Source organism: Deltaproteobacteria bacterium, from assembly GCA_016874735.1.
In the GTDB taxonomy this organism is placed as follows: domain Bacteria; phylum Bdellovibrionota_B; class Oligoflexia; order Oligoflexales; family CAIYRB01; genus CAIYRB01.
Genome location: VGTI01000006.1, coordinates 1 through 57671 on the forward strand (window position 1 = coordinate 1; position 57671 = coordinate 57671).

The window sequence follows — 57671 nt, forward strand, 5'->3', positions numbered from 1 at the left end:
TCGAGTAACGGACCGCTCACTTCGCCAAGCGAAGCTCACGGTGTGTCGGCCTTCACCACCAACCAAGCCTCAGACGCTAAAGCGTCCTACGGTATGGTTGGAGTACTAGCCGACTTTCCGATAGATCCGTCGTGATGGCAAAGACGACGGAACCAATCACGCCACCGAACAGACCCGTCACTATGCGTGCCGTCAGCAGGGCCTCAAAGGAGTTGGCCAGCGCACACATGAGCGTCCCAATGAGAAATCCCACGTAAAAGAAGAGCAGCATACGCTTGCGGTCAAAGCGATCGGCAAATCCTGCCGACAAGATTCCGGCCACTCCAGCACTAAAGGCATAGGACGAGACCACTAAACTAAATTGCGATGGCGATATACCAAGAGTAGGCATTAAAATGGCGCCAAGTGGCGCCAAAATCATGAAGTCTAGAATCACCGTAAACTGCAAGAACGCTAGCAGTCCGACCACCAACTTCTGGTAGCTCGTAAAACCACCGCCCACCTCTGCAGGTCGCAATGCGGGATTGATCTGCGATGGCTGGGACTCGAGAGAAACTTTGGAGGAATTAGCCGCCATGGAACTGACCTCGCAATTGTGGCCTAGAGCCTTCGGCAGGATCTGGCTCCCGCATTAACCGATAGTCAGTTAGTCCCTGAAAACGCAGCGGTAATTTTTAGAGCTTCCGCAAAAATTCCAAAGCATTCCTCAACCTAAACCGCACCATCTCACGACCGATGATGACCATCGATTCTACTAGCGGTGGTGAATCCTTGCGGCCCGTAGTGACGAGACGCACGGTCATAAAGTAATCCTTAGGCTTCCACCCCAGGGCCTCGCGGTGAGTATCGAGGCAAGCTTTGATGTGCTCAAAGTCCCAGTCGTAGAGGTCGTCCAATTTTTCGACGAGCTCGCTGACCATGCCAGCGATGTCGGCAGCGGTCTTACCTTGCGGTACTAGTGGCACCCCCTCGTAAGGCAGTGCTCCGTTGAAGAAGAAGCTATTCTTATCAACGAACTGCTCCAGCCGGTCCATGCGCTCGACCACGTAGGGGCGCAGTGCCTTCAGCACTTCCGGAGCAAACACTTGATCACGGATCAGCGCGACAAATCGGTCGTCCGACAGTTTCTGCAGATACTGATTATTGAGCCAGTTGAGCTTGGTCTGATCAAAGATCGGTCCACCGAGGTGGATACCTTTTAGGTCAAAACGACTGGTCATCTGTTCGACGCTGAAGATTTCGACATTGTCGCCGTAGCTCCAGCCCATGAGACCCAAGTAATTGAGCAAAGCCTCGGGCAACACACCGGCGCGCTCGTAGTAGCGCAGCGACGTGGGATTCTTGCGCTTGGATATTTTGGAATGGTCCGGGTTACGCAGCAGCGGCAGGTGACAGAACACCGGCTTCTCCCAGCCAAACGCCTCGTACAGCAACACGTGTTTAGGCGTGGACGAGATCCACTCCTCAGCGCGCATGACATGGCTGATCTTCATCAAGTGATCGTCGACGACATTAGCCAAGTGATAGGTCGGGTAGCCGTCCGACTTCAGGAGCACCTGATCATCAAGGCGCTGGTTGTCGATCTCTACCGTGCCACGCAGAGCGTCATCAAACTTAGTCACGCCGCTCCGCGGCATCTTCAGGCGCACGACGCAGGGCTCGCCCGCGGCCGCACGATGCTCACCCTCGGCCGGACTCAGGTCGCGGCAGTGTCGGTCGTAGCCAGTGGTCTGGCCTCTTTCCTTCTGCTCCTGGCGCACCTTATCGAGACGCTCCGCCGTGCAGAAGCAGCGGTAAGCAAGGCCCCGCTCAACGAGTTGCATGGCATGAGCCGCATGGATCTCACGCCGCTCTGACTGGCGATAAGGGCCATATTTGCCCCCGACATCTGGCCCTTCATCCCAGCTCAGACCTAGCCACTTGAGGCTGCGCAGGATCATGTCCTCACTGGAGGCCCGGTAGCGCGACTGGTCCGTATCCTCGATACGGATGATGAACTCGCCGCCATGCTTGCGGGCAAAAACATAATTAAACAGAGCTACATAGGCCGTCCCCACATGCGGGTCACCGGTAGGCGACGGGGCTATACGCACGCGGACTCGGTCAAAGCTCATGGTTCACCTCGAAAAGCGCTGGATCAGTCAAATTGGAGCCTGGGTCCCAAGGATTACTGACATTTAGTTTGGATTTCAATTAAGAAGTCAGTATAAGGCAACGTTTACGCCCTGACTGGCGGCATAAAGGTGGTGCAACAGAGTGAAAAACGCCTCGAATTCCAGCGACCTCGGTGAAGACACGGGCATCCGTGGGACGATCTTTCTCAACGACATCACATCGGTCGACTGCGCGATCTTTGACCCATCCAAGGGTATCTTTGGCCAGAGTTGGGACATCGACGTCACACTGACGGGGACCTTGGGTGACAATGGCTTTGTCTTCGACTTCAGCCTGCTCAAAAAGATGGTGCGCCAGGTGCTCAAGACCAGCATCGATCACTCCTTAATCATGCCGATCAACTCCCAGGCCGTGCAGTTCCGGGGGATGGAATTCCGCGGTTCGGAAAAGAGTGAGTGGTGGCATATGAAGTCCCGATCGGGCAAGGTCGGTGCCGAGGGTGAGTGGGAATACCACAGCCCCAACGGCGCCGTATTCCCGGTCAGAAGCGTGGCCATCAACCGCCAAGTGCTCGAGCAGGAGATCGTCCGCAGCTTGCGCCACCGCTTGCCGCAGGAGATCATCAGCATCAGCGTCGCGCTGCGCGAAGAGGAAGTCGATCCCACCGAAGCAACCTTCCGCTACACCCACGGCATCGCTGGCCACGAGGGTATGTGCCAGCGTCTTATGCACGGCCACCGGTCGCGCCTGCAGGTCTTTGTCGGCGAGGAGCGCCGCCCTGACCTTGAGCACTACATCGCCCGCGATGTCCTCGGCAATAATGTGCATATCGCCACGCCTGTGCAGTTCCGCAGCGGCGAAATTGCTCCCGGTACGCGCGGCAAAGGACGGGACCCTGTAGTTCTTGGCTACCAAGCGTCACAAGGCTATTTTGAGGCCACCCTGCCCGCCGAGCGGATCTTCTGCGTCGAGCGGGAGACTAGCATCGAGTGTATTGCTGCCGAAGTGGCGCGCCTTGTTAAACGCGAGGAAAACACCAGCGAACGCGTGCGCGTGATCTGCTACGAGGGCATGGCCAAGGGTGCAATCGCCGAGTGCTGACCCATACCCATCGCACTTAGCCAGTTAAGCCGCATTTGGGCTGCACCTTCGCTGAGAAAAGACTCAGGATGAAACTGCAGGCCAAAGGCGGGCGCCTCCCCCTGCACGATGCGGCTCATCGCCTGGATCTCACCGTGACCACAAACGGCATTGATCTGCCAGTTGGGCGCGAGGGTACCAGGTGCAACGACCAGCGAATTATAACTGGCCACCTCCACCCCCGAGGCTAATCCGGCAAGAAGTCCTGGCGCGTCACTCATATGTAGGCGACGCGTCGCCCCGTGATGCGGGTCTTTGGCGCGAACAACCTGACCGCCGGTAGCTACGGCAAGAATCTGATGGCCCAGGCAAATGCCTAGAATCGGCACCTTTCCAAGCCAGTCTTTGACTAATGCCAAAGTAGCACCTGCGTCCTCGGGGCGCTTGGGCCCAGGCGACACGACCAGTGGGCAAGGGTTGCCGCGCAGACGGGCGATGCCGGCAGGGTCGTCAAAAGTCAGGTAATCAACGGTCACGGCAGAATCCAAACCGGTCAACCAGTCTATGACGTTGAAGGTAAAGCTGTCATAATGATCTACAAGTGCCACACGCATGACCGCCCTTATGGCACCAACCTCGCCGAGACGCCACGAAAATTATGCTCATGTTCAGGTACGCAATTATCCTTGCTGTCAGCGCGACCGCTAGTCAGGTGGCCTTAGCTACCGGTGCGGAAATTCCGGCTGAGGCGGCCTTTCATGTCCTTGCCGACATCAATAGCCCGAGCCCGATGCAGCCTGCCTCCTGCCACGGATCCTTCGGCATCGACCTGGGCGTCGGCATGGAATACTTCGCCCTACCGACCTCGAGTAGCCTCCTCCTTGAGCAAGTAGGCCTTGCCTATGCCACCCAAGACGGTGACGTACGGCCCATGGCCACACCAAGGATGTGGCTCACCAAGGGTTTTACACTTCCGCTAGATTTCAGCGTGTCGATAGCCGCGCCTGGACGCAGCCAAGACCTGCTGCAGGTGAGTGGCATCCTGCAGTGGACGCTTTATCAGAGCTTGGGACGCCCAGCCCTGGCGCTCAGAGCCAGTTACGGCCAACTGCAAGGTCACTACGGTACTAAACTTAGTTCTACGAGTGGCGAGGGCATTGTATCTTATGGATTCTGGCGTTATCTCACCGTCTATGGCCGGGCTGGATTCTCAAGTCATCGCGGGTCCATTTTTGAAAGTCCCGTGACTACTGACCAACTTGGCTTCAATGAATCTCTCGCCTCGACTTCTTATGAATTAACACACCTGAAAGGCGACACTGCTGCTGGTCTCAAGGTTAATCTTTGGTCGCCGTTTGCAGCTCTGAGTGGCGAGGCCAATTTCAACTCTAGTCGTAGTTATACGGTAAAGCTCAGCTACCTACTCTAGCCTTAAGTGAGGTGACGGGCCTTGAGTCGGCGATCTACAGCACAAAAAGAGATGGCTCCGCTGCTTGATGCACCGCGTGTCGGCGATATTCCGGAGATCCGCACCAAACTGCCAGAATTAGTTGAACTCGAGGACATTGCCCGTATCTGTCAGGCCGATGGATCGGTGCAGGTTGAGGGTACCGTCGATGCCTTTGGCTTTCAGTTCCCAGTTTATTCCTTCACTTTTGGTCTCGGCAAGTGGACGGATCCTACAGTAGCGTTCATCGGCGGTGTACACGGTCTTGAACGCATTGGCACCAACGTCGCCATCTCATACCTCCGCACGATCGTCGATCTCATTCATTGGGACAAAGGTTTGCAGCATCTCCTGAGTAAGGCGCGTCTACTTTTCCTCCCCCTGGTCAACCCTGCAGGCATGTTTGCCACCACGCGTGCAAATGCCAACGGCGTTGACTTGATGCGCAACTCTCCCATTGATGCCGAAGAGGAACCCAACGTCCCTTTACTCGGTGGCCATCGTAAATCCTCAAAATTGCCTTGGTACCGCGGCCCAGTTGGCGCCCCTATGGAACTCGAGTCACAACTCCTAATCCAGTTTATCAAGCGCGAACTATTCCCATCGCGATTCTCCCTCGCCCTTGATATGCACTCAGGCTTCGGTACGGTCGATCGCCTGTGGTTTCCCTATGCTTACTCGCGCCGTCCTTTTGAGCATTTACCACTGATGTACGCGCTAAAGAGTAAATTGCAGCGCAGTCTACCTAACCACGTCTACATCATGGAACCGCAGTCTCTGCAGTACACGACTCACGGCGATCTGTGGGATTACCTTTTTCTTGAGTCCACGAAAGAGTCGACCGGGCACACTTTGCTACCGGTGACCTTAGAGATGGGATCGTGGATCTGGATTAAAAAAAATCCCCGCCAACTTTTTTCCTCGCTCGGAATTTTTAATCCAGTGAAACCGCATCGATTGCAAAGGACACTCCGCCGTCACCACGCACTGCTTGATTTTATGCTGCGTGCCGTGGCATCGCACGAGAACTGGGCCAACGCCGAGCGGATCAATAACGAGTATACGGAGCGAGCTATGTCCCTCTGGTACGGCAAGTGACTAAGCTAGACGAAGTAATGTGCGACAATTTTTGCCCGCGTATCATCGGCCAACTTCTTGCGGCATCGGTGTCCGCGGAATTGCATATCGGGCAGGACCGTGAGACGCACAACGATGGATTTCACGCTCACCAACTTGAGTAGATGCGGCAGGAATTTCATCTTGCCGTACCAAGCGATGGAGTCGTGATTGGCATGAGAGAAAGCTTCGCCGCCCACAGTCTCATAGCGTAGGCATACCGGCACCACACGCGCTTTACTGCGTATTGCCGCTTCAAATAACGATTTCTTGAAGGGCAAGATATGATCCCCAGCCGTCGTTGTGCCTTCAGGAAAAAGTGTGACGTTGATGCCTTCGTTAAGGAGGGCCGACAACCGATCGATATCGCGATGCAGATCGCGCTTGTGCCGCCTTTCAATGAAGGTACACCCTGCCACCTTAGTGATGTGCCCTAGCACCGGCGTTTTCTCAATCTCGCGCGATGTCACGAACACTGCGGGGAAAAGCGCGTTGATGACGAGGATATCGAGATACGACATATGATTGGGGATGATCAGCATCCCGGCATGGTTGTCAAAATCCTGCGCCGCATCGGCCTCGATGATGCACTGAACATTTAAAAACCGAAGCATCGACCGCGAGAACAACTGCACCAATCTCGTGATGCGCCGCGTTCTCTTGATGTCACATACCGTGGTATAGCGAGCCAGCAGCGAGATCACGGCGATCGAGATGAGCACCGTAGCGACCACGCCAACGCGCGCCCACGCTCTTAGTCGCGCATATACTTCTTGTCGTAGGCTGCGGTCATCCCGCCCATGTCGAGCACCGTCAGCCAGTCCGCGCAGTTGAAGTCCCGATCGATCACCGGCTGCGAACATACCTTAGCTCCAGCTTTAATATAGGTCTTGAATAGTGCCGGCATAGCCTCAGGAGCTTCCCCCTTACCGGCCGTAGTGCGCGCGAAAGCTTGCTCGAAACCGTCGATGCGGTATTTCCCGCGAGGCGCAATACCGAAGGCGTCACTGACGATGCCACTATCGGTGAAGTAGCGATGAATCTCGGCAATCCGGCGCAGATCCACCGTGTTGATACTGCTGAGTCCAAACAGATAGTCGATCTTGGCACGCTTGGCATACTCAGCAATACCGCGCCAAAGCAGGGTGATCACCACGCCGTTACGGTAATGGCGATCGATGCAAGCACGGCTCAGCTCAAGTTTAGAGCCAGATGAACCCAGGAACTGACTAATATCAAATTCCGTCGCAGAGTAAAAAGGCGCCGCAAATTCACTCGCAATCAATCTGTAGACGCCAGCCACGACACCAGCCTTCTCGTCAAAGATAGCTAAATGGTCAGCATGTACATCAAACTCGTCCTGATCACTCCGAAGGCTCAGCCATTTACCGGCAAACTCGTAATGAAACACTGAGCGGCGCAGGGCTAACACCTGTTTGAGTTCACTGGGCGACTCGACCGTTTTGACACGGTAGTCGCGCACCTTAAAGTCCACCTCAACCTTGCGCACGAACTCGTTAGCTCCGCCACGAAGTATGGTCCATGGACGGATAAAATTAGGCACCAAAGGTGCTACATTATCGCGAACCAAGGTAGACAGCATGGAAGACTCCAACTAATAAAATGTGGCTTAATGTACTTAAGCTACCACCTTATTTTGAAGATGATATAAACCATTAATAAATTTTTGTCACCTTGCCAACCACTCAAAGTGACAAATTATCACTTGTGATATCAGCTGGTTATTTTTCGCTGGCCGTTGGGGCTGGACGCCAGACATCCACGGCACGGCTAAAAGCCGTCGGGAACACCAACCAGACCACCAAAAGGGCCAATACCACGCCCACCAGGGCCAAGCGGAGTGGTGACCAAATACCGACCGGCTTAGCCCTGATACCCTGCATCAACTGACTGAGGTTAAGCGTCATGGCGGAGGATCTGACTGGCTGCGGATGCAGCACCAAATGCTCGCGCATGAACTGAACGACATCCGCACTCGCCCCCAGCTCCTGCTTCAGGAGCACCAAGCCCTGAGAAATCAACTGCTCCACCTCGCGGATGGGTTGATCCGTGATCTCGCTGATTTCTGCGAGCTCAAATCCTGTAATCATCGACAGCAGCACAGCTTCTCGTTGCTGACCCCCGAGAGCCCTGAAGGCCTCGTCAGCCTTAAGCGCGGCCTTCGGGTTGGCCACGGCAACTTCAATGACATCGACGTTTCGCGCTTTGTCAGGACTCACAGCAGCATTGACCAGTATCGAGATATCGGCATTCCAGATGTCGGCATTAAAGCGTCGTGCTGTCGCGAATATACAGACCTTGAGTTCACCGTAGCTACCGAGCGTGGCAATAGTCTCTCGCGTCAGCGAAGAAAACACCTCGTCGACGGATTCATAAGAGCGCGTAACCTGACCAGTCATCCGCATCAGGTAGTCAAAAAGCTCGTGCCGCTCGCCTTCGAGGATGTCCATCAAAGCGGCTTGCTCGCCCTTGAGCACTTGACGAAACAGTTTGTCCTTTTCAGGTCGTTGTTTGTACATGACTCTCAGGACTCCCGTCGCGTTGCTTGGCGGATCATAGTGCCATAGTAAACCAATCCACAAAGTCCCGTCGATGCCAGAACGGACTGCATCGTCTGCTTAACCAAACCGGATTGACTCAAAACCAAAATCACCGCGAGAGCCGTCAGATGCAGCGAGGACAAAAATACAACCCCTCTTGCCAGGCGCTGCCAGCGGTCAGGCCGCGACCTTTTGACGAGTAGGACAATACCGAATACGACGAAGATCCAATCAATCGGCCACACCAGCCACAGAGCGGCGTTATGTTTTAGCATCACATAATCCGACAGCACCCAGTTACTGGTCAGGACCGTGCCCCAGATGGCTGACCAGAGTCCGTAAACCAAGCTGGCACCGCCGAGTAAAGTGGCCGCCGTCGCTTCGCTGGAGAGACGGCCCAATGCTAAAAGCGTCGCCACCAAAATACCGCCTAAAGCCATGGTCACGACGAAGTAAGGATTACCATCCGCGCGAGGCTCTGGCATATCGACAATGAGTTCTGCCCCTTCGAGTAATTTCCGGTCTTTGGACAGAGTGCCGTCATCAGCGATCGCTGGGACTAAAAACAGTAGCTCACGTAATCTTATGGGCAAAAACATCTCGTCCCAATTACTGATGGTGGCATCGAGAAAGTCATTGCTGCTCATGTCGAGGCCCAGATACACCCACCAGCTGGGTCGCGCTGCATCTTGAATATACTGGCGCCTTGTAACTGTGGATATTCTCGCAGTAAAAAACTGCCTGAGGACGCCACCAAGCACAGCGTTGAGGTGATCTCGTGGGCGCGTGGCACAGTTGTCAAGAAATTGATGATATTGGTAAAAAAGATTTTCTGGTTTAGCGTTATCCAGCAAGCGTTGATATAGGGCTCGCTTTTGATTAACCGTGAGCACTAAACGCTCTTGGATGATACTCCGCTTCTCGACGCGCCTATAGTGATCAATCAGCGGCTGCGTCTCGGCAATGGCCAGGGCGTAATTAAGGTCTCCACGATAGAATTTCCACGGAAATGCTGGATCAGCAAAATCGAAGATGCCCCAATTAAAACTCAGATCCCAATGCGACTGGTTATCGACCACACGCAGGATCGTGTGTCCAAACAGGGCCTCGGGACGGGGGCCGCGACCCACAGTCAGGAGATAATAATCAACCTGGTTAAAATCTGCGGGAGACGGAAGCTCCTCGGTGGCGCCTAATCCCGCAACGCTGATCAACAGACATAGGCCCCCAAAGAGATGGGCGATCCCTCGTAGGACAAATTTTTTGAGCTCACCTTGCGTCATGGTACCCCACCGCTCGCATCCCTAGCCGCCAGGGCCGCCTTGAGTTCGAGACGCGCCTTCCGCCGTGCCTGGGCCTCGTGGTACCGCCTCTTGTCCGCTTCTGTCACCGGCTGCACCGGCGGAATCGCGGTTGGACGACCATAGCTGTCGAGAGCAACAAAAGTCAGATAAGCACTAGCCGTGTGATGTTTTTCGCCGGTAACTGGGTTGGTTGCCGTCACCCGCACACCAATTTCGCAGCTCGTTTTACCCGTATAGTTGACGCTCGCATCGAGACAGACGATCCACCCAACGTGGACTGGCGATAAAAAGGCCATGGCATCAATGGAGGCTGTCACGACGGGACGGTCACAATGCCGCATGGCGCAGGTGGCAGCAGCAATATCGACCCAGGAAACGACCTCACCACCAAATACCGATCCCATGGCATTGGTATGCTGGGGGCGCACCAAATGCTCTTGATGAGTCGCACTGTGGCTTGGGGCTCTAGCTGACATTCTGCTCTCCTTCTTGGGCGTCGCGACTGACTACGGTGACTCGGTTCTTGCCGCTGCGCTTGCTGCTGTACATGGTTTCATCGGCGAGCCGCAGGAGACTTGCTCGATCCCGCGCATGTTCTGGGTAGGCAGCTACGCCTATCGAGGCCGTGAGTCTGGCTGTGGCACCGTCTTCCATACGGAATTCCTTGGCCTCAATGTGACGGCGCACCCGTTCTGCCGCCAAGACACCTTTGGAGCAGGTAGCCCCGAGCAGCAAGACAACAAATTCATCGCCCCCATACCGAATGGGAATATCGATCTCGCGTACGGCGTCTCGCAGCACGTCAGCAACTTGTTTGAGTACCGAACTACCCGAGCAGTGGCCATGACGATCGTTGATGGGCTTGAAGCTATCGAGATCAATAAAAAGCAGGCAGAAGTTAGTTTGGAAGCGATCAGCCCGCCGCAACTCGTGATCGATCGCAATTTCAAGATAGCGATAGTTGTAGAGGCCAGTCAGTTCGTCACGGTAAAGCTCAGCCTGAGTCTTATCGAGCTTCCTTAACCAACGGCCTTCGTTCTGCACGATGCGTACTAGGTGATCTAGCTGCAACTTCTGCAACTGGGTGGTCTCGCTCGTGGCCGTTGGCAACTCCCACAGTAAGAGCGTCCCCGCACGACTGCGTGGATCATCAGCAACTGCCAACTGCAAAACCGTGTCACCTACCCTAATCTCACTCACCCCATCACGGAGCTCGCCGCCGAGCGCTCCGGCCTCACTGATGATGGCGGACACCTTATCCAAGTCCTGATCGCTGATCGATTGAGCACCGGGCACGTTGACCCGGCGGCGCTTGAGGCTCACCCTGCCGCCTGACTTGCTGATCTTGGCACAGTCAAATTGCCGGATATGAAATTGCTGCATGAGTACCTCGCCCATGCGTCGGTAGAGCGCTCTTGGACCAGGCGCACCCGAGAGCGTTTTGGCAGCCTCGTTTAAGCCGCGAAGGATAGCCAAATGGTCCGCCACATGCTTTTCCTCAGTCATCTCGGTAATCCGTCAATCCGTAGCGAGTTTGCAATGAAGGCTGGCATTAACGATCAACAAGCGGTGCCAACATGGCCTGCTGAATGAACGGTCCAGCGAATAAATGAATTATAGCACCTAGGGCGAGAAAAGGCCCAAAAGGAATGGCTGACCGCAGGGTTAGCTTGCGCGTCACGAGCATAAGCAGAAGTCCGGTCAGCGCCCCTGCCACCGAACCGTAAAGGACCGTCGGCAAGATCGCTTGGTATCCGAGCCATCCTCCCATGGCCGCGAGAAGCTTAACGTCGCCCATACCCATGCCGACCTCACGCCGCACGAGCCAATAAAGCCAAGCGATGGCGTAAAGGCTGCCACCCCCGAGGACGACTCCTAACGAAGCGCTGATCCAATCCAAATCAGGATGCAAATAGACCACTAAGGGGGTCAGGGCTACCATCGGCAAGCTGATCACGTCCGGGATGATCATGAGCCGCAAGTCGATCACCGAACAGACGATGAGGACGCTGCAGAATACCGCGGCGTGGAGGCTACGCAGCAAGTTAGCGTAATCAATCTGGTAGCCAAATCCAGTCTCCACCATAAACGGAAAACGCCAGTATATAACGGCAAATAAAGCCGCTGTGAATGCTTCAACCGCCGGATATTGTAGGCTGATCTTGGCACGGCAGCAGCGGGCACGGCCGCCGAGCATAAACCAGCTCACGACCGGAATATTGAGGTACCAGGGGATTGGGGTGCCGCAGGCTGGGCAGATAGAGCGCTGGTGCTCTAAAAAGGTGCCCTCAGGCACGCGGAGGATGCAGACGTTAAGGAAACTACCGATCACGGCACCGAGCACGACTGCCGCCCAGGTGAACCCCGAGCTCAGGTATTGAGTCCAAGAAAAAATCATGTGTTCCCCTCGAGCCTGACGACTTATCTAGCCTTGCGTCAATTACGCTTCATCCCGATGAAGACATCGGCTAGGTTGAGTATCGCACAGCTTGGGCGGCCAAGGCAGCACGTCCCGTGGGTCGCACTAGGCGCGTCAAGCGCGTCCATCGCGTTAATACATCACTCAGTCGGAAGGCATCATGCAGGTTTACGCCAGCGCCCAAACCCTGGAAAAGCTAGAGTGGCCCGCACTCCTCCAGATTCTCGCGGACTTCAGTCAAACTGTCGAGGGCCGCAGTGCGACTTTGGCCCTGACGCCGCATTTGACCACCAACGAGGTGCAAGCGCGCTGGGACGCTGTAGAGCCTCTAAAATTGCTCGCAGCCCAGGGACTGAAAGCACCCATTGGCGAACTCTTGCCCATGGCAGTGGTGTTTCGGGCCGCAAGTAAGGGGCAGGTACTGGACGGACCTTCGCTTCGGGCCGTTGCCGACCTCCTTGAGTCGACGCGGCGTACCCATGCCTTTGCGAGTGGGTACGAAAATAAATGTTCCACGCTGAGGCGTACGCGCGGCCAACTCCTGCCGATGCCACAGCTGCTCCTTGCTATCACCAAGGCCGTCGGTGCCGAGGGTCAACTACTTGACGACGCCTCTCCCGAGCTGTCTGCCATCCGTCGTAGCAAAGTGCAGACGCGCCGCCGCATCGAGGAGACGCTAACCAAGCTTATTCATGGCGATAGTGAGCTTATGGCCTACTTGCAGGATGACTTCTTCACCCTGCGCGCCGAACGTTACGTCGTCCCCATGAAGTTAGATGGTCGGGGCCGTGTCAAGGGCATGATCTTAGACACCTCCGCCAGCGGCCAGACTCTTTACATTGAACCGCTGGCCATCGCACCCTTGAACGCCCAGCTGCTCGATCTCGACCTCGAGGAAAAACTCGAAATAGCCCGCATTTTCCGAGAATTGAGCGGCCTAGTCGAGAAGGACCTCGATACTCTCAAGCATAATTACGAGGCACTGATTGCTCTCGATGTCATGACCGCCGAAGCCAGTCTGGGGGCAGCCCTAGAGGCGGGTCCTGCTAAGCTACGAGATCAGCCGGGACTCGATCTGCGTGATGCCAGACACCCCTTGATCTCGCGACAAAAAACTAGCGTGAGCAACGCCATCGCCCTCGACGATCAGCACAACATCCTCATCGTCTCGGGTCCGAATGCCGGCGGTAAAACGGTGGTCTTAAAGACCGTCGGCTTACTGCATCTGATGGCCAAAGCAGGTCTCTTGTTACCGGTCGACAGCACATCGAGCCTATACCTTTACGACCACGTATACCTCGAGATGGGTGATGCGCAAAATCTCAGCGCCAATCTATCGACTTTCTCTGGGCACCTGATGGGGCTCAGGCCGATCCTTGAGTCGGCGGGTAGCAACGACCTGGTGTTACTCGACGAACTAGCGGTCGGTACGGATCCGGAAACGGGCGCCGCGATTGGGGCGGCGATCTTGGAGTCACTCGCGGATCGTGGCGTCCGCGGGGTAGTAACAACTCACTTTGATGCACTCAAGAGCATGGCCCTGTCTGACCGCCGCTTCCGCAACGGGTCGATGGAATTTTCGCTACAAAATCTCCGGCCGACCTACCGCTTGCTGCTGGACCTACCGGGTCAGAGCTTTGGACTCGAGGTCGCCGAACAGATTGGCCTTCCGCCTCAAGTCCTTAAAAGAGCGAAAGAACTGCGCCACGGTCGCGCCTCAAGTATGGACCAAGCCGTCGCTGCGCTGATGGCAGCGCGCGACGAGGCCGAGAGTGCAACTAAAACAGCTCGAGGCGAAAAGCTGCAGGCCGAAGCTGAGCGCCTCAGGTGGCAAAACGAAGTCGAGCATATGCAGGAGGCCCGTCGGAAAGCTTCACAACAGCTAGCTGATCGTTATGAGGAGCGTCTCGCTGATCTCAGACGAGAATTCGAGGCCGCTCTCAAAGAGGTCAAACAAGCCGCCAAAGACCAAGTCCAAGATGGCCGTGCAGCTCTCCTAGCCGGACGGCAACGGGCCGAACAGTCTCTGAAGGAGATGGGACAGACTATCAACGAAATCCAACGCGCTTATGATATCGAAGGCAAACTTCCGGGTCAGCCTGCAAGTCGCGACTTGCTCAGTGTCAATACGCCGGTATACGTGTTGCCACTCAAGAAAACCGGTCGGGTCCTGCGTATTGGCGCTGGTGGTGACGACACCATTGAGGTGGAAGTCGGCATACTTAAACTCAGGGTACCGTTGCATGACTTGCGCGTCCTGAGCCCTGGCGAAGGGGCCGGCAGTCAAAGGTCGCAGCGCTGAGGTCACGCCGCAGGGGCCTCTGCTTGACGTCTTAAAGTTGAGGCTAATTTCACGAAAATTTGGAATGTCCCCGCGCCTTGCTCCATATAGCGACGGTCTGAGACACGGTGAAACCACGCCTCGAAAAAGGGGCGGCGGCGGAATATCCATTTGGCTATGTAAAGATTCAAGATGAACAGGGACTCGAAAATCCCACCTTTGACCGTCATCGTTTCCACATGAAGCCCAGCGTTAGCGGCCAAACCCGCAATCTGCGGCAACGAATAATGCCTGTGTCCGATGAGGCTATAAGCAGGGTCCAGCAGATTGACCAGTAGACTGTTGTGAGGCGTCGATAGGTAAATTTTTCCGTTAGGTTTGATGACCCGCTTAATCTCTCTAAAAAATTCGGGTTCTGTGCCTTTGGGGATATGCTCCAGCACCTCCCAAGAGACTACGGTATCAAAGGTCTGGTCGGGATACGGTAATTTGATACCGCTGCCGACTTTAAACTCTACACGTTGGTCAGTGATGTGCTTCCTTACGGCCGCCAAATCCTGATCCGACACATCGAGGGCACAAATCTTTTTGATGCCAAGGCGCAAAGCAGCGTGCTCAAACCAGCCAAAGCCACAGCCGATATCCAGGACTGACATGCCCTCTAGATCATTGCGGTCCACGAACCGATGCACGGCGTATAACTGTCCACCGTGGAGTTCACTTTCAGAACCTTCATTAATTAGGTTTTTCATCGGACACCACCCATGAAGCGATGGAAGGGATTCCGGACTTTGATATTAATTCTCAGACAACAGATCGCTATCTGCGATAAAATCTCAATGAGTGTGTTGATAATATCTATTTAGTTTACAATCGGTCAACCTCGCTCAGACTAGCCGCGCTCGCTGTAAACGGAGACGTCCCTGGACGCGGTGGAGGACAATGATGTTCCGATCGTTTTTAGTGACACTTTTTGACGCAACCTACACGCTAAACAAATCGAACATACTCTCGTTCTGTCAAACCGACCCAAAGGCCAAGATCCTGGATCTTGGTTGTGACGATGGCATTTGGACCGAGGCCATAGCGCGAAAGATAGGAACTAGCGAGGTCCACGGTATTGAAATCGTGCCAGAGCGCGCTGCCGCCGCACGCGAGCGCGGCATCTCCGTTGTAGAGCACGATCTTAATTACCCCCTCCCCTATGCAGATGGATCCTTCGACATGATCCATGCCAACCAAGTGATTGAGCATGTGGGATCCATCGACACTTTCACCGCTGAGATTTTTCGCTGCCTGAGACCCGGGGGGTACGTCGTCATCTCCACCGAGAATGCGAGCAGTTGGCACAACATCGGGGCGACCATCTTGGGCTGGCAAATGTTTTCCCTAACGAACCTGTCGGTAAAGCGGCTCGGCGTCGGCAATCCCCTCGCAGTGCACCGCCACGATACCGGTCACCTGGGCTCATGGACCCATAAAACCATCTTTAGTTACCGAGGACTCATCGAATTTTTAGGCTGCCACCAGTTCCGTCATGTCCAGATCCGCGGGTCTGGTTATTACCCACTAGCCGCGAAGTTTGGACTGCTGGATCCGCGCCATGCTCACTTTATCACCGCCTACGCCCAAAAGTGATCGACAAAATTCTAGCACCTGACTTGCCTCGCTAAAGGCTTGCGATTAAGGTAGCTGACATCAGCCCCCGCAGGTTAATTACTGATGCGAGGAGACGGCCCCCTTTAGCGGCAGCCGTTGCCCGTTGATCTTATTAGGAGACGTACCGTGGCCAAAGCCAGCCGAGCCAATACTAGTCGCGGCAAGCCAATAGACAAGACCGAACTATTGGCCGATTATCGGCTCGGGTGGGCCAGCCGCCATGCCAGCCTCATCGGACGTAAAGAAGTACTCACGGGTAAGGCCAAGTTTGGGATTTTTGGCGACGGTAAGGAAGTGGCTCAACTCGCCATGGCTAAAGCCTGGCGACCCGGTGACTGGCGTAGTGGTTATTACCGCGACCAGACGATCATGTTGGCTGTTGGCGTTTGTACGCTCAAACAACTTTTTGCACAGCTCTATGCTGACACCGACCTTGCGCACGACCCGATGTCGGGTGGTAGACAGATGAACGCGCATTTCTCGACGCGCTACATCGATGCCGACGGGCGTTGGCTCAGTCAGACGGCCCAGGCCAATACGGCGGCCGATTTGTCACCCACAGCCGCCCAGATGGGACGCCTCGTGGGCCTCGGTTACGCCTCTAAGTTGTATCGGCAAAACCCCAGGCTTCATGGGCTCAAAGATTTCTCCGTCAATGGTAACGAAGTCGCCTTTGGCACCATCGGCAATGCTAGTGCCGCGGAAGGCATATTTTGGGAAGCCTTAAATGCCTGCGGTGTCCTGCAGGTACCCGTGGCCGTATCGGTGTGGGACGATGGTTTTGGTATCTCCGTACCCAATAAGTACCAGATGACTAAGGACTCGATCTCGGCCGTTTGTGCAGGATTTGCTGCCGATGATAGCGTCGATGGCTACGACATTTATGTGGTGAAAGGCTGGGATTATCCGGCTTTGGTCGCGTCATACACAAACGGTATCGACCGTGTCCGTAAGCTTCATCGTCCGGCCCTCTATCACATTACGGAACTAACACAGCCGCAAGGCCATTCAACTAGCGGTAGCCACGAACGCTACAAAACTGCCGCGCGGTTGCAGTTCGAGCAAGACGCTGACTGCCTGAAACGGATGCGTGAGTGGCTACTCAGTGCCGCTATTGCCACCGAGGCCGAGCTCAACGAAGCCGAATCACTGGCTCTGGCCGATACGGAAAAAGCACGTTCGGAGGCGTGGCAAGAATATCTGCAACCAATCAGTAACGAGCGTGCCGCGCTGATGGCGATTTATGACCGCATTGCTGAGGCATGTGAGCGGCACGACCTGGTTGATGAAGCGAAAAAGCACCTTAGCAAATTACCTGCGCTACTACGCCGCGGCATCGTTAGCTCGGCCCGCAAGACACTTTTTGAACTGCGTCTAGAAACGGACGAAGTCAAGGCTCCACTGCGCGATTTTGTGCAGCATCAGCAAGCCATCAACCAAGATCGCTATACCCGGTGGGTCCATAGCGAGACGGCAAGCTCACCACTTAACGTTAAAGAAGTACCCGCCATCTACGGAGACATCCCGCAGAGTGTTCCCGGCAATGAGGTGATTCAGCGTTGTTTTGACGCCTTGTTCGCCAGAGAACCGCGCCTATTCATCATTGGCGAGGATGTAGGTAAACTGGGAGATGTAAACCAAAACTTCAAAGGTCTACAGGAGAAGTACGGTGAATGGTGCCTCACCGACACCGGCATACGGGAAGCCACTATTTTAGGCCAGGGCTTAGGGGCTGCCATGCGCGGCCTACGTCCTGTCGTCGATATTCAGTATCTTGATTATCTACTCTACTGTTTCCAGTTGCTCTCAGACGATTTGGCAACTTTGCACTATCGCTCGGCTGGTGGTCAGATCGCCCCGGTGATTGTGCGTACTAAAGGTCATCGGCTTGAGGGAATTTGGCACAGTGGGTCCCCGATGGGAGTCATCACGAGCGGTCTTAGAGGTATGCATATTTGCGTTCCCAGATCGATGGTACAGGCCGCAGGCATGTACAACACGCTCTTCCAAGGTGACGATCCTGCTTTAGTTATCGAAGTGCTCAGCGGCTATCGCCTGCGTGAAGCCGTGCCGGAAAACTTAAGTGAGTTTACAGTTCCACTTGGGGTACCAGAAGTGGTGATCTCTGGATCTGACATCACCGTAGTTACCTATGGCGCCTGCGTGCGCATTGCTGAAGAAGCAGCGGAACGCCTGGCGCATGCTGGTGTGAGTCTAGAGGTTATCGATGTGCGGACGCTACTACCGTTCGATAGACCGCAGCTCATCGCCCAGTCGATCAAGAAAACCAACGCCGCGATCTTTATGGACGAGGATGTCCCTGGTGGTGCTACGGCTTTCATGATGCAGCAAGTGCTGGAACACCATGGAGCCTACGACTACCTCGATGCCCCACCTAGAACCTTAACAGCACCTGCGAACAGACCGGCTTACGCCTCTGACGCCGATTACTGGTGTAAACCGAGCGTTGAGGACCTGGTCGAAGTAGCGATGAGCATCATGCACGAGCGTGACCCAGCGACACACAAAATCTAGGAGCACGCGCACTACCGGTAACGTCTCAGTTTATTTTGTAAGGACTTGAGCTCGCCTAGCAAAGGTGATTCTAAGTCCTCCTCCCGGCAAACTTGCAGTAGCAGTTGTACCTTTTCCCGCAGCTTGGGCATCCTCGGTTTGAGTCCCAACGCTAAAGCGCGTTCACAGTTATCGATGAGATCGGCGCAACGCGCCAGCAGCGCCCCCTCGCCAACGACCGCACAGCGGGCCACGCTGTCGGCATATCTGGCTATTGGATCTCGAATTCTCAAATCATTGGTGGTAGCCTGCACTGTCGAGGCAACCTCAAGTCCGAAATGCCGCATGACTTGCTGGGGACTCATGAGGGACTTTTCGAGCAAGTCGTGCAGAAGTCCGCCAAGAACGACGTTTAGCCCGTAGCCTTGAGACATCAGCTTGAAAGCCACCCGTAAGCTATGCATAATTAAGGGTTTTCTACCCTTCTTAGGGCGAGATTTGGTGGCTACAAACAGGACCTGGATAGCGTGCTCGAGTGGCTCTTCGCATGCTATAATCATGGGTATGGCAGACTCTGTCTGGACTGCCACCCCTCGCTGTAAGCGCCTCAGTTTCTTTAGCTTTTTTTTTGCCATATCTGAAAAATTAACGCGAATGACCCGACCAAATCAAGCACTGTCCGCACTCCTTGCGGCTGGAGGCCCATTTTGACTGCTGAACTTTTAACCACCAAGACGCCAGCGGCACCGGGCGACCCCTACTTCAATAAAGAGCTAAGTTGGCTCGAATTCAACGCTAGGGTACTAGACGAAGCCCTTAGCGACGACACCCCACTTTTGGAACGCCTGAAGTTCTTGTCTATTTTCAGCTCCAATTTGGACGAATTCTTCATGGTCCGGGTCGCCGGCCTAAAGAAAATGGCCCAAGAGGGTCTGCGGCTGAGCGATTCGCCGGATTCGATGGAGACTAGCGCCGTACTCTCTGGCATTCGGCAGCGGACGATTGAGCTGCAGCAGATGCAGTACAAGTGCCTCAACGACAAAGTGCTACCTGCCCTGGCTCATTATGGGATCCGCATTGTCAGGCTCGATACGTTAACGAGCAAACAAAAAGCTGCGATCGATGGCTATTTTGAGTCCGATGTCAGCCCGGTATTGACCCCACTCGCCTTCGACCCGGCACACCCTTTTCCATTCCTGTCCAACCAATCACTTTACCTAACAGTTCGCTCTGGTGGACCTAATCGGGGCAGCGATGACTTAGCTGGCCTCGGGTTTGTCGAAATCCCGTCGATTTTGCCGCGGCTCATCCGGGTGCCAACCGACCGGCCTGAGGATGCGCAGTTTATCTTGCTCGAGGATCTCATCGCTCATCATTTGCAGAGCCTCTTTTTTGGCGTTGAGGTTGAGGCAGCATTCACCATCCGCGTTCTGCGCAATCTTGATTATAACCTGCTCGAAAATAAGGTCGTCGACCTCCTCAAGTCTGTGCAAAAAGAAATCACCGAGGCTGAACACCAAGAGGTCGTGCGCTTTGAAATCGATGGCGAAGTTCCGCCAAACCTCTTGGCACTTCTGCGTGAGCGTCTGAATATTAGCGATGCCGACATTTATCATTTACCGAAACCGCTCAATATCCCAGCTTTCATGCCCCTCTACAATGCTGTGCACCAGGACGACCTCCGTGATCCTCCGTTTAACCCCAGGCTGCCGCCAGCCCTGGCAAACAGTGAAGACATGTTCTCAGTGATCGCCAAAAAAGACCTATTGGTGCATCACCCCTACGAAAGTTTTTACGCCGTCACTGAGTTTCTGCACCTTGCTGCACAAGACCCCCATGTCCTGGCGATTAAACAAACTCTTTACCGCACGGCCGGTGACTCACCCATCATTGACGCTCTGATTACAGCTGCTGAAAATGGCAAACAAGTCACGGCGGTGGTCGAGCTCAAGGCGCGGTTTGATGAGCGCAACAATATCATCTGGGCACGCCGCCTCGAGCGGGCTGGAGCCAACGTGGTGTTCGGTTTTGTCGGCTTAAAGACGCACTGCAAGGCCACGCTCGTCGTCCGCCGCGAGAAGCAGCGATTGGTTCGTTATGTCCATTTGTCGACGGGCAATTACAATTCGAGCACCGCTAAGCTTTATACAGACATTGGGTTATTCACCGCGGACGAAAGTATCGGTCGCGATATTTCTACCATATTCAATTTAATCACGGGTTTTGACGTCCTGACTGGCGTACATAAGATCCCTGAAGAAGTCATCCTTAAAAAGATCGAAAAACTAGCAGTCGCCCCCCTGAACATGCGCCTCACGGTACTGCATCTTATTGAGCAGGAAATTATTGGTCAGAATACGCGTGGCGACGGCTTTATCATGGCTAAAATGAATGCCCTGGTAGACAAAGACATCATCGATGCACTCTACAAGGCATCGCAAGCCGGGGTGAAAATACGGCTGATTATTCGCGGTATGTGCTGCCTGCGCCCCGGAGTTGCCGGACTCAGTGAAAACATCGAAGTGATCTCGATCGTCGACAGATTCCTCGAGCATTCGCGCATCTTTTACTTCCACGCTGGAGGCGAACATAAAGTGTTTCTTGCCAGCTCAGACTGGATGCCGCGTAACATGGATCGCCGCATTGAGATCGCGTTCCCCATTGAACAAAAAGAAATAAAGGCACGACTTATCACGGAAGTTCTGGAGACTGCCTGGAGCGATAACGTTAAGGCGCGTGTGCTCTCGCCAGAGGGTAAATACAGCCTTAGGAAACGCGGCAATAATGAGCCTGAAATCAGATCTCAGCTCAAATTTATTGAATTTGCCCGTAAAGGTGGCATCCAATCGATACCCTACGACATTGCTATTAAGCACAATCCCATGCGACAACAAGGCAAAAGGCCCATCGCCAAAAGGCGTAGTAAAAAACCAGAGAAACCGACACAAGTCAGTTTGGTGTCGTCCACTACATCACAAAATCGTGACGACAAGTCCTAGCTAGAAGCGATAGATGAATCCGAGCGGGATGCCAATTTTGCGATAAAGATAAGCACCCGGTAGCTCACCATTACTGTCTATACCCAACGAGCTATAGGTGTAGGTAAGACCTGCTTCAACAACCAATTGATAGTAGCCCTTTTCCCGACTGTGTGCGGGGGAGGTACGACGTACAGCTTTCTGGATCAGTCCTAGTTGAATCCCGGTGGCAACCATCGTGTACGGAGTCAAGGGCGTCAGACCAGCTATGATTTGTACCAAGTTGATGGTACCGAAACCAATCAATGGATTATCACCGCGCTGTCCTGGCCCTATATTACTTGGCTCGGCATGGATACCCATGAGCAAATTGAGGCGAGGCATAGCGCTGATAATAGCCCCAGCGCTGACGGACGTCGTATCATAGAGATCCTGCTTAGACTGCTTGAGACTTACGAGGGAAAATCCGGTTTGTGATTTATCTACACGATTGTGACGCAGGTCAGTTAAGATCCTAACTCTATGGCCTACCCCGAGTTGCGCTCCGAGCAAGATAGAACTGAATGATTTACTGCCGCTAAAAGCATCCCCGGCGTTACCGAGGCCACCGTCAACGCCCGTACCATCGAGGAGGGGAGATTTAACGTTTAAGCTAACTTTTTGCTGACTCATGACATCAGTGGCAACACCGACCTGCAGAACACCGGGAACTACGACCGCACGAACGCCGACGATCACACTAGTCTGACTCCCAGAGCCATCGACATCGGCTAGAAGACTATTGTCCGAAGAGGACGTCATCTTAGCTTTAAATGTCGCCGCCTGGTACGTGGCGCCAAGCCCAATGCCAAGTCGCTCGTTAATCCTGTAGCCAAAGGTGCCTCCACCGACGCCATTAACTTTAGCGTTAACGCTGAGGTCGATAAAGTTTTGCGCTCCAAGAATGACGATTGGAATCTTCGGCTTCTTCACGTTGACCGAAACTGGGATCGCAGGAATGTAAAATCCACCGATGCCGATACGTGGCGTCATTTTGTAGATAAAAGCAGGTTTGGTAATTGGCGCGTTAAACCCTGAGTTACTCACCGTTACCGGATCAAAGCCTGGGTAGCGAACCTTGATCTGCTCATCCCGGAGAAACTCGGCAATGTAGACCGCCTGGTGCTGCTCAAGAAAAGCCGCATTAGCTGGGTTAGCGTCAGCTGCCTCTGCCGTCGAGTATGCCGCCATAGCTTGGCCAAGCAGAGGGTCAGCGTAAGCCTTGGGAAGACCACCAAAACCCAAAATCATCGCCAAAAACAAAGTAGATTTAGTTGATCCCACCAGATTCTCACTCATGTCATCGTGAGTTAATCTGGCTATGGTAACAAGAGGGTCTCGTTCAGGGAAGCGGTGGTTTAGAGCTTGTACTGTTTAACCTGCAGTTCGATCCTTAACTCCCCTAGAAGTTGGCTAGCCACATCTCCCAGAGTATCATTTAATTTTATGAATTCGCGCAAGTTCCCTGTAACAACGACCATGGGCACCATAATGGGGTTGGTGTTCCAGTAATACTCGATACTCTTAAAGGCCAACGTCTCAGCTACTGGCAGTGTCTCATAGCCTGTTGCCGTGATGCCCCAGTGTAAAACTTTATCAAACTTTATGTTGGCATCACCATCACGCTGGTACTTCTTCAGAACGACATCTTCACCTTTGGAGTTTTTGGCAGCGAAGACCTTGACGTTGAATTTACCATTTGCCGTAGTCAGTTTGCCCGTTGCCGCATCGCTCTGCGTAGCGGTCGAAGCAATTTCACGCTCAAACCCCAAGTACTCGCGAGGATCCTGAACAATCGGTCCGATCAGCAACGGACGTGCTGGAGCAAAATCGACCTTTCCGATCCGCGAAGCCGACACCATTTTATCGGCGGCCGTAAGCTTATCCAGCGAGATAAAGCTCTCCGCATTTTTACCACCGACCATTGCTGCGAGATTGATATCGTCAACCTTTATACCCATGCAGTTGATCGAGGCTCCTAACTTGCCGAGAGTAAAGTCAGACATCACTTTGGCAGAGGCTTCACCAATACAGAGCGTATCCGGCTCCGCAGCAGGGTTTCTCTTCAGCTCCTCCTGGTACTCAGAGTAGCGAGTTTGGTTGAAGATAAAAATATCGTAGGTGACACTGACAAGCTCAGTCGCTTTCTTCATGTCGAGCCCTGGGCGTTCGGCATCTGAAATCTGCGTGACGCGCGGCTTGCTCTGCTGATTACCAATCGAGCTAAAAACAGAATCATCCGACCCGCTGGTACAGCCCCAGGCGGGGAGCATTAGCAGTCCCATCTTAGTCACGAATCTGCTCGCGCAAAGTTTCATGAGTTAGCCCTCACTGCTAGTACCGAATCTAGCGTACCCTTCATGACTGTGCCTAAAATCGCACCCATCTGGCTGTCGATGATGGAGCTGACACCGAAGTCGTACATGTTAATCGCCATAAAGACATCGACGTAGGTATCACCGGCAAATGGCGTGAACAACACCACGGTCTCGATACTGTGCAAAATCGACTTGGCATAGGGCACCCCATTGTTCGAGCGTGCCACCACGGCAAAAGTGTTTTCGAATAATTGACCGCTGATATCGATCTGCTGGTACGCTTTAACGATGCCGCTCATCTCAATTTCGATGCTCGCGTCTAGCGTTAAGTTGTCCATGTCGAGGACGGGAGGCTTGGCCAGGGTGACCTTAGTCGTCGCTAAATTTTTCAGTTTGCTAAGTTCGCTTTCGGGCAGCTTTACCTCGCCTGCCGCGGCATTTTTGTTGTTCTTCATGAAAGACGAGAGCACACCAGCGAGGTCCAGTATCGAACGATTGAGCCATACCTGGGCGCGGTAGGCACGGTAGATGACTTTAGGGTCTTCGGGGTTTGAGCTACGGACTTTGCTAGCCTCGGCTTGGGAGCTCACTGGAGTGCCGTCTCCTAGCGCCGTGCCATCTGCGTTCACAAATCTAAAGGTGGTGAGGCCCGCGTAGTTCTGTGCCCCCTCTCCAGCCAGAGGGCAGTCACCGATCTGCATGGTCAAGTCTTTAACCGATGGAGCCTCTGTCCTCTCACGCAAATACTTGCAAAGTGGTGTCAGCGTGCCTTGCAAAGTCGCGGGCTGGCTGAAAAGCGCACTAACCGACGCGGCAGACTTCGACGGAGCTCCGCACCCGGAGAGGGGCGCGATGCCAAGCAACGTCATGAGCGCGAATCGTTTCATGCCAAGCCTTCCTATGGGTAGCCCACCAGCACCGTTCATTAGCGCTTTCGGAAGAGTTAGCGCAAAACTTAAATCATTATTAATTATTGTTTATTTTCAGGTACTTGGAAGATTTTATTGGCTTACATTTGATAAGCCGCTTTTGACTCCAGCAGGCTTTTTTGCGTCCCAGAGACATGCAGGAAACCCCAGCTACTGCAGTCGATTTAGCCTCGTAAAAAGCCAATCCTTCAGCCTTTCAAGGCTCCTTAAGCTCCGTATATTTCGTCGCTCGCCCTTTAGCCAGATCAACCGGATATTTTGCTGCGTTCTTGGCAAGCTTAGCCCAAATCGCCGCCTCCAGATCAACGCCGAGCACATCGGACAAACGCAGCACATAAAGCATCACGTCGGCTAACTCATCGCGGACATTCTCTGCCACCGCTGGTGTCGCCGTGACGGCAGCACTTTGCTCGGGAGTTAACCATTGGAAAATTTCTGTAAGCTCCCCTACCTCGCCACTTAGCGCCATCACTAAATTCTTCGGCGTATGGAACTGATCCCAGTCCCGAGCAGCGGCAAAACTTCTGAGATGCTCACAAATTTTCTTGGAATCCATAAGTAAATCCTCCGGCATCTGAGGCCATGTTTTTGTATTCTTCCATCACCGCGTGCTGCGTGGCTGCCCGACATTTGGCGGCAATCTCTAGGCGCTCAGATACGGGATCGCTTCCAATAACTAGCCCGCTGCCGGCGGCATAAGCAAACTGTCCGTCACCCCGCCCTACAAAGGTCCTTATCAGGACCGAAGAGTCCCATGCACCGTCGTCGCTAAGGGAGAACATATGGCCCATAAAGTAACCGCGGGCTCTGCCCTCAAACTGACGGATGGCGGCCATCACCTCACGCTTGGGTGCCCCTGTGATTGACCCAGCCGGACAGAGCTTTTGCAGTAACGCCCCCCAGTTGAGCGGCGTTGCCAGTGCGCCGCGAATCTTAGCCTGCAGGTGATGGACGCCACAGGCACTTATCAATGCGGCATGCTCATCGACTTTTACGGAACCCAAGCGACATACCTGCTGCAAGTCGTTGCGCATGAGGTCGACAATCATGGCAAGCTCGGCACGATCCTTGGTGCTTGCCGTCAGATGAAGCGCAGCTTTTTGATCAGCTAACGGGTCACCGTCGTGACGCGGTGCCGTACCTTTGATGGGATAGGTCACGATCTCTGGAGCACCGTTGCCGGCTTGGACCGTGACAAAGCGCTCAGGACTCAGAGACATCAAGGTGAGACCAGGAAGCTCCAGGTAGCCACTCATGACACCGCCGCAAAGGTCCATACGTGCCACCAGCTCGCGGCGCTGTAGGCGCTCACGCAGATCAAAAAAGCGGAGTAAATTGAGCTGGTAATACCGTCCTGCCCGAATATCTTCGATCACGCGATCGACCAGAGATTCGTAGGCGTCGTCGGAAATAGCGGGCGTTAGCTGTAGAGCGTCGCAAAAGTGCGGCATGACGGAGCAGCTCTGCACGAGCCGTTCACTTAACGCCGCAGCATCAACCCAGACATCCCCAGGCTGACGTGCCTCGGACTGCCGCGGCACGTAGAGTTTACCCTCCACGCGGTCATAAACCAGAGCCGATTCCACCCGCACAACGCGAGGGGGCGCACCTGCAACGTCATGCGGTAAGTCTGCAAACTGATCGTAGCTGAGGACCCCAATATAGCCACTGTGCATGGGCCCTGAGTCCTGACGGGGGGAGCGAATCTCCAGCGCAGCAAACTCTGCCCACGGGACTTCGCGAAAATGGGTCGCCACCGTCAAAAAACGCCCACCGCGGCCAAGACAAACCAGTGGTAGCTCCGCTGGCCATAGGGCGGCAATCTCAGACATATATAGATTTGATAGGCGAATAGGTGGTAACCACATGGGCGAGTCTATACCACGATGCATTGGCGCTCGCGAGTCAGGATCAAAAGGCGAGCCTAGCCTTTTTTGGGGAGGTAAACGATATGCTACAACACGGTTTCAACCGCATAGGTGTCCTGGGTGCAGGCCAAATGGGTAGTGGAATCGCTCAGGTATGCGCATCGAACGGCATCCATGTGACCCTGGTCGACCACGCCGCAGCGCAACTCGACAGAGCCAAAGCCGGCATTACCGCAAGTCTCGCTAAGCTCGAAGCCAAGGGGTTGGTCGATGCCGCCAAGGCAAGCGTACACCTTCATTACGCGACGGACATTGGTGATCTGGCTGGCGCAGACCTCGTGATCGAAGCCGTATCAGAAGACGAGACGCTTAAAACGCGTCTTTTGACTCAAGTGGATAAGCTTCTAGGCCCAAACGCCATCATCGCTAGTAATACGTCGTCGATACCGATCACGCGCCTGGCTGCAGCAACCTCCCGACCTACCCAGGTCGTTGGTATGCACTTTATGAATCCCGTACCTTTGATGAAGCTGGTCGAGGTAATCCCCGGGATGGCCACATCTGAGGCAACGACTGGCAGGATCTTGGCTCTTTGTCATGCACTCGGTAAAGAGGTGTCACGCAGTCAGGATTATCCTGGATTCGTCGTCAACCGGATCCTGATGCCGATGATTAACGAGGCTTTTTGCGCCCTGATGGAGGGCGTCGCCACGGCCGAGGATATCGACAAAGGCATGCGCCTTGGCACCAATCAGCCTATGGGGCCACTGGCTCTTGCCGATTTCATTGGTCTAGACACCTGCCTTGCGATCATGCAGGTGCTGCATAACGGCCTTGGCGATCCCCGATACCGCCCATCGCCACTTTTGAAAAAGTATGTAGAGGCAGGCTTTTTAGGGCGTAAAACCAAGCGCGGAGTCTATACTTACTAACCGCAACTCTAAATGGCGAGGCTCCCTGATGACAACTGAACCCGAATTCGCAACACTGATCGTTGACCAACAAGGCGCCGTCTGTCGCATCACCATTAATCGCCCCGATCATCTGAACGCGCTCAATACACAGGTGTTTGAAGAGCTAGAGCAAGTCCTTTACGGCGGCATGTTATCAGCCGACCAGACGCGCGTTTTGGTGCTTGAGGGAGCTGGGCAACGCGCCTTTGTGGCCGGTGCTGATATCGCGGCGATGCAGGCTTTCGCGCCAGAAGAAGCACGAGCCTTTGCCCGGACGGGGCAAATGATTACCAAGGCACTAGAGTCATCGCCTTTTGTGACTGTCGCAAAAGTTCAGGGCTACGCGCTCGGTGGCGGCTGCGAACTCGCTATGGCTTGTGACATCGTCATCGCCTCGCGCAATGCCAAGTTTGGCCAGCCTGAGGTCAATCTTGGGCTGATTCCCGGATTCGGTGGTACACAGCGCCTGGTGCGTCGCGTCGGTATGCACGTGGCGATGGATATGCTGCTTTGTGGCCGTGGTCGGACCGTTAGCGGTACCGAAGCCCATCAGTTGGGACTTGCATCACGAGTGGTCGATGACGACAAGTTAGAGGCAGAAGTTGGCAAGGTGATTCAAGCAATACTGGCAGCCGGCCCGATGGCCGTGGCCGATTGTAAACGTTTGGTACGCGAAGCGTATGCTATGACTCTTGATGCTGGCCTAAATGCGGAGGCAACGAGTTTTGCCCATTGTTTTTCGGGGAATGAGGCTGAGGAGGGAATCAGTGCTTTCCTCGATAAACGGAATCCAGCATTTACGCGGTAACTAAAGAAGTGCCCTAAGAACTTGACCGACAAGGCAAGTCGCCTTAACAATAGAAATGGATTTTATTAGTTTAGTGCCGCCGTCAGCCTTAAAGGAGTACCAAGACTATGGCAATCGAAAAACCCCTGAGCGATTTCTTGAGTAACTTTCAAAAAGACGTTAAGCAGCTTCAAAAGAAGATCAAGCAAGAGACAGATCATCTGGTCAGTAAGGCAAAGACGGCTGCAAACAAGGACAGCATCCAAGCCAAGCGCCAGGAAGTCGAGCACCTGGTTGAGCAAAAGCTGAAGAAGCTGGAGCCCACCATCAACCGCTTCGTTCACGAGCTCAACAACACCGCAAAAAAGGCTGGACTCGATCTGACCGACCTCGAAAAGAAAGTGCGTAGCAATCTCGCTACCGCTCGCGGTCGTCTCGGCAAGTCCGCTGCCAAGGGCAAGAAAGCTGGCGCCAAGGCCAAAAAAGCTGCACCTAAAAAAGCTGCCGCTAAACGCCCTTCTGCGCGTAAAGGTGATGCTGGAGCTGCAAGCGAAGCGTGAGTCTCAACTCTATTCAAGTGGCCAGCGCGAAGTCACCGCTTTTAGCGGTAGAAGATTTGCGCTGGCCATTTTCATGCCCCACGCCGCGTAAGTCCCTGCTCAACTGGTATCGGCGCCACAAACGCGATTTACCCTGGCGCTCCTTGTGGCAAAAGTCTGGTGATCCTTACGTCGTCTGGATCAGTGAGATCATGCTGCAGCAGACGGTGATTAAGGCCGTGATTCCCGTCTATCATCGATTCCTGAATCAGTTTCCGGACCTGAGCGCATTTGCAGCGGCTGACGAAGGTCAGGTACGTGAGGCCGTGCGTGGGCTTGGCTACTATCGGCGCTTCGGTTTCATGCACAAAGCCGCTCGTCAACTCGTAGACGCGGGTAGTGCGTGGCCGCAAACTTTTGCCGCCTGGAGGGCTCTACCTGGCGTGGGCGACTATACTGCAGCCGCGGTTAGCAGCATTGCCTTCGGCGTCGCCGAGGCCGTGGTTGATGGCAATGTCGAAAGGGTATTTTGCCGCCTTTTGGATCTACGGCTACCGCCGAATGAACCGCGGCTTAAACGCGCATTCAAGCGCCTAGCACAGCAGCTACTTGACCACGATCACCCCGGTGATTTTAATCAGGCAGTGATGGAGCTTGGTCAGACCATCTGTACCGTGGGCGAACCTAACTGTGCTGCCTGCCCCCTGAAACGACATTGCCTCGCCTATGAACGCAGCAGCCAATCGTTAGCGCCGGCGGCTAAAATTAAGTCGGGAGCACCCATCGATCGGCGCGCGCAACTTGTGATCCTGTTGCGAGACGGCAAGATTGGCCTCGTCGAAAGACCGGCTACCGCTAGATTTTTGCGTGGGACTGCCGGCTTCCTCACGATGATAGACCACAACGAAGTCGCCATGCAGGCAGACGGATGGCCCGAGGATTCATCCCTGCAACTTTGGCTGCAAAAAAATCGCCAATCCATGAGCACAATCGGTAGGTTTAAGCACACGATTACGAAACATCGTATTCAGGTTGAAGTACTTGTGAGCGACCAGCACCCCAAGCTACACGCCATTAAATGGACACCGATCGCTGAAGTAGAGCGATCTTTGCTCGCTAATTTTGATCGCAAGGCTTGGCAACTGCTACATACCAAAAGACCCCACGCCAAGCATTGAGGTGATTGTGCCCACGTCAGTTCTCACACTGAAAGTTCTCCATCTTGATGACGATCCGTTCGAACTTGAGCGCATCAAAACATCGCTGGAAAACCATGCCCTTGACTGTCAGTTCCAGGTGACCAGCGTGTCCAAACCTGGCGATTTTATCACTGCATTGGATCACGAGCCCGATGTGGTGATTCTCGACGTCCACATCAATGATGAGCACACCAACGGCATTCAGCTAGCGGGTAGCACTAGAGAAAAACTACCAAGCACAGTGATTCTAATGTGCTCAAGTGCCGATGACGTGACGACTATCAAAAATTCTTTGAATGCTCAGGCTGACGACTTCCTATCAAAACGCTCCGATAGGGGCGAGCTCAGCCTCCGCGTGCTCAATTCTTATCAGTTAGCAAGTTTAAAGCGCCCAGCAAAAAAATCCCTGGCGGTTGCCAATTCTAAAAATGCAGACCAACCAGTGGGAGCGACGATAGCAAGTATTAGTGTGCGCATCCCGAGGCTACTTGATTCAGCTGTGTCGGCAGTTTTTATCAGCGGTGAATCGGGTACTGGTAAAGAGGTGGTGGCCGACTTGATAGGCCAGGCGCTGCATGAAGGCACCCCATTCATAAAGGTAAACTGCGGCGCCATTACGCCAAGCCTGCTTGAAAGCGAACTTTTCGGGCACATCAAAGGAGCCTTTACTGGCGCCACTACGGACAAACGTGGACTTTTAGAAAGTGCGTCTGGTGGCTGGATTTTCTTGGATGAAGTTGCAACACTTTCGCCTGCGGCACAAACCGCACTACTACGCGTCTTAGAGAATAAGACTTTGCTACGCGTGGGGTCTCCTAAACCAGTTCAGGTAGACCTGCGCGTACTCTCCGCCACTAACGAGCCTCTCGCTGAGCTGGTCAAGCAAGGGAAATTTCGGGCCGACCTATGGCAGCGTCTACGCGAGACGGAAATTGTGCTGCCTCCCCTGCGGGAACGCCCTGACGAGATTCCGGCATTGGTCGCGCACTTTTGCGACACTATGGCCGGCGGGCCCTATACCATCAGTGGTCCAGCTCTCACGGCACTCTGCGGTGTTAGCTGGCGTGCAGGCAATATCCGCGAGCTGCGCAATTGCCTCAGAGCCATGACGGAGCAGCACGTCAACAAACTATTAACTCCGCTTGCCATACCTGAGCGTATCTGGGACGAAATCGGAGATCAGAGGCCCTCCACTCAGGACCGCGTCGGCAGCCCGGACCCGAGATCCGACGGGCCTTCGGAGACTCGGGACCAGATCGTACTACCGTGGAGCGCGGACAGCCGTTATACTTACGATTACCTCTGTGACTTGCTACTCCTTGACATCACCCGCAAGGTGGCAGATCGACCAGGTCGACTGTCGTTACGTGGATTAGCACAGACCATTGGCATGTCGCGAAGTACCCTATCGACTAGGCTCAAGGCACTGGTTCATCGCAACCTGATCTCCCTGCGCGAGCTGTCTCAGCTTGTAGGGATTAACGAGGTTTAAAGCATTGTTAACAGATAAAATTCAGTTAAGCCGTATCCGGGTCAATGTCATTGTCGGCATCCTGCCCCCAGAGCGCCTGCTGCCGCAGCCGGTTGATATGAGTATCGATTTAAGCCTCGATTTAGAGGAGGCTGGACACAAAGGTGACTTGAGCAAGTCGATCGACTACTCAGAGCTGCTCAAGCAAGTTAGCTTCATTATGCACGCCGGACGCTTTGAGTTACTCGAAACGGCGGCCCTCGCCATCGTCCACTACCTACTTACTCCTACAGCGAATGGAGCCAAGGTCGAGCGCGCGCGCGTGAGTCTATGCAAAAGAAATGCGCCGCGCGTCAGTCCTGCCTTACCAAAAGTCACCATCACACGGGCCAGAGAGCAGGTTAAAACTACCGAAGAAAAACTGGGTGAAGTGACCGTCCAGCAGATTTTCGCCAGCAAATCTGTGGTGATTCAGAGGTTCACTGGTCGGAGCGCAGCGTATCCGACAGCCGAGATTCATCCTAAATTCAAATCCGAGGATCTTGACCTAGGAAACGGCAGTTTGCTGAGGGTCAGAGGGACGGCCGGTTAACGGGCCGAGCGACTGCCTACTAAGTCGCTAGCATGCCCCCATCAACCGGCAATTCTACACCCGTGATCCAACCAGCTGCTTGACTGGCGAGGAACACTACAGCCCAGGCTATGTCTTCTGGTTGGCCCATCCGCCCAATCGGATGCAGTTTGTCTACATCGGGAACGCTCGCGAGGTAACTTTTTTCGTCAGGATAGCGGCCTCGGTACATAGGCGTATCGACTATCGCTGGCAGTACGGCATTGACCCGGATGCGTTCTGAACCCAACTCCAAAGCCAGAGTGCGCGTCAACTGCCCCAGCGCCGCTTTACTTGCGTTGTAGGCTGCCGCTCCAGGAATCGCTTTAATGGCTAGAGTTGAGCTAACGTTGATGACAGAACCACGACCTGACTTAGCCAAAAGATCAACCATACCTTTTGTGAGCATCACGGGGGCCAGGGCGTTGATATCGAAATTTTGCTGCCACTGACTAACGGTCAACTCACGCAGTGGTTGGCCGCCGAAATAGCCGGCGTTATTGACGAGCACATCTAGCCGTCCTACGGCAACAACTTCGGCGATCACCCGCTGGCGATCCGTCTCAAGACTTAGATCGGCAGCGATCAGATGCGTCTTTGCCGTCCCTAGTTGCGCTACTGCGGCCTCAGTCCGCTCTAATTTGGCACGGTCACGACCTACCAAGATCAATGTCGCTACACCGCTGTGTGCCATAGCTTGTGCCGTTGCCGCACCTATACCTGAGCCAGCACCGGTGATCAGCGCTGTGTAGCCACCTAGACTGAAGGGGGTCTGCATCATGACTGCCGCCGTTTACGGACACGGTTGCTCGCAGTCTCGTGCAATACGATTTCCTCGAGCACGACGTGAGGCGCCTCTTTTTTTAGGACCGCTTCAATACGTTGCCAAATTTTATCAGCAAACACCTCGGTCGTTGGGATAGCTCCCTTCATCCATGCCACATCGACGTTGAGATTCTTGTGATCGACATCAGCAATGACCTTCTCCTTAACAACCTCCTTGAGCTGCCGCAGATTCATGATCATACCCGTCTCATGGTCGAGGGGGCCAGTAACGCTGACCTCAAGAGTGTAATTGTGCCCGTGACCAGCGGGATTCGAGCAGAGACCAAAAACGGCCCGATTGTGCTCTTCGTCCCAATCCGGTCGGTAGAGTCGATGCCCACTACAAAACTCAAAAGCACGCGTGATAGTCATCATGTAAATCAGTCTCTCTTTCTCACGCTAGGCGTGATGAGCAGCCAGGGCTAGACCTTGTCGAATCAACCACTGTTTATCGGCCGCAGCTGTGGCTACCAGCCCACTCAAAAGCATTTCGTTAGCTGGCAAGTCTACCCCGAGCTGCCGCGCTAGCTCAATGATCTCCAAATGCAATAACCACTCATCTGGGAATTTATTGCTAAAAATTGCGGCGACCTCTTTCAACCGTGCCACAAACCTGGACGCATCGCCTTTGTTACTCACCTGATCGCGTAACTGACGTACGGCATCATAAGCTTGAAAGATTGCAATCTCATCGCTAGTAAATGGCGAGGTGCGGGCTGGACTAGATTCCGCCGTACCCACATCATGCGCGCCGTAACGCTCAGCATCGCTCGGTCCACCGGCAACGGCCGTCACCAACTCGCCAACGGCCATGTCAAAATCGCCCCATGAGGGCTCGAAATACGTATCTTCACCGCGCTTGACGGTGCAATCCTTCCACTTGATAATCACAAGATCCCCAGAGTCCCGCCGCAAAATCGAAGCTACCTGCCCAGTCACTTGAAATCCACTGGTCAGCATGAGAGTCGTATGGCTACCAACCTTGATCCCGAGCCGCTGCAAATCACTGTCTGTCGCCTTAGACAGAGGTCTGTCGCTCAGGCTTTGAGCGCGCCCCAAGGGGGTGCTGAAGCCACTCGGATGATGCGCCGTGCTCTGACCCGGTAATTCGGATCCACCAATCGCTAACTGCACGGGACCTTGCCACCGCATAAAGGCCACTTCCATGTGATCTGCTGGTGCAAACCCAGCTAGGACACCGCTGATCTCAATACCGGAATCCAGCGTAGTGGTCGTTACGGTGGCCCCAGCAATTCCCTGTTCAATAGCGTATTTGCCACCACGACGGTAGGATAGCGATTGTTCGAATTCCAGGAGTACCGCTTTGAGATGGTTGATATCCTCGGCAACGAAGAGTTGAGGTTGCGGTTCGGTTATGTCGTAGCTGGTATCGATACAGGCAAGCGTCAGGCGCAGTTTCTTAACTTTAGCGCTGAGACAAGATTGACTCTCGCCAACGGAGGACAACAGGCCAGCACCATATATTTTTGGTGCCTTGAGATCTCCTATCAATCCGTATTCGACAGTCCACCAATTCATCCGCGCCACCTTCGCGGCCTCGGACACATAAGTTATTGCGGCGGTTGCCGCCTGCAAGGCGGCTTGCGCTTCCTCAATCTGCCGCGGGGTGCAATCCGGATTTTCTTTAACATCAGATAGGCGCCGAATCGCTTCGTAGAGCTTGAGGTCTTCGCCCGAGAAAATAGCCTTTTTGGCCATTGCTGCGTACATCTGCAGATATTCAGAGTACTCTGGATTGGCCAGGATTGGTGCGTGACCGGCTGCTTCATGCACGATATCAGGTGCCGGTGTATAGTGAATGTGGTCCACCGAACGCATATCCGAGGCTATCGGCAAAATACGCCGCGCCTGGAAATCGAGAAAGGCCGCGGGTGGGATAAAGCCCTGTACGGGCACAGCACCCCACCCTAGCTCGCGTAACCTTGCATCCATCTCCGCGATATGCGGAATGCGATCGGTAGTAATCCCAGTACGACGCAGCCCTTCAAGATAGATGGGCACCGCGTGCTCTTTAAAGTAATGCGTCGACTGCCGCATAATATAGCGCCAGCCGGCATGATCGCGTGATGAGTATTTAGTTGGTTGCTGCTCAACACAGTACTTCTGGAGGTAAGCTGGTAGATTGGCAATCGTTCTATGCATAGCAATACCTCCTCAAGTTGTGTCCGAGCAGCTAGCGACACACTATTGGTTAAACTTCAAACAAGCGGCCACTAATGTGCGTAGACCGAACGTCGAACCGCCGCTCGCCGGATAACCTAAAGCTTGGCAGTTCCAACCTGTGCCGGCAATATCAAGGTGGACCCACTTAGAGGTACCGACGAACTCCTTCAAGAACAGGCCGCCCATGATGGTCCCGCCTTTGACACTGGGCTTGGCGATATTTTTGAGGTCGGCAACATCACCCTTGGTCTCTTTTTCCAGCTCTGGCCACAGCGGTAACTGCCACAAGGGCTCGCCCTCGGTTGCTCCTGCTTCGATAACAGTATGTGCAGCAGCTTGATCGTTGGACATGACTGCCGCACCAACGCATCCTAGCGCCATCAGCACGGCGCCCGTAAGGGTAGCAATGTCGATCGTCAGCTCGGGCTTGTATTCACTGATGGCATAGTGGAGTACATCCGCCAGAACTAGTCTACCCTCGGCATCAGTGTTGAGCACCTCGATGGTCTTACCGTTCATCGCCCGGACCACATCGCCCGGTTTAGTGGCAGTGCCGGAAGGCATATTTTCGGTGGCACCGACTAAACAAACAACGCGCACCGGTGGCTTAACTCGTCCGAAATAATAGGCAGCTCCAAGCACGGCAGCACCGCCAGACATGTCGTACTTCATCTCCTCCATGCCAGCCGATGGTTTGATACTGATACCACCAGAGTCAAAGGTAAGACCCTTGCCCACCAGTGCTACCGTGCGGCTGTTATCGTGCCCGTCAATTTCGATCACGATCGTGCGTGGCTCCGTGCTGCCTCCATCGGATACGCTCAGAAATGAGCCCATACCCAGCTTGGTCATCGCTTCTTTATCGAGAATCTTGGTCTTGAGGCCGGCCTCCTCAGCCATCTGCTTGGCAACCTCTGCTAGCTTGATGGGATTCATGTAGTTGGCCGGAGCGTCCTGCAAAAAGCGCGTAAACGCCTGTGCTTTGGCAAAAGCAAGATGCTGCGCCAGTAGCTCAGCCGAGACATCAGCACCCACCAGGCTAAGTTGCGCCGGGTAACGAGCCAGGTCCTTTTTCCGCGTTCCTTTGAAAGCGTTAGATGTGTAAAGACCACTGACGTAGCCGTCGAGAACTTCCGTGGCCGTCAGCCCATCTGCTGCCGCAAATGCGAGGTGCGCAATCTTGAGATCCTTGGTGGCTTTTGCCGCGTCGAGCCCAAGCTGCCGCGCTGTCTGCTTAGCATGCACTTTAACTGCCGACTGCGAGACCAAAGTGAAACCCGCCCCGTCGACGACCAAGTGCAGCGCACCGGCGCTCGGCTTCCAGCCCAAACCAGTCGCTGCCGCACTAATCTTGCGTACCAGCTCGCTATTGAGTTTCGGCGCGTTGATTACAAATGCATCCTTGTTGTCCTCATTGCCCTTCACGGCCACTATCGTGTGAGCGCCAGCGGCGGTTTCTGTGGCATGGAGCTGGACTTGGCCTAGCCAGTCGATGGTGTCGGGTAGAAGATTTTTCCAAGATTCCGATTGTAGAGCGTGGCGCATAGCGACCTTTCATTTAACCCGCAGGATGATTACGGACCCGAATCTACAAGATTGATCGAGGCAGAGCAAGGCGGCGACGAGGGCTTGAGACTTGGGCCGATACCGACTACAACTTAAAGCGCTTTTGGCACCGTCGGCAGGATGCCGCCGCCCAGCCCGTCAACCCTAGCAGCTGATAAGAGGACACGAATGAGCGCCATTACCCATGTTACCGCCCGTGAGATTCTCGACTCCCGGGGCAACCCGACCGTTGAGGTCGAACTCCTAACCGAAAGCGGCTACTTCGGTCGTGCTGCGGTACCCTCGGGTGCATCCACAGGCGAACTAGAGGCCTGTGAGCTACGTGACAATGACACCCGCCGCTATGGCGGCAAAGGTGTGCTCCAGGCCGTCCGCAACGTCAAGGAGCGGATTGCCCCGCGAGTGATAGGCCTCGACGTGACTGACCAAATCGCGCTGGATGAGCTGCTAATTCAGCTCGATGGCACTGACAACAAGAGCAACCTCGGTGCCAATGCTATCCTAGGAGTCTCATTGGCCGCGGCCAAGGCGGCGGCAGAACTCGCGAGTTTGCCTCTTTACCGTTACTTGGGCGGGACGTACGCGCGGCGCTTGCCGGTACCTTTGATGAACATTATCAACGGTGGCGCCCACGCTGATAACAACGTGGACTTTCAGGAGTTCATGATCGTACCGGTGGGAGCGCCGAGCTTCCGCGAGGGACTCCGTTGGGGCACCGAGGTATTTCACGCACTCAAAAAAGTACTCAAAAGCCGCAAACTCAACACAGCCGTTGGCGACGAGGGCGGGTTTGCACCTGATTTGAAATCCAACACCGAGGCGCTTGACGTGATCATGACTGCCATTCGCGAGGCCGGACTGACCCCTGGTCAAGACATCGCTCTGGCACTTGATGTGGCAGCCTCGTCATTCTGCGAAAAGGGCAAATACAACCTGAGTGGCGAGGGCAAGACCCTGGACTCCGCAGGCATGGTCAATTTCCTCGTAAACATTACTAAAAACTACCCGATCGTCTCGATCGAGGACGGCCTGGACGAGCACGATTGGGCTGGTTTTATTGAGTTAACCAAGCAGGTTGGCAATCAGGTCCAGATCGTAGGCGATGACCTTTTCGTGACAAACCCTAAAATCCTACGCGACGGTATCACCAAAAAAGCCGCTAACTCCATTCTGATCAAGCTCAATCAAATCGGCACGCTGACCGAGACCCTGGCGGCCGTCTCCATGGCCCACACACATGGATTTACGGCTATTATCTCGCATCGCTCGGGCGAAACTGAAGACACGACGATCGCCGACTTGGCAGTGGCGACCGGCTGTGGTCAAATTAAAACTGGTTCGGCATCGCGGACGGACCGCATCTGCAAGTACAACCAGCTCCTGCGCATTGAGGAAGAGCTTGGCGATACGGCTACCTATTTCTGGCGAGCAAAATAAGCTGCATAGTGGCCGCGGACGACTTTGGATCCGCGGCCGTGTCCTCATTTTAGGGCTGATCACTCTGACAGGCGCACCACCAAGTAACGGAGCGCCTGACGATGCGCACGAAGTTCAAACAGCGCTGGCGCTAGCCCAAGGTTTTAAAATTGATCCCGCGCGCATGGCTCGCGACCTGGCTGAAATGACCAAGGAGCCGCATGTCTTTGGCTCAAAGCGGCAGCGCGCGCTGGCGTTATGGTTACAAAAATCGTTGCGCAGCGATGGTCTTAAGGCGGAGCTCGAGGAGTTTAGTGCCGCGGTACCTGTTGCTGACGGCTCCTCTGCCGTTGGGGTTGCCCGCCTCACAGAGAATTATCAGGGACAGAATATACTTGCCACGTTGCAGGCACAGCGACAGCCCCCGCCATCCTGTGTGATTGCCCTGGCCTCGCACTACGATACTAAAAGAACGAGCCTGGGTAGCTACGTCGGTGCCAATGACAGCGGATCTTCAACAGTGCTGCTCTTGCAGTTGATGGCTTATGTGCAACGCCACAAGCCCAAAACCAGATCATCCTGCAGCCTAGTCGCTTGGTTTTTTGATGGCGAAGAAGCCTTGCTGCCCAATTGGACTGATGGCGAATATTTACACCCGGCTCATATTGTGGACCACACTTACGGCAGTCGGCACGCGGCCGGTCGGTTAGAGTTTTGCGGCGATAAATCTGGGAGCAAACTGTGCATGCCACGCTCTCCATTGTGGCCTCACGGTGATGGAACCAGAGCTAAGTCACCTGGTCCTCACCTGGCAGCATTGATTCTGCTCGACATGGTAGGGGCGCCGCGGTTGAAGCTGAGTCGCGACCTATCTTCAACGCCCAGTCTGCTCCAACTCGCGGTGACTGGGGGGAGTCAGCTTGGTTATCCAAACCTGTTCGATACCCTAGCAGGACAGATTGATGACGATCACACGGCCTTTTTGGCGCGGGGCGTTCCATCCCTCAACATCATCGACTTCGCCCATCTCGAGCACTGGCATAAGCCAACTGATATCACCTCTACCCTAGCACCTGCCAGCCTGGAACTAGCCGGTCAACTGGCTCTACTCACGGCCTCGCAGATTGGCGCAACCAAATGAAATCTATAAGCAAATACTAAATTGTCCTTACCCCCTCTCAAGTTCCTGCGCCGCCGGCCGAAAAGCCTGTATGGGACAAGTCCTTTAACGGGAGTCGCTTGGCATGGCTACGAACACAGTGGATTTCGGCAACCTGACGATCGAGATCCAACAATCTGCAAACGAGGTGGTGTATCGCTTTTGCGGTGAGGTCGACGAACACTTCCGCCAACGCGAAGTGCCGCGCATCGCTAAGCCCAACATAACCTTCATTCTTGAGGACGTAGCGACCTTTAATTCATGCGGTATTCGCGAGTGGATATACCTCGTTCGCGAAATCGGCGACCTAGGCTCGCTCCGGTTCACGAGGTGTTCCGTGGCGATGATCGATCAAATCAATATGGTACCTGACTCTCTCGGGAAGGGTGTGGTGGAGTCATTCTTTGCGCCCTACTACTGTGGTTGCGGAGGAGAGGTGAACCGCCTCATAAGCGTAGCCGATAGCTTGAGTCACCTGGTATCAAAACACGCACCCGAATTTAAGTGTGAAAACTGCGGCAACACCCTGGAGTTCGACGCCCTTGAGGAGAGTTACTTTCTCTTCACCGAGGCCGTTATGCCCAAAGCCTCCTAGGGATCTCCCTTTTGACCAATCGAAAAGCCTACTGAGGTTCAGCCATGAGCATGGATGCTCTCACTGCGACGGCCTTCTCAGCACTAGCCAAACGCGATCTTCCGGCTCTTCACGGCAAGCTGGTGGCTCTCGCGAAACTACCACCGCAAAAAAGAGCTAAAGATCCGGACCTGGCCTCACTAATCGATACGGCGATGGCATCGCTCCGAGCGCTGAGTGCCTGGGCTAAAGATGAACCTACGTCCGTGCCGCCACCGATCGAGATACCATCTCAGATACCCGTCGTGACCACGTCCTCCACTTCTCCCGAGCTTTCACTCGACGACGATATCAAGCGGGATTTCCTAGCTAACGCGGATGACATGATGCAGCAAATAGCCACTGGGCTGCTGGACCTCGAACGAGTTGAGCTCAACCGAGACTCCTTGGACCGTATCTTTCGCGCCGCCCATAATCTCAAAGGCGCCGCAGGTATGCTCGGACTGCAAGTTATAGGTCAACTGACACACGCCTTGGAATCCCAATTTGATCGGCTCCGCCGTGGTGAGGTACGTCCAGATAGTAAGCTCATTGATCAGTTGCTGCACGACCTCGACCAAGTTAGGTCTGAAATTCAGACCATGAAAAATCCACCCATCCACACACTGCCCTCTGGTGACAGCCGCTTACCCTCCTCTGCTACCGAGACCGAGGAAAACGGCACGATCCGTGTCGATCTCCAAAGGTTAGACAAGCTAGTCAATCTAGTTGGCGAACTGGTCATCGACCGCACTAGATTCGCCGCGATCGAGGATGATCTTCGCTCTTCGGAACTGAAATCGCGCCTCGGAAGTAAGATGAGCGAGACCCTTCAGCTCTTTGGGCGTCATATGTCTGAGATTCATGACACCGTCATGAAAATCAGAATGGTACCTATCAGCAACGCCCTCACAAACATGCCCCGAGTTGTTCGCGATCTGAGTCGACAACTTGGGAAAGGTCTGACCCTGGAACTTGCTGGTGAGCAAACCGAACTGGATAAAACCATAGTGGAGGCAATTGCTGATCCCCTACTGCACATAGTTCGGAACGCCTGTGATCATGGGATTGAATCTAAATCGGAGAGGCTTGCCCTAGGCAAAAGAGAAGTTGGTCACATAAGTATCAAGGCCAAACAAGAGGGCAACCAAATTGTAATTACCGTCCGCGATGATGGCCGAGGCCTCAATGCCGATATGATCCGACGCAAAGCGATTGAACGAGGTATGATCGCACCTGACAGCAATCTTTCGCGCAAAGATCTCTTCAATATTATTTTTGAAAGTGGCTTCTCAACAGCCTCTCAAGTTACCGAACTCTCCGGCCGGGGCGTGGGTATGGATGTCGTTCGTCGCCAAGTCGCCAGGCTTAAAGGGGTGATCGACATTGACTCCGAAGTCGGACAAGGCACCGCGATCGAAATCCGCCTACCGCTTACTTTATCGATCCTGCAAAGTTTACTTGTTGAGGCACAAGGTCAAGTTTTCGCTATACCTTTGAGCTCAGTCATCGAGTCATTGCGCATTACTCCTGATGATATTCAGGTCATTGGTGATCAAGAGGTCATTAAGTGGCACGATCGCGTTCTACCACTGCTACACCTCCATAAGGCTATGGGTCTTGAGTATCGTGATGAAATTTCTTGGTACTCTCAGGCTCCACAGATCGACGCATCAGCCAAGCTCAAGGCACTTCGCATAGCAAGGCGTAAGGATCGCCTCTACGTAGTGATCATCGGCACTGGCGAGAGAAGGATCGGTATCGTCTGCGATCAGTTACTAAATCAGCAAGAGATGGTCATAAAGTCCCTTGGGCCTATTTTACAAAACGTCGCGTGTGTCGCCGGAGGGGCGGTACTGGGGCACGGTGAAGTGGTCCTGGTGCTGGACATTCCAGAGTTAGCTTCAACATTTCGCAGCCCACTCAGGAGACTGTCGGCATGAAGGCAAGTACGTTACCAACCTCACTCGCATCAAGTGGTTTAAGTGACACCAGTATCTTCCAAATTCATGGGGACTTAGACGGTGGACAGATTGGCGACTTTGAGGCACGCGAACAGGTGATAGGCGTATGCATTGGGGATGATCATTTCTTTCTCCCCTTAAAGGCAATTCAAGAAATTACCATGGTACCTGCTATCACCTTTATTCCCAATGCAGATCCTTACATTGACGGCATCACCAATTTGCGCGGCAATTTAATTCCAGTGATCAATGTACGGAAATTGATGGGCTTCAATCGGGGGGCTCGCAGTGCGGGCGAGCGTCTTGTAGTGCTGAAAGAGTGCCACGTGACCTTTGCTTTGATAGTTGATGGTATCTCCGAGGTGATTGGCCTCAGGCCTCATGAGATTGACACCCCACCCTCCTCTCTCGGCGCATCTTTTGATTTCATGCCACGCGTTAGTAAACAGGGTGACAACATTCGTGGCATTATCGATGCCGCCAGAATCCTAAAGTATGTTGTCGGGGACGACGCGTCTGTGACATAATCACCGACAAAACAACTCTGATTTGTTGGGGAACGGCTATGAAACGTGCCATCTTTAACCAAAAAGGCGGGGTGGGAAAAACCTCAATCACCTGTAATCTAGCGGCAGCGTTCGCTAAAGCGGGCCGCAAGGTGCTGGTCGTTGATTTAGATTCCCAGTGCAATAGCACCCAATATTTGCTCGGTGATGCGGCAGCTGACGTGAGCCACACGGTTGGGGACTTCTTCGAGTCAACTCTGAGTTTCAAGTTGTTCGGTGACAGTTTAAAAAAGGCCCTCTACAAAACCGAATTCGATAATCTGTGGCTGATACCGGCCGAACGCGAGCTAGCTGAATTGCAGCCGAAACTAGAGGCCCGGTACAAGATCTTCAAATTGCGGGACGCCGTCGACGCCTTAGTGCAAGATCTCGGCTTTGATGACGTGTTCTTCGATACACCGCCAGCCCATAACTTCTACAGCATGAGCGCACTCATGGCCTCTGATCGCGTCCTGATCCCCTTTGACTGTGATAGTTTCAGCGCCCACGCGCTCATACAAGTACTTGAGTTAATTGATGAAGTCGCATCAGACCACCAACCTAATCTAGTGGCCGAGGGAATCGTCATCAATCATTTCCAGGCCCAAGCCAAACTTCCTACGGAAGCCATCGAAAATCTACGCGGTCAAGGCCTGAACGTGCTCGAGCCCTTTCTTTCGACCTCGATAGTGATGCGCGAGAGTCACGCAGCTCACGTACCATTGGTCCATTTCCGTCCCAAGCACAAGCTCGCGGAGGAGTTCAAAAATCTCGCCACAAATCTGATGCAGCGCTGAATTCTCAAGTCGCCTAAACCTTCAACTTGGTGACGAACTCTATCAATCCGCGTGCATAGGTCGAACGTTGATAGATTTCACTATGCTTATGAATGTTAGCAGTCAGGAGATCCTTATCTAGGAGGGCCTCAAAAAAGCCAACTACATCGAGGGTCTCGGCTAATTGCATGCGGTAAATATGCGTGCGCATTGATTCCCAAAGCTGGATGACCTGCTCCTCGTTGGGCATACCTGTCTTCTCGTGTAGAGACCTGATGGGACGGAGATCGACGTCGCGGAGATATTTACCGATACCCCCCGCTCCAGCTAACTGAAGCTTAAGACGCGAGAGCCCTTGTTTACTTAACAGCTCATGAATACCCGCTATGAGCGGCATAACTTCTTTACGTGGGTCTAGCGTCAATGGAATAAAGTAGTTAATTTGCACAGACCACATCAGAGTAATAATGCGATGAAATAGATGACTAGGCGGCATCTTACTATAATGCTTCATGTCAACATAAAGGGAGCGCCGCCCACCCTCAAAAAACAGCTCAGCACCAAGACCAGGCAAATCGAAAACGGTGCATTTATTTAACTTAAGACGTTCGGTATAAAGACTTAACCCAACTTCTTTAAACCGACCTTTGGCCCAATCAAGTTGTTTGCGACGCTGCTCCAGAGTCGCATCGTCTATATTTAGTTTCCGCTTCAAATAATCGATTGAAAAGCGGTCATTGTGAGCTCTGACAAAAACCACTGCTGTTGCCAATATGAGCTTATGAAGGCTCGTATTCAACCCTGGAGTGCGCAAACGACTCGGGAATCGTTCTTTACCCGATAGAGGATAACCATATTCCTCAGCCTTACGCCATACGCGCCAATGCCAGTTTGATAAGCGCTCACAGTTACCGGCCACAAGGGCTACGCACTGGATGGCTAAATGTTTTTCGAGCTCACTCGCAAAGGCTTGCTGCATGAGCCTGCTAGTTAAATCGGCGTTAAAGTCGCCTTTAATGACCGATGCGCGCCAGTCTGCCGCATCGTCTGACTGATCGATGCCCACTGTGTAACCATCCTGACCTCCAGTACGCGAAATCTCCCCAACATCGATCGCACTGGTCTCTGACACGTCACTAAACTGCGTCGAGACATCAATTCCCGTGGATTCCCCAACCTGACTAAGCGTACCAGTCAGCGACGCCGTCATGGAATCATCGTTGAGGTTGACAGCAAATGGTGGTGGTGGTGCTACCGGCTTGCTAGCCTCAGTCGTAGGTACCTTCGGTATATTTAACTGGAACACACCATCTTGGATACCGTCGGGCGCCGCAATTTCCACGATGAAATCGGAGCTCTGATCGCTTGGACTCACAGGTGGAATTTCTATTGCGCCAGCGACTGGTACAAATCCCACAGGCTCCGCAATGTCTTCGGTGCTTTCAGCCGGAGACTCCTCATCTTGGTCGAGGTCGTCGCCATTATCAAAATCGACCGATTGGATACTAAGGACGTCTGCGGCATTGTTCGACACCTCCGATTCCTCGGCGTCATCGTCAACAATAGGGCTCAGATTATTTGGTTCCAAGTCTATCTTGAAGAGCCCATCAGCCGCTTCGATAGCGTCATCAGCCTCACTGACAGAACTCGCATCGTCAACGGGCAATATTAAATCAAGATCAGGTGGAACCGGTAGATCAACGGGTCGACCACCTCGTTCTGATTGGCGGGATTCAGGCGCCATATATGGAACGGCAGGAATAAAATCACCGGCAACTGCTGCCAGCTGCTCCGGCTGAACATCCATTGCCGCTACCTCTTGACTCTGGAAGCCCAGATCCAGTACCTCCGGCGCGATTTCTAATTCGCTTACGACAGCTGCCTTTGCCACCTGAGGTTCAGGTCGATAAATTTCAGCTGGCTTATCGACGACCTTGGTGACTGGACGTATATTCCCAGCACCTGGCTGCAATACTTCTTTCTCTAAATTACGCAGCTCTAATTGGAGCGATTCAATAGTCAGTGGAAACGATTTCAGAGGCCTTTGGTCGATCTTCAACTTAGGCAGAATCTCTCGCAGATGCGACAATCGTTCCGTGGCCGTACCCATTTCGAGCAAAAGAAAGTAGAGCGGCATCCATGTTCTGTAGTCGTTTGAATCTGCAGCATAGGCTTCTGAATATATAGCCAAGGCACGCGATCTCAAGTTATCGCTGTCAAATAGCATGCCCGCGTAAACCAACATAAGTTCTTGTTTACTTGTTGGACCGATACGATCACCCACGTTGTGATCCAGAGCTGCCTTGTAACATTCGAGCAACACATGGCGCAAATCACCGCGCTCGATCATGACAGTGGTTTCAGTCAGATAGCTTTTCATTTTCGACTTATTTGCCACACATGCTAGTCCACGCCACCAGCAATCAACAACCTGTTCCTGATTTTTCTCAATGATCGACGCTTTAAGACGAACTTTGTAAAGGTCGCTAGACACAATACCAACATCGATTAGGACGCCGGCCAGAGCCGAGGCCTGATGCCACCTGCCTTTAGCAAAGGCCTTATCGACGTGTTTCTGCAGAAACTTCTGCACCGTATTGGGATCTTCGCCAATGCCGATGAGGCGCTCCGCATTTTTGGTAAGAAGCTCGATATCTACTGTAGACGCTGGGTCTGATAAATATTCTCCTAGATGCTGCTTTTCACGCTCGGCATCATTGATGTCAGCCGCGACTTTGGCCAAGATATGATGAATTTTGTGAGGTTCATCGGTAAATCTGGCCGATGCGCTGAACGCTAACCGAGCCCGAGCATGATCCTTAATCTTGTGCCAAAATACATGCCCAAGTTGGTCAAGTAACGTAAACTTGGCGCCGCGGTCGTCTTCGAATTCGGCCTGCTTTTGCAGAGCTTTCGCTAGTAGCTTCCAGTGACCGGTACGCTCTACTAACACTTTCAGTTCACTAAGCTCTTCAGCCGTCGAGGCTACCAAGGTACAAACCCGAGCGACCATTTTCTCTGTCGCCGTCTCTTGTCCTAACCTTTTACTGTAAAGTGCCGCGGCAGTGCGCGCATGACTTACGGCCACTGGCACTGTTGTCGCTTTAAATGACATGAGCTCATGATAGACAGCTAGCTCCTGGTCCATACCGCGGAGCAGCTTAATAATATCGCGTTCGGCCAATTCCGGTGTCAAACCGCGACGCAGCAGCTCTCTGACAAAAAACAGCATTTGCCGTGGCTCGGGCGACTCCTTCAGGGTCCCGATAGCCTCGCTCAAAACTAGAGTCTGATCGTCAACAAGCGGCAGCATTTGCTCATAAATTTGCGCCATGAGATTAAAGCGTCGGTCATCGCTAAGATCTAGCAGGGACTGGAGGGCCTCACGCATCCACTGCAGCCTTTGCACCGAAGTTAGTTTACGGATTTCCAGGATACTGCGTAGCAGGCGAGCAATGGCATCAACCTGATTTGCCTGCTGATAGGCCAAGAAACGTTTTTTGACAGCAGCCTCTGCATTTGAGTCGAAAGCATAGACGCGCAATGCAAGATTGTCCCTCTGCATGTCGCTTAGTTCGGCCGGGATGGCCAGCATTTCGATGATCAAACCTTGCTGCTCGACAGGTTGCAGCTGTTGCAAGCGAAGTTCATAAGCCTGCACCAAAGATCGGTAATCTCTTTGACTTGCAAAGTACTCGATCAAAAATCTGAATCCTGCAGGGTCGATCCACCCCTCTTGATTGGCAGCCCTAAGATGTCTAATAGCACCAACAGTATCACCGAGACGATCGCGATAAATTTCAGCCAGCCGACAGAGAAATTCGGCACGCCGCTTACCGGACTGCACTGCCGGCAGCTTGGTCAGTAATCGCGCGCTGAGATCAGACCAGTCGATATCAATGTCGTTCCAACTAAACAGGAGCTCTAGATCCTGCGTTGCGGTAGCGCTTGCGGCAAGTAGGCGCAGATAGATATCGAGAGCTTTTTGAGGCGAGCGTACAGGTCCACGGTAGAGAGCTACTAGGTCATCAAAAAGTGGCTTTAGGCGCTCACTGTTTGCAGCTTGTTCAAATACGGTAAACTGTGCCTCCAGGATCCGCGCTAGTGATGCATGTGCATTATTTCGCCGGTAAATCTGCTCTAACTCCGACAAGGAGTCTAGATCTGACATGTCATATTTAATAGCCATTTCATAGCGATTTGCAGCTAGGTCTGATCTATGCAGGTGGTGGTTCCATATCCTACCGATGGTAGCCTCAAGATCATGCCGCGCCGAAGGAGACAAAGTTAGGTGACGATCTTTGAGCAGACTATCCAGGGCCTGGATGGCTTCCTCAAAGCGCTCGCGCTCAACCAAAATATCGGCAGTGAGTAGCGCCGCAGGCACCAAGCTGCGATCGAGTTTCAATGCTTTCTGAGCTAGATTAATCGGCTCGTCACCACTAATTTTTTGTGCGCGACGCAACTCGGCTAGTCGTAAATTGATACGAGCGAGTTCCAGCCGCCGCCGCTCCGCTTTCGCCAGCCGATGAAGTAGACTAATCTCATTATCAATGGCACCGCTTTGGCGTGCCAGCGCTATCAACTTCTGTAGAATGCGTGGTAATTCACCACGCTTTTCGAGAATCCGATGATAGCAATCAGCGGCTTTGTCGATATTCTCGGTAGTCCAAGCGTCACCCAGCAACTCGGGCATCACGGCATCAAACACAGCCAGATGATCCGCACCGCGGACTTCCTTCATGATCTGGCCGCCAATCCGTGACAGATGTTCGAGCACTAGCGCGTGAGCACCAGTGGTGAGTGCGCGTTGTACGGCATAGGAGTGAAACAGTTTGTGATCGGGCTCTAACTCTAAGGTGCGGCTGATGGGCAAAATCTCTGTATGATCACCACAGCCGACGACCCCCAGCATGGCTAACCTTCGCCATAGATACAAGGGATCGACCTCAGTCCGGCCCTGTTCGACGGCAAGCTCAAGCGCCTGATTGAGCTTGCCTGCGATCATCAATTTATCAACCGCGCGACACTCTTCGATCCGCTCGCGCGCCTCGAGAGCCTCAATTGGCACGTAAGTCACATCGGTTTGGCCGAAAGGCGTCTCACGCTCCTCAGCAGCTAAACTCACATAGAGTCCATCATCTCCGCAGCGTACAGACGGACTATAGAGTCCTTTAGCATCTGCGCAAGCAGCCTCTAGGTGACGCAATATTGCCGGACTAGTGCCGGCCTCTGCAAGTGCCACTAACGTGGGAGCCAAAAGTGGAAATCTTAGTTCGTAGATGGTGAAAGGCACGCTGTCTTTTCGACTGATCTCACCCCAAGTCCTTAGTCCCAGAGCCTCAGCTAAAAACCGTAGAGTCACTGTCACGAATACAAAGGGTACGAAGCCGAATCCAAATACGTCTGAAACAATGACCTGCCCCTCAATGCCATCGGACAGGATGCGTACCTTGAATCCACCGACGCCGCCACCAACCAGTGAAAGTCCACCCACCGGATCCTGAGGCTGATTGGGATCGCGACGCGTCACGCGACTGAATTCAAAAAGACACCAAAAAGACCCATCTCTATTGAAGACAAAATTACCTGAGGTTCGCGCGCCAAGGTATTTTTTGGTTAGGTTTTCGAAATTTTTAATGACATTGTCTTTATCCAAAAAGAGCTGAAGTTTATGTACCGCTAAGGAGCCTTTACGCGCTGCAAGCTCACACTCCTTCGTCACCCAAGGACTTGCAACACGATGCGAATGTGCTTTGGTAACAGGCTTTTCAGCTAACTTTTGTTTGTGTTGCAAAATTTTGGGAGGCAAACGCCAAAGCGTCCACGTCTGCCGCGACTCGGACTCAAATCCAAGCTCCGTCAGTACCGCTTCGCTTCCTTTTTTGCTCTCCTTACGCACCCATTCGGCTCCCGTGGACGACAAAATTAATCAAGCATTACGTATGGTTAACGACATAAACAGAGGGGCCTGGCGCCACCCAGCTTGAAGCTGAGAGCGTCCATGTGAGGTATCGGCCATTTACATCTCAGGCTTAAACTTTAGCCGGTAACGCCCCCCCAGGCGTCAGGCTTGCTATAATCAATTCGCCCCAAGAGCAGTGAATCCGGCAATTGGTAAACTTCAAGATGAGGAATCAACTGATGTCACTAGCGCAAATGCGCCACAGATTAGCTTTTCTCAACGCACCACGCTTAGAGGCAATTACCGGCTCGGTAGCTGCGGCTATCGACCATGCACTTGCACCGATACTGGGCAATGGCCTCGTACCCAGGGGTACTCTCAATGCTGCTGCGTTCACGCTGCTTTATGCTGCCATGAGACATCGAAGCTGGCTGAGCTGTCCGCTCTTAACACCGATCTTGATCGATCACCTTGCAACTCATTTCGGATTTCCTGAGGAACTCGCAGCGGCTTGTGTACGCAGCGCCATCGGCGCGGCTAAACAGAATCTGAATCCTCCACAACGCAGTGATCGGGACTTTCTCAAATATATCTGCGTCGCCACAGCACTCTCGCAAAACGAACTGGAGCTTGAAACAGATTTAGGCATAGGGCGCAATTTATTAGGGCGCATTAAAGAGGCGCTTGGACTTATTTCAGAACAATCGGAAGTCGTCCGCTACTTGGCGGAACTCGACCACGAAATCGCTGATGCCGTAAGCTCCCTGGCTAGTGAGCTCACCACTTCACCATGGGCGCTGCAGCGCGCGCGCCTCTCTTATCTCCTTTTGGATGCCGCTGGTCCATGGGAGCAGATCATCAAAGAACACGGCAGCGATTGGATCTTCGACTTGCTCGTCAGGTTCGTCGAAAAACAGACCATGTCCCTACGGGAAATCAGCGCGGCAGTGTCCGAGCTTGTGCCCGCGGCGTGTGAGACGTCGGAGCCGATTGGGCCGGAAGCGATCTGCCAACTCTTGACGGAGCGGGGCCTGATTGCGGCCGATGGACCGAAGAAGTGGCGCAATCTGCCACTTGCCAGCCAAATCACGGCTGAGGCCGTTGCTAACGGTATGCCCTCGGCCATACTGAATCGCCAAGGACAGTTAAGTCGCTACGATAGTGACCTTCAAGTAGCACTAGTTTCCAGCGCCCATCTTAAGGCCGAAGATCTTTTAACTCTGGTACGGGAAGAGCCTGCCTTGAGCCCTGGAGCCTTGCGCGCAGCACTTCGCAGAATTAGCCGGGATATTGGCCAGGCCGAGGCCAACCAGTTGCTCCGTGTCTTGGCTGCACGGGAGCTACCGACATTTGCCCTTGCCGTCATACGCGAAATGATGCTGGACTTGCCTAGCTCTCATGGACAGGAAAGCTACACCATGGCAAACTCCGGCTATGAAAACCGAACACAACAATTGGACCACTAAGCTTCGCGCCCTCGGACTTGAGCCTCATGATATCGAGTTTCATGGCAGGCAGCTTCGGCGTGCCATAGCCGGGGACATAAAGCGCACGTTCCCCATGCTCGACACCTGTAGGCCCGGAAGCGGCAGTATGCTGCTTCTACCCGAGCTGGCCAAGACACCGGCTGGACAGGGCTATTTAGGTTTCGTTCTGGCCGCTGGCGCGGCAAGCCGTTACTCGCAACCACTGCATCTTCTCAGCGAAGCTCTCGAGGCCGCAGACCTCACTGCCGTCGAAGCAAGCTTACGCGGTATGGCTCACGAGGGGGCACTCAGTTGGCCGTTGCCCGAGACCTTAGCAAAGTTAGTGGCTCATCCAGAGATCGCAAGGTCTCTGACCACAGCAGGGTTAACCCAGCTGAAAGAAGCCATTCAGTTACCCAAAGCGCTGATGCCTTGCGTTAAGGATGGCACCACTTTCCTGACCGTGAAGCACTGGGAGCACGCCGCCCTTGGCAGCCTCAGTGGCGAGGTTTATGTGGCTCCGGCAGGACGCACGGCGGCTTTTTTGGCAGAAATTGCCTATGCCAAGGAGCAACGCTATGGCTCTCCCGACCTTAAGTCCATGGTTCTCGAGCAGGGACCGGATTTATCGACCATTCGCTTTCACCGCGATGGTACACCTGTACTCGATCACCAGGGGCAACCCAGTTTAGTGCCAGCGGGACACGGAGCAATCACCAAGCTTTTTCCGGCCGCGCGTGCACTCAACATAGTTGCCGATTCACTTTTTATTCGTAACATCGATAACATCATGGGATGCGGCCCCGAGGCGACTTCGGCCACGCTCAAGTTCCTCACGCTGCATAGGCAGCTTCTCACCGCTGTGTGCGGTATTAGGGAAACGTTAGCGTTGGGACAGCTCGATCACGCAGCTTACAACGCCAGAGATCTCATGCGGCAACTTTTGCCGGGCGATCATCGACTCCATGAGAATGCGATGACTAGCCCAATTGCCGCTCTCAAGTTGCTGCAACAGCGCCTCTTCCACAGTGTGGTCAGCGAACATCCCACAACCGCTGAACTGAAGGGCCTCTACGCACGACCAGTCAATCTGATGGGTCAGGTGCCTAACACCGGTAACGACGTAGGTGGCACTCCCTGTTTTATCGAAAAAGACCCCGGTCAGCCGCCTATCAAAGTTAGTTTGGAGTTACCGCATATTTCTCCCGCCGATCGCCAGGCATTTCTGCAAGACGCCGCCGTGGCCACGCATTTCAACCCTGGCTTTTGCGCCGTCGAAATACCAAACGATCCTGGATATTACACCGAGAGAAATCAGGATTTTTGGATTATGGCAGAAAAGACCTACCGCGGTGAGTCCGTTGTCTATTTTGAGACGGTCATCTACGAGCTCGTAGGCAATAGTAGTTTTGCCAATATGGCATTTGTCGAGGTGCCACGTTTGGTCTTCAACCCACATAAGGCGCTCACTGACGCCATGAATCAAAGCTTAGCCAACTGGCTTTGAGACCGACTTTAATGGGCGTTAACACGGCATCTTTCGCACGGCGGCAACAGCATGCGCTGCAAAGATTTCCCGTTGTTTCCGCGCATGCATTTTAGCTACAATTAGAGAGTCAGAACTCACCGCGCCAGCCCCCTCTTTTGCACCAACCCATAACAACAATCTAACCCCATAGCCTGGAGGTCTCGATGCCCACGCAGGTCAGTAAAGAAGCTTTCGCGCAAGCTTTGTACGAGCTCGGTCACAACCCTGAGCAGTACCGTGGACAGCGTCTTGCACTGGCGGGGATGTGTGAGCTTTATAGCTTAGAGATTGAATCCGTGTTGGAAGCAATCGAACACAGATTGATCGCAGCGCATTACGACTACCTTAATGACACGATCTGGGTTGATGCATTAGACGCGGCACATTTTTATTTCTGCGTCAGGCATACGCAAGAACTCTTCATGGACTGAGTTCTGCGCAGATTGACAATCACGACTTACCGTAAAAAAAGAGCTCCTGGTTCCCAGCACGTCCTGGGAGTCGACAGTCGATAACCTTGCACTGGCTCAACCCAACAGCGGCAAAAGCCTGACTCACTTGGGTTGCGGCAAGTTGTCGCAGACTCGGGTCGTTCACGATGCCGCCGTCGGGCACCAGGTCGCGCGCAAGCTCAAATTGCGGTTTAACCAGCAAAAGAAAATGCACACCACCGCCCGGTGCTGCAGCCACTACCGCTGGTGCAAGGCGTGCCAGCGAGTTAAAGCTGACATCAGCGACGACAAATTGAATGGCGGGTTGCTCCGCAGGAACAAACTGGCGCACATCCGTCTGTTCCAGAACAGTCACCCTCGGGTTCGTGCGCAACTCCCAGGCGAGTTGATTACTACCCACATCCAGCGCAACGACGTGCTGGGCTCCGTGCTGCAAACAGCAGTCAGTGAAGCCGCCCGTTGAGGCGCCAATGTCGAGCACTGTCAGCCCCCTGATCACTTCCGTCAATTGAAGATCAGCGAGGGCCGCGGCTAGTTTTTCGCCACCGCGACTAACAAAGCGGCTTGCCTCCTTGACCCGTACCGTGGCATCTGCAGCCACAAGGTCTCCAGCTTTATCGCGCCGCTGATCGTTGACCAGAACTTTACCGGCCATGATCAGGGCTCGGGACGCCTCAATGGTATCGGCTAGGCCTCGTGCGACCAAGGTCAGATCTAGTCTGTTTTTTGCACGACGATCGTCCTGCATGCTTGGGTTTCCCTCCAAACAAGGAGAAATAATTAAATAATTCTAGTTTATTAGAAGATTTTTTGCAATTTGTCCTAAATCTATTTCGAGATTTTCCGAAGCACCTTTGTGTGCAGCATGCACCAGAAGGAGTCGGTAAATGAGCGATGCACAATTCATTCGGATGATCCTGATTGACGATAAAGCTGTGACAACCGATTTAGACCGGGCGGGTTACCGTAAGATGGGTGTCTTCGTAAGAGCTGCGGGCAACTACGAAGAAGCCTGCAAAACTATGGCCAAGGAAAAGATCGACCTCATCGTGATCAATCTCGATTACGCCGCCGTCGATGGGACCACTCTCACGCGTCACTTTAAGGCGCAAGAGAATTTTGCCGCTGTACCGATAGTTTTGACTAGCGTCAGGACTTCGGCTCGTGTGAAAGCTGCTGCACTCGAAGCGGGCGCAGATCTGTTTGTGGAGCAGCCTCTGCCGCGGCAGTACTTTATTGAAAAGTTAAAGCAGCTTTTGGAGCAGAAGACCCGAACGACGGAGCGCGTGGAAGGAGCCGGGGACGTCCGCTGCGCCTTTAACGGCACGGAAATGACCTGTCCGATTAGCGATCTCTCGCAGTCCGGCATGCTCGTCGCCGCCACAGAAGAAATCCCAGAGGGGACCGATATTATTGTAGAATTCGATCTTCCGGGCGGCAAAAAGCCGGTCAAGATTAAGGGTCTGGTGGTTCGAAACCTGCGAAACGGCAACCAAATCATGGGGGTAGGCATTAGATTTGTGCAGTTTACTGGCGACGCCGAAAAGCGCCTGGAAAAGTTCATAGCCAAGACCTCGCAGGGGGACACTAAACTCCAGTATTACCTATGACGCAACCAACCGAATTTAATAGATAAAAAATTAAACTCAAGTCTTTTACCAATCTCTCCGAAGCGTCTTCAAGCCTTCGGAGAGTTTGGCATGAGGGGACCTACAAAAATTGCGTGCTGCCTGTGGCTAGCGTCAGCCTGCATCGAAGTTACAGACTCGGGCGATAACGACGACAGCGGCACCAAAATGGCCGGCGTGGTCCAAGATGTGGGCGGTGTCGTTGCTGCTGAAATTCAAGGCGAAAGCGAAAGGCCTCAGCAGATAAACGCCAGCGCCGGGAGTGCGATACGCGGAGCTGCCGTGCTTTTCCCGCCTGGATCACTTAAGGCAACGACTGTCGTAAAATTGGAACAGGGGGAATCCATCTTACACCCGGATCTACCGAGCCAGGTGGGACAAAGTAACGAGATGAGCCTAACGGAGGCCACACGGGCGATCGTCGTTTCTGCTGACAATAGCGCACCAGCGGCAGATGCCTTCGCCATGGCACTCCCGCTCGCCGATTACGGCACGCTTGCCGCCGCTGATCCCGACTTAACTGCGGTTTCGGTAGTTTATATAGCAGCCGACCCGATGCGTCAGCGCAATGTGATCGGTATCATCCCGACCAAGGAAATCACTTTAGTCGGACGGCGCCTGCACTTCATGACTAAACTCTTCGGTCTTTACCAGGGCGTGATCGCCGGCCAGGCCGTCAACGAGCGCAAGGAATTTGGTACCGCACGTCGTATTTTAACCACTCAGAGTGCGGCCACGCTGCCAGGTGTGACTTGGAGTCCCATTGGCGCCACGGTCGAAGGCCGCAGCCTCCACGTTGCGGCGACACCATCAGGACTGCTTGGCACTCTCAACTGTGCTGCCACCTTGGTGGGAACAGCGTCGGGTAAAGTCATGATCGCGGCACGCTTCGAGAATGGCAGCAGCGGCAAAATTGTGCTAGGCGACGACCATACTGGCGAGGCCCGCCTCCGCCTGACTTGCACTGAGGAAAACGGGCGCACGTCCACATCGCCGTGGTCAGACGTGCTGACACTTCCCGCTAGCGGAGCAGACTAATTCAGAGCCTCTAGTTCAGGGCCGTCTTGTTTTTGGCCTCGATAGCTACCAGCTGGCCACATGCGGCAGCAATATCTTGGCCCTTACTGTAGCGCACCATGACGCGAATGCCTGCGCGGTGCAAATGGTCACGAAATGCTTGGATACGCTCCGGAGCGGGAGCGGACATACGCGATGTCGCAACATCATTCAATGGTATCAGATTAATCTTGGCGTTTAGCCCGGAAGTCAGGGCGCGCAAAGCTTCTGCATCATCATCGCTATCGTTTACACCAGCAATCATGGTGTATTGAAACATGACGGGAGGACCATCGCACCCGAGATGCTCACGCAACCAGCCAACGACCGCGGCCAGAGGCCAACGCTTATTGATGGGCATGATGCGCGACCGCTTACTCTCAAAAGCGCTATGCACGCTGAGCGCCAACCTAGCCTTGGGATGAGCCGCATAAAGCTGCTTGATGCCTTCCAGGTGGCCGGCAGTTGAAATCGAAATGTGTGCCAAACCAAGAGCGAGACCGTACGGATCGGTCATGATTGTGACAGCCTGACTCACCGCCTCAACGTTATCAAGCGGCTCTCCCATCCCCATAAAGACGACGTTGCTGATCCGGGTCCCGGGACTTAATCTCACGTCGTGCAACCACTCGGGATTGGCGGCCACCCATCTTTGCGCCAGAAGTAGTTGCCCAACTATTTCCGCGACACTTAATTGCCGCGTCAGTCCCATCCGCCCCGTGTGACAGAAGACGCAGGCCTGAGCGCAACCAACCTGAGACGAGAGACACAGCGTGAGCCGCGCCTTTTCTGGCATGAGCACGGCTTCAATTTCGCGCCCATCACGCAGCTCGCAAAGAAACTTAACACTTTGATCGTAACCAGAGCGTAGGGCTTTTTTGATGTTCGGTAACTCGAGACGTCCGTGGGCGCTCAAATGCGCGGCAAGTCCCCGCGGCAATGTCGGATCTGTCCAAGGCTCTACCGCGAGATCTTTATAGAGGCGCCGAAACAAAGTCCGCGCGTGTACAGCGGCGATCCCGCGTTGGCTTAAACTGTGGGCCAACTGCTGGCTAGTGACACCGATCAGATTGGTCTCGATGTCGCCTGGTTTGTAAATTTCTCTAGTTCGCTGCGCCATGGGCTCGCCAAATGGTCGATTTGACAATATATAATTGGGTGAGTTGGACACACCATGAAAACCGCGAGGGTGATAACACATGGCAGGGCGCTTTAGCATTGAAAATCTAGGTGAGGCTAGCTACCCATCTCCGATCGAGCGGGTGGACGGCTTTCGCTTCACTAACGATGCCGAGCGGATCGCCCTTAATCCGATTCTCAGTGCTGCCACGGATGGGGCTAAACCCCTAGAACAAGAAGGCTTTGAGGTTGCCGGACCACGCTCACGCATCTATTTCGATCCGAGCAAGACGCGCACGGCTATTGTCACCTGTGGCGGACTTTGCCCGGGTATCAATGCCGTCGTCAGAGGCCTCGTGCTGCAACTTTGGTTTCGCTACAACTGTCGCGATATCCTCGGCATTCGCTATGGTTTCGGTGGCCTAGGCGCCAAAGCTGAGCCGCCACGTAAGCTGACACCCGATAGCGTGGCTGACATCCACATGCAAGGTGGTACGGTACTCGGCACTAGCCGCGGCACCCCTCCCGCGACGGAGATCGTCGACCACTTGGTGGCGCACGGCATCAACGTGCTCTTCACAATCGGTGGTGACGGCACGATGCGCGGTGCCACCGCCATTTGGAACGAAGTGAAACGCCGCGGCTTGAAGATTGCTGTCGTCGGTTTGCCCAAGACCATCGATAACGACATTCCCTTCGTACGCCGGGCGTTCGGCTTTGAAACCGCGGTTTCCATCGCTACCCAATCGGTACACTCCGCCCATGTCGAGGCGACTGGCGCCCCCTACGGCATTGGCTTGGTCAAGTTGATGGGACGTCACGCAGGATACATCACGGCGACGACTTGCCTTGCGGCTGGCCAGGCCAACATTTGTTTGATTCCTGAGGTGCCGTTTAAGCTCGAGGGAAGCAACGGGCTGCTGCAGCTCATTGAGGACCGCGTCCGGACCAGGCGTCACTGTGTCATCGTCGTTGCTGAGGGCGCGGGGCAGCAGTTTTTCGCTGGCGAAGCGCAGCAGCACGATGCCTCGGGGAACGTCAAGCTCCGCAACATTGGCACGTACCTGCAGGAGCATATTACGGCGCACTGTCAGGCGCGGGGGCTGGATATGACCCTAAAGTACATAGACCCCAGCTACCTGATAAGGTCAGCCCCGGCCAATCCTACCGACCAGCTCCTCTGTGCGCGTTTGGCACAAAATGCCGTTCACGCGGCAATGGCTGGTAAGTCAGGGCTTTTGATTGGTTACTGGCATGGTCTGATGACCCATGTTCCCATGGC

Annotated in this window: 49 protein-coding genes (1 of these 49 running past the window's edge); 25 read left to right on the forward strand and 24 right to left on the reverse strand. The window is 53.9% G+C overall.

Features of this window, described 5'->3' with window-relative positions; all coding sequences use genetic code 11:
* Positions 1-76: 76 nt before the first annotated feature.
* Positions 77-421 carry an MFS transporter gene (locus FJ146_05450; protein MBM4251394.1) on the reverse strand — a complete coding sequence of 115 codons (345 nt, stop codon included), beginning with the start codon at positions 419-421 and terminating at the stop codon, positions 77-79.
* Positions 422-674: 253 nt separating this feature from the next.
* Positions 675-2114 (reverse strand): glutamate--tRNA ligase, encoded by a 1440-nt coding sequence (locus FJ146_05455; GenBank protein ID MBM4251395.1) that lies wholly within the window; start codon positions 2112-2114, stop codon positions 675-677.
* A gap of 142 nt (positions 2115-2256) precedes the next feature.
* Between FJ146_05455 and FJ146_05460 the strand changes: the two genes are divergently transcribed.
* Positions 2257-3216: a hypothetical protein gene (locus FJ146_05460; protein ID MBM4251396.1), complete on the forward strand. Its 960-nt coding sequence runs from the start codon at positions 2257-2259 to the stop codon at positions 3214-3216.
* Here FJ146_05460 and FJ146_05465 read toward each other — a convergent pair.
* Positions 3177-3809, reverse strand: a complete 633-nt coding sequence (locus FJ146_05465) for an aminodeoxychorismate/anthranilate synthase component II (GenBank protein ID MBM4251397.1) — start codon at positions 3807-3809, stop codon at positions 3177-3179. The two genes, FJ146_05460 and FJ146_05465, sit on opposite strands and share 40 nt — an antisense overlap.
* 50 nt (positions 3810-3859) lie before the next feature.
* Here FJ146_05465 and FJ146_05470 point away from each other — a divergent pair, with 50 nt between their 5' ends.
* Together FJ146_05470 and FJ146_05475 are read left to right on the forward strand one after the other, a co-directional pair.
* The gene (locus FJ146_05470; GenBank protein MBM4251398.1) at positions 3860-4624 is read left to right on the forward strand and encodes a hypothetical protein; all 765 of its coding nucleotides are present in this window, start codon (positions 3860-3862) and stop codon (positions 4622-4624) included.
* Positions 4625-4675: 51 nt separating this feature from the next.
* Positions 4676-5740, forward strand: a complete 1065-nt coding sequence (locus FJ146_05475; GenBank protein ID MBM4251399.1) for a zinc carboxypeptidase — start codon at positions 4676-4678, stop codon at positions 5738-5740.
* 5 nt (positions 5741-5745) lie between these two features.
* Here the strand turns inward: FJ146_05475 and FJ146_05480 are convergent, their stop codons facing one another.
* The 7 genes from FJ146_05480 to FJ146_05510 all read right to left on the reverse strand — a co-directional run bounded on the left by FJ146_05480 (position 5746) and on the right by FJ146_05510 (position 12021).
* On the reverse strand, positions 5746-6621 hold the full coding sequence (locus FJ146_05480) for a 1-acyl-sn-glycerol-3-phosphate acyltransferase (protein MBM4251400.1): 876 nt from the start codon (positions 6619-6621) through the stop codon (positions 5746-5748).
* Positions 6513-7361: a GNAT family N-acetyltransferase gene (locus FJ146_05485; GenBank protein MBM4251401.1), complete on the reverse strand. Its 849-nt coding sequence runs from the start codon at positions 7359-7361 to the stop codon at positions 6513-6515. The genes FJ146_05480 and FJ146_05485 overlap by 109 nt, the downstream gene beginning before the upstream one ends.
* Before the next feature lie 139 nt (positions 7362-7500).
* Complete coding sequence (locus FJ146_05490; GenBank protein MBM4251402.1) at positions 7501-8298, reverse strand: hypothetical protein; 798 nt, start codon at positions 8296-8298, stop codon at positions 7501-7503.
* A gap of 5 nt (positions 8299-8303) precedes the next feature.
* Positions 8304-9602 carry a DUF4105 domain-containing protein gene (locus FJ146_05495; GenBank protein ID MBM4251403.1) on the reverse strand — a complete coding sequence of 433 codons (1299 nt, stop codon included), beginning with the start codon at positions 9600-9602 and terminating at the stop codon, positions 8304-8306.
* On the reverse strand, positions 9599-10099 hold the full coding sequence (locus FJ146_05500; protein ID MBM4251404.1) for an acyl-CoA thioesterase: 501 nt from the start codon (positions 10097-10099) through the stop codon (positions 9599-9601). The genes FJ146_05495 and FJ146_05500 overlap by 4 nt, the downstream gene beginning before the upstream one ends.
* On the reverse strand, positions 10089-11129 hold the full coding sequence (locus tag FJ146_05505; protein ID MBM4251405.1) for a GGDEF domain-containing protein: 1041 nt from the start codon (positions 11127-11129) through the stop codon (positions 10089-10091). Before FJ146_05505 ends, FJ146_05500 begins: the two co-directional genes overlap by 11 nt.
* Before the next feature lie 46 nt (positions 11130-11175).
* Positions 11176-12021 (reverse strand): prepilin peptidase, encoded by an 846-nt coding sequence (locus FJ146_05510; protein MBM4251406.1) that lies wholly within the window; start codon positions 12019-12021, stop codon positions 11176-11178.
* Positions 12022-12202: 181 nt separating this feature from the next.
* Here FJ146_05510 and FJ146_05515 point away from each other — a divergent pair, with 181 nt between their 5' ends.
* Positions 12203-14344 (forward strand): hypothetical protein, encoded by a 2142-nt coding sequence (locus FJ146_05515; protein ID MBM4251407.1) that lies wholly within the window; start codon positions 12203-12205, stop codon positions 14342-14344.
* A 2-nt stretch (positions 14345-14346) separates the two neighbouring features.
* Here FJ146_05515 and FJ146_05520 read toward each other — a convergent pair whose 3' ends face one another.
* Complete coding sequence (locus FJ146_05520; GenBank protein ID MBM4251408.1) at positions 14347-15075, reverse strand: class I SAM-dependent methyltransferase; 729 nt, start codon at positions 15073-15075, stop codon at positions 14347-14349.
* 190 nt (positions 15076-15265) lie between these two features.
* Here FJ146_05520 and FJ146_05525 point away from each other — a divergent pair, with 190 nt between their 5' ends.
* Both FJ146_05525 and FJ146_05530 read left to right on the forward strand, forming a co-directional pair.
* Positions 15266-15961, forward strand: a complete 696-nt coding sequence (locus tag FJ146_05525) for a class I SAM-dependent methyltransferase (GenBank protein ID MBM4251409.1) — start codon at positions 15266-15268, stop codon at positions 15959-15961.
* 147 nt (positions 15962-16108) lie between these two features.
* Complete coding sequence (locus tag FJ146_05530; GenBank protein MBM4251410.1) at positions 16109-18517, forward strand: transketolase; 2409 nt, start codon at positions 16109-16111, stop codon at positions 18515-18517.
* Between the two features lie 11 nt (positions 18518-18528).
* On the opposite strand, the gene FJ146_05535 is transcribed toward FJ146_05530, so the two are convergent.
* Positions 18529-19131, reverse strand: coding sequence for an HD domain-containing protein (locus tag FJ146_05535; protein ID MBM4251411.1), 603 nt, complete (start codon positions 19129-19131; stop codon positions 18529-18531).
* 9 nt (positions 19132-19140) lie between these two features.
* Between FJ146_05535 and ppk1 the strand changes: the two genes are divergently transcribed.
* Positions 19141-21495, forward strand: a complete 2355-nt coding sequence (gene ppk1, locus FJ146_05540) for a polyphosphate kinase 1 (protein ID MBM4251412.1) — start codon at positions 19141-19143, stop codon at positions 21493-21495.
* On the opposite strand, the gene FJ146_05545 is transcribed toward ppk1, so the two are convergent.
* From FJ146_05545 to FJ146_05565, 5 genes are all read right to left on the reverse strand, one after another.
* Positions 21496-22797, reverse strand: a complete 1302-nt coding sequence (locus FJ146_05545) for a hypothetical protein (protein ID MBM4251413.1) — start codon at positions 22795-22797, stop codon at positions 21496-21498.
* A gap of 74 nt (positions 22798-22871) precedes the next feature.
* The gene (locus FJ146_05550) at positions 22872-23831 is read right to left on the reverse strand and encodes a hypothetical protein (GenBank protein ID MBM4251414.1); all 960 of its coding nucleotides are present in this window, start codon (positions 23829-23831) and stop codon (positions 22872-22874) included.
* Positions 23828-24718: a hypothetical protein gene (locus tag FJ146_05555; GenBank protein ID MBM4251415.1), complete on the reverse strand. Its 891-nt coding sequence runs from the start codon at positions 24716-24718 to the stop codon at positions 23828-23830. The genes FJ146_05550 and FJ146_05555 overlap by 4 nt, the downstream gene beginning before the upstream one ends.
* Positions 24719-24956: 238 nt before the next feature.
* The gene (locus FJ146_05560) at positions 24957-25316 is read right to left on the reverse strand and encodes a nucleotide pyrophosphohydrolase (GenBank protein ID MBM4251416.1); all 360 of its coding nucleotides are present in this window, start codon (positions 25314-25316) and stop codon (positions 24957-24959) included.
* Positions 25294-26652, reverse strand: coding sequence for a hypothetical protein (locus tag FJ146_05565; protein MBM4251417.1), 1359 nt, complete (start codon positions 26650-26652; stop codon positions 25294-25296). The genes FJ146_05560 and FJ146_05565 overlap by 23 nt, the downstream gene beginning before the upstream one ends.
* Positions 26653-26711: 59 nt before the next feature.
* Between FJ146_05565 and FJ146_05570 the strand changes: the two genes are divergently transcribed.
* The 6 genes from FJ146_05570 to FJ146_05595 all read left to right on the forward strand — a co-directional run bounded on the left by FJ146_05570 (position 26712) and on the right by FJ146_05595 (position 32169).
* Complete coding sequence (locus FJ146_05570) at positions 26712-27560, forward strand: 3-hydroxybutyryl-CoA dehydrogenase (protein ID MBM4251418.1); 849 nt, start codon at positions 26712-26714, stop codon at positions 27558-27560.
* Between the two features lie 28 nt (positions 27561-27588).
* A complete protein-coding gene (locus FJ146_05575; protein ID MBM4251419.1) occupies positions 27589-28389 on the forward strand; it encodes a hypothetical protein in 801 nt (266 codons plus the stop codon).
* Positions 28390-28496: 107 nt separating this feature from the next.
* Entirely contained in the window at positions 28497-28928 is a 432-nt protein-coding gene (locus FJ146_05580) for a hypothetical protein (GenBank protein ID MBM4251420.1), read from the forward strand.
* Positions 28925-30085, forward strand: coding sequence for an A/G-specific adenine glycosylase (locus FJ146_05585; GenBank protein MBM4251421.1), 1161 nt, complete (start codon positions 28925-28927; stop codon positions 30083-30085). The genes FJ146_05580 and FJ146_05585 overlap by 4 nt, the downstream gene beginning before the upstream one ends.
* A 7-nt stretch (positions 30086-30092) precedes the next feature.
* Positions 30093-31598: a sigma-54-dependent Fis family transcriptional regulator gene (locus tag FJ146_05590; GenBank protein ID MBM4251422.1), complete on the forward strand. Its 1506-nt coding sequence runs from the start codon at positions 30093-30095 to the stop codon at positions 31596-31598.
* 4 nt (positions 31599-31602) lie between these two features.
* Entirely contained in the window at positions 31603-32169 is a 567-nt protein-coding gene (locus FJ146_05595; GenBank protein MBM4251423.1) for a dihydroneopterin aldolase, read from the forward strand.
* A 19-nt stretch (positions 32170-32188) separates the two neighbouring features.
* Here the strand turns inward: FJ146_05595 and FJ146_05600 are convergent, their stop codons facing one another.
* The 4 genes from FJ146_05600 to FJ146_05615 are packed head-to-tail and all read right to left on the reverse strand — an operon-like array spanning position 32189 to position 36741.
* Positions 32189-32968, reverse strand: coding sequence for an SDR family oxidoreductase (locus FJ146_05600; GenBank protein ID MBM4251424.1), 780 nt, complete (start codon positions 32966-32968; stop codon positions 32189-32191).
* A complete protein-coding gene (locus FJ146_05605; GenBank protein MBM4251425.1) occupies positions 32965-33387 on the reverse strand; it encodes a 6-carboxytetrahydropterin synthase in 423 nt (140 codons plus the stop codon). The genes FJ146_05600 and FJ146_05605 overlap by 4 nt, the downstream gene beginning before the upstream one ends.
* 24 nt (positions 33388-33411) lie before the next feature.
* Positions 33412-35175, reverse strand: a complete 1764-nt coding sequence (locus FJ146_05610; GenBank protein ID MBM4251426.1) for an aromatic amino acid hydroxylase — start codon at positions 35173-35175, stop codon at positions 33412-33414.
* A 42-nt stretch (positions 35176-35217) separates the two neighbouring features.
* Positions 35218-36741 carry a leucyl aminopeptidase gene (locus tag FJ146_05615; GenBank protein MBM4251427.1) on the reverse strand — a complete coding sequence of 508 codons (1524 nt, stop codon included), beginning with the start codon at positions 36739-36741 and terminating at the stop codon, positions 35218-35220.
* Between the two features lie 189 nt (positions 36742-36930).
* Between FJ146_05615 and FJ146_05620 the strand changes: the two genes are divergently transcribed.
* From FJ146_05620 to FJ146_05645, 6 genes are all read left to right on the forward strand, one after another.
* Entirely contained in the window at positions 36931-38199 is a 1269-nt protein-coding gene (locus FJ146_05620; GenBank protein MBM4251428.1) for a phosphopyruvate hydratase, read from the forward strand.
* Positions 38162-39319 (forward strand): M28 family peptidase, encoded by a 1158-nt coding sequence (locus FJ146_05625; GenBank protein MBM4251429.1) that lies wholly within the window; start codon positions 38162-38164, stop codon positions 39317-39319. The genes FJ146_05620 and FJ146_05625 overlap by 38 nt, the downstream gene beginning before the upstream one ends.
* Positions 39320-39422: 103 nt before the next feature.
* Entirely contained in the window at positions 39423-39932 is a 510-nt protein-coding gene (locus tag FJ146_05630) for a hypothetical protein (GenBank protein MBM4251430.1), read from the forward strand.
* Between the two features lie 44 nt (positions 39933-39976).
* Positions 39977-41893: a chemotaxis protein CheA gene (locus tag FJ146_05635; GenBank protein MBM4251431.1), complete on the forward strand. Its 1917-nt coding sequence runs from the start codon at positions 39977-39979 to the stop codon at positions 41891-41893.
* Positions 41890-42441 carry a purine-binding chemotaxis protein CheW gene (locus tag FJ146_05640; protein ID MBM4251432.1) on the forward strand — a complete coding sequence of 184 codons (552 nt, stop codon included), beginning with the start codon at positions 41890-41892 and terminating at the stop codon, positions 42439-42441. Before FJ146_05635 ends, FJ146_05640 begins: the two co-directional genes overlap by 4 nt.
* Before the next feature lie 38 nt (positions 42442-42479).
* On the forward strand, positions 42480-43256 hold the full coding sequence (locus FJ146_05645; protein MBM4251433.1) for a ParA family protein: 777 nt from the start codon (positions 42480-42482) through the stop codon (positions 43254-43256).
* A 13-nt stretch (positions 43257-43269) separates the two neighbouring features.
* Here FJ146_05645 and FJ146_05650 read toward each other — a convergent pair whose 3' ends face one another.
* The gene (locus FJ146_05650) at positions 43270-49137 is read right to left on the reverse strand and encodes a hypothetical protein (protein MBM4251434.1); all 5868 of its coding nucleotides are present in this window, start codon (positions 49135-49137) and stop codon (positions 43270-43272) included.
* A 242-nt stretch (positions 49138-49379) separates the two neighbouring features.
* Between FJ146_05650 and FJ146_05655 the strand changes: the two genes are divergently transcribed.
* The 3 genes from FJ146_05655 (at position 49380) to FJ146_05665 (ending at position 52565) form a co-directional block, all read left to right on the forward strand.
* The gene (locus tag FJ146_05655; protein ID MBM4251435.1) at positions 49380-50606 is read left to right on the forward strand and encodes a hypothetical protein; all 1227 of its coding nucleotides are present in this window, start codon (positions 49380-49382) and stop codon (positions 50604-50606) included.
* Positions 50539-52113, forward strand: coding sequence for a DUF4301 family protein (locus FJ146_05660; protein MBM4251436.1), 1575 nt, complete (start codon positions 50539-50541; stop codon positions 52111-52113). Before FJ146_05655 ends, FJ146_05660 begins: the two co-directional genes overlap by 68 nt.
* 185 nt (positions 52114-52298) lie before the next feature.
* Positions 52299-52565: a hypothetical protein gene (locus FJ146_05665; GenBank protein ID MBM4251437.1), complete on the forward strand. Its 267-nt coding sequence runs from the start codon at positions 52299-52301 to the stop codon at positions 52563-52565.
* Between the two features lie 19 nt (positions 52566-52584).
* Here the strand turns inward: FJ146_05665 and FJ146_05670 are convergent, their stop codons facing one another.
* Positions 52585-53334 carry a TlyA family RNA methyltransferase gene (locus FJ146_05670; GenBank protein MBM4251438.1) on the reverse strand — a complete coding sequence of 250 codons (750 nt, stop codon included), beginning with the start codon at positions 53332-53334 and terminating at the stop codon, positions 52585-52587.
* Positions 53335-53473: 139 nt separating this feature from the next.
* On the opposite strand from FJ146_05670, the gene FJ146_05675 reads away from it, so the two are divergent.
* Positions 53474-54196 carry a response regulator gene (locus tag FJ146_05675; GenBank protein MBM4251439.1) on the forward strand — a complete coding sequence of 241 codons (723 nt, stop codon included), beginning with the start codon at positions 53474-53476 and terminating at the stop codon, positions 54194-54196.
* Between the two features lie 90 nt (positions 54197-54286).
* Positions 54287-55252 (forward strand): hypothetical protein, encoded by a 966-nt coding sequence (locus FJ146_05680; GenBank protein MBM4251440.1) that lies wholly within the window; start codon positions 54287-54289, stop codon positions 55250-55252.
* Positions 55253-55262: 10 nt separating this feature from the next.
* Here the strand turns inward: FJ146_05680 and FJ146_05685 are convergent, their stop codons facing one another.
* The gene (locus tag FJ146_05685; protein MBM4251441.1) at positions 55263-56489 is read right to left on the reverse strand and encodes a 23S rRNA (adenine(2503)-C(2))-methyltransferase RlmN; all 1227 of its coding nucleotides are present in this window, start codon (positions 56487-56489) and stop codon (positions 55263-55265) included.
* Between FJ146_05685 and FJ146_05690 the strand changes: the two genes are divergently transcribed.
* Positions 56470-57671 carry the 5' portion of an ATP-dependent 6-phosphofructokinase gene (locus FJ146_05690; protein MBM4251442.1) on the forward strand. The gene runs 97 nt beyond the window's last position, so only the first 1202 of its 1299 coding nucleotides appear in the window; the start codon lies at positions 56470-56472; its stop codon lies off the right edge, out of view. The two genes, FJ146_05685 and FJ146_05690, sit on opposite strands and share 20 nt — an antisense overlap.

Bases quoted from the DNA above. Each gene is read 5' to 3' on its own strand.
- FJ146_05450 (MBM4251394.1), bottom strand. From the start codon at position 421: ATGATTTTGGCGCCACTTGGCGCCATTTTAATGCCTACTCTTGGTATA.
- FJ146_05455 (MBM4251395.1), bottom strand. From the start codon at position 2,114: ATGAGCTTTGACCGAGTCCGCGTGCGTATAGCCCCGTCGCCTACCGGT.
- FJ146_05465 (MBM4251397.1), bottom strand. From the start codon at position 3,809: ATGCGTGTGGCACTTGTAGATCATTATGACAGCTTTACCTTCAACGTC.
- FJ146_05470 (MBM4251398.1), top strand. From the start codon at position 3,860: ATGTTCAGGTACGCAATTATCCTTGCTGTCAGCGCGACCGCTAGTCAG.
- FJ146_05475 (MBM4251399.1), top strand. From the start codon at position 4,676: ATGGCTCCGCTGCTTGATGCACCGCGTGTCGGCGATATTCCGGAGATC.
- FJ146_05480 (MBM4251400.1), bottom strand. From the start codon at position 6,621: ATGTTCGCAGCCGGTGATCGATCGGGACTTCAACTGCGCGGACTGGCT.
- FJ146_05485 (MBM4251401.1), bottom strand. From the start codon at position 7,361: ATGCTGTCTACCTTGGTTCGCGATAATGTAGCACCTTTGGTGCCTAAT.
- FJ146_05490 (MBM4251402.1), bottom strand. From the start codon at position 8,298: ATGTACAAACAACGACCTGAAAAGGACAAACTGTTTCGTCAAGTGCTC.
- FJ146_05495 (MBM4251403.1), bottom strand. From the start codon at position 9,602: ATGACGCAAGGTGAGCTCAAAAAATTTGTCCTACGAGGGATCGCCCAT.
- FJ146_05500 (MBM4251404.1), bottom strand. From the start codon at position 10,099: ATGTCAGCTAGAGCCCCAAGCCACAGTGCGACTCATCAAGAGCATTTG.
- FJ146_05505 (MBM4251405.1), bottom strand. From the start codon at position 11,129: ATGACTGAGGAAAAGCATGTGGCGGACCATTTGGCTATCCTTCGCGGC.
- FJ146_05510 (MBM4251406.1), bottom strand. From the start codon at position 12,021: ATGATTTTTTCTTGGACTCAATACCTGAGCTCGGGGTTCACCTGGGCG.
- FJ146_05515 (MBM4251407.1), top strand. From the start codon at position 12,203: ATGCAGGTTTACGCCAGCGCCCAAACCCTGGAAAAGCTAGAGTGGCCC.
- FJ146_05520 (MBM4251408.1), bottom strand. From the start codon at position 15,075: ATGAAAAACCTAATTAATGAAGGTTCTGAAAGTGAACTCCACGGTGGA.
- FJ146_05525 (MBM4251409.1), top strand. From the start codon at position 15,266: ATGATGTTCCGATCGTTTTTAGTGACACTTTTTGACGCAACCTACACG.
- FJ146_05535 (MBM4251411.1), bottom strand. From the start codon at position 19,131: ATGGCAAAAAAAAAGCTAAAGAAACTGAGGCGCTTACAGCGAGGGGTG.
- FJ146_05550 (MBM4251414.1), bottom strand. From the start codon at position 23,831: ATGAAACTTTGCGCGAGCAGATTCGTGACTAAGATGGGACTGCTAATG.
- FJ146_05555 (MBM4251415.1), bottom strand. From the start codon at position 24,718: ATGAAACGATTCGCGCTCATGACGTTGCTTGGCATCGCGCCCCTCTCC.
- FJ146_05560 (MBM4251416.1), bottom strand. From the start codon at position 25,316: ATGGATTCCAAGAAAATTTGTGAGCATCTCAGAAGTTTTGCCGCTGCT.
- FJ146_05565 (MBM4251417.1), bottom strand. From the start codon at position 26,652: ATGCATCGTGGTATAGACTCGCCCATGTGGTTACCACCTATTCGCCTA.
- FJ146_05570 (MBM4251418.1), top strand. From the start codon at position 26,712: ATGCTACAACACGGTTTCAACCGCATAGGTGTCCTGGGTGCAGGCCAA.
- FJ146_05575 (MBM4251419.1), top strand. From the start codon at position 27,589: ATGACAACTGAACCCGAATTCGCAACACTGATCGTTGACCAACAAGGC.
- FJ146_05580 (MBM4251420.1), top strand. From the start codon at position 28,497: ATGGCAATCGAAAAACCCCTGAGCGATTTCTTGAGTAACTTTCAAAAA.
- FJ146_05600 (MBM4251424.1), bottom strand. From the start codon at position 32,968: ATGATGCAGACCCCCTTCAGTCTAGGTGGCTACACAGCGCTGATCACC.
- FJ146_05605 (MBM4251425.1), bottom strand. From the start codon at position 33,387: ATGATGACTATCACGCGTGCTTTTGAGTTTTGTAGTGGGCATCGACTC.
- FJ146_05610 (MBM4251426.1), bottom strand. From the start codon at position 35,175: ATGCATAGAACGATTGCCAATCTACCAGCTTACCTCCAGAAGTACTGT.
- FJ146_05615 (MBM4251427.1), bottom strand. From the start codon at position 36,741: ATGCGCCACGCTCTACAATCGGAATCTTGGAAAAATCTTCTACCCGAC.
- FJ146_05620 (MBM4251428.1), top strand. From the start codon at position 36,931: ATGAGCGCCATTACCCATGTTACCGCCCGTGAGATTCTCGACTCCCGG.
- FJ146_05630 (MBM4251430.1), top strand. From the start codon at position 39,423: ATGGCTACGAACACAGTGGATTTCGGCAACCTGACGATCGAGATCCAA.
- FJ146_05635 (MBM4251431.1), top strand. From the start codon at position 39,977: ATGAGCATGGATGCTCTCACTGCGACGGCCTTCTCAGCACTAGCCAAA.
- FJ146_05640 (MBM4251432.1), top strand. From the start codon at position 41,890: ATGAAGGCAAGTACGTTACCAACCTCACTCGCATCAAGTGGTTTAAGT.
- FJ146_05645 (MBM4251433.1), top strand. From the start codon at position 42,480: ATGAAACGTGCCATCTTTAACCAAAAAGGCGGGGTGGGAAAAACCTCA.
- FJ146_05655 (MBM4251435.1), top strand. From the start codon at position 49,380: ATGTCACTAGCGCAAATGCGCCACAGATTAGCTTTTCTCAACGCACCA.
- FJ146_05660 (MBM4251436.1), top strand. From the start codon at position 50,539: ATGGACAGGAAAGCTACACCATGGCAAACTCCGGCTATGAAAACCGAA.
- FJ146_05665 (MBM4251437.1), top strand. From the start codon at position 52,299: ATGCCCACGCAGGTCAGTAAAGAAGCTTTCGCGCAAGCTTTGTACGAG.
- FJ146_05670 (MBM4251438.1), bottom strand. From the start codon at position 53,334: ATGCAGGACGATCGTCGTGCAAAAAACAGACTAGATCTGACCTTGGTC.
- FJ146_05675 (MBM4251439.1), top strand. From the start codon at position 53,474: ATGAGCGATGCACAATTCATTCGGATGATCCTGATTGACGATAAAGCT.
- FJ146_05680 (MBM4251440.1), top strand. From the start codon at position 54,287: ATGAGGGGACCTACAAAAATTGCGTGCTGCCTGTGGCTAGCGTCAGCC.
- FJ146_05685 (MBM4251441.1), bottom strand. From the start codon at position 56,489: ATGCTAAAGCGCCCTGCCATGTGTTATCACCCTCGCGGTTTTCATGGT.